The organism is Pseudoalteromonas sp. S8-8 (assembly GCF_000497875.1).
Lineage (GTDB): Bacteria > Pseudomonadota > Gammaproteobacteria > Enterobacterales > Alteromonadaceae > Pseudoalteromonas > Pseudoalteromonas arctica.
The window spans coordinates 1-57,671 of sequence record NZ_AUTR01000037.1; the positions used below are offsets into that span (position 1 = coordinate 1).

The 57,671-nt window shown below is 38.7% G+C and carries 47 protein-coding genes and 1 other RNA gene (1 of these 48 running past the window's edge); 33 read left to right on the top strand and 15 right to left on the bottom strand.

The features are described 5' to 3' along the window. Positions 1-38 precede the first annotated feature (38 nt). Positions 39-1,310 carry an IS4 family transposase gene (locus L659_RS0112290; RefSeq protein ID WP_024590080.1) on the bottom strand — a complete coding sequence of 424 codons (1,272 nt, stop codon included), beginning with the start codon at positions 1,308-1,310 and terminating at the stop codon, positions 39-41. 290 nt (positions 1,311-1,600) lie between these two features. Here L659_RS0112290 and L659_RS0112295 point away from each other — a divergent pair, with 290 nt between their 5' ends. The 10 genes from L659_RS0112295 to L659_RS0112340 all read left to right on the top strand — a co-directional run bounded on the left by L659_RS0112295 (position 1,601) and on the right by L659_RS0112340 (position 11,741). Next, entirely contained in the window at positions 1,601-2,380 is a 780-nt protein-coding gene (locus tag L659_RS0112295; RefSeq protein ID WP_007580985.1) for an isoprenyl transferase, read from the top strand. 19 nt (positions 2,381-2,399) lie between these two features. Beyond that, complete coding sequence (locus L659_RS0112300; protein ID WP_007580986.1) at positions 2,400-3,266, top strand: phosphatidate cytidylyltransferase; 867 nt, start codon at positions 2,400-2,402, stop codon at positions 3,264-3,266. After that, positions 3,263-4,468 carry a 1-deoxy-D-xylulose-5-phosphate reductoisomerase gene (gene ispC / locus L659_RS0112305; RefSeq protein WP_024590724.1) on the top strand — a complete coding sequence of 402 codons (1,206 nt, stop codon included), beginning with the start codon at positions 3,263-3,265 and terminating at the stop codon, positions 4,466-4,468. Before L659_RS0112300 ends, ispC begins: the two co-directional genes overlap by 4 nt. A gap of 1 nt (position 4,469) precedes the next feature. Beyond that, a complete protein-coding gene (gene rseP / locus L659_RS0112310) occupies positions 4,470-5,822 on the top strand; it encodes a sigma E protease regulator RseP (RefSeq protein WP_010553745.1) in 1,353 nt (450 codons plus the stop codon). A gap of 96 nt (positions 5,823-5,918) precedes the next feature. Beyond that, positions 5,919-8,390 carry an outer membrane protein assembly factor BamA gene (bamA, locus tag L659_RS0112315; RefSeq protein ID WP_007580991.1) on the top strand — a complete coding sequence of 824 codons (2,472 nt, stop codon included), beginning with the start codon at positions 5,919-5,921 and terminating at the stop codon, positions 8,388-8,390. Positions 8,391-8,401: 11 nt separating this feature from the next. After that, positions 8,402-8,920 carry an OmpH family outer membrane protein gene (locus L659_RS0112320; RefSeq protein WP_007580993.1) on the top strand — a complete coding sequence of 173 codons (519 nt, stop codon included), beginning with the start codon at positions 8,402-8,404 and terminating at the stop codon, positions 8,918-8,920. A 7-nt stretch (positions 8,921-8,927) separates the two neighbouring features. Beyond that, a complete protein-coding gene (lpxD, locus tag L659_RS0112325) occupies positions 8,928-9,950 on the top strand; it encodes a UDP-3-O-(3-hydroxymyristoyl)glucosamine N-acyltransferase (RefSeq protein WP_007580995.1) in 1,023 nt (340 codons plus the stop codon). A gap of 26 nt (positions 9,951-9,976) precedes the next feature. Then, complete coding sequence (fabZ, locus tag L659_RS0112330; protein ID WP_007580997.1) at positions 9,977-10,429, top strand: 3-hydroxyacyl-ACP dehydratase FabZ; 453 nt, start codon at positions 9,977-9,979, stop codon at positions 10,427-10,429. Between the two features lie 2 nt (positions 10,430-10,431). Next, positions 10,432-11,202: an acyl-ACP--UDP-N-acetylglucosamine O-acyltransferase gene (gene lpxA / locus L659_RS0112335; RefSeq protein WP_024590725.1), complete on the top strand. Its 771-nt coding sequence runs from the start codon at positions 10,432-10,434 to the stop codon at positions 11,200-11,202. Positions 11,203-11,348: 146 nt separating this feature from the next. Further along, positions 11,349-11,741 (top strand): septal ring lytic transglycosylase RlpA family protein, encoded by a 393-nt coding sequence (locus L659_RS0112340; protein WP_024590726.1) that lies wholly within the window; start codon positions 11,349-11,351, stop codon positions 11,739-11,741. Here the strand turns inward: L659_RS0112340 and cydC are convergent. The 5 genes from cydC to L659_RS0112365 are packed head-to-tail and all read right to left on the bottom strand — an operon-like array spanning position 11,724 to position 18,141. Then, complete coding sequence (gene cydC, locus L659_RS0112345) at positions 11,724-13,469, bottom strand: thiol reductant ABC exporter subunit CydC (RefSeq protein WP_024590727.1); 1,746 nt, start codon at positions 13,467-13,469, stop codon at positions 11,724-11,726. The genes L659_RS0112340 and cydC overlap by 18 nt on opposite strands. Continuing rightward, positions 13,462-15,255 carry a thiol reductant ABC exporter subunit CydD gene (cydD, locus tag L659_RS0112350; protein WP_024590728.1) on the bottom strand — a complete coding sequence of 598 codons (1,794 nt, stop codon included), beginning with the start codon at positions 15,253-15,255 and terminating at the stop codon, positions 13,462-13,464. The genes cydC and cydD overlap by 8 nt, the downstream gene beginning before the upstream one ends. Further along, positions 15,245-15,409, bottom strand: coding sequence for a cytochrome bd-I oxidase subunit CydX (gene cydX, locus L659_RS0112355; protein ID WP_002958303.1), 165 nt, complete (start codon positions 15,407-15,409; stop codon positions 15,245-15,247). Before cydX ends, cydD begins: the two co-directional genes overlap by 11 nt. Before the next feature lie 12 nt (positions 15,410-15,421). After that, positions 15,422-16,561 carry a cytochrome d ubiquinol oxidase subunit II gene (gene cydB, locus L659_RS0112360; RefSeq protein WP_024590729.1) on the bottom strand — a complete coding sequence of 380 codons (1,140 nt, stop codon included), beginning with the start codon at positions 16,559-16,561 and terminating at the stop codon, positions 15,422-15,424. Continuing rightward, the gene (locus L659_RS0112365; RefSeq protein ID WP_010553739.1) at positions 16,558-18,141 is read right to left on the bottom strand and encodes a cytochrome ubiquinol oxidase subunit I; all 1,584 of its coding nucleotides are present in this window, start codon (positions 18,139-18,141) and stop codon (positions 16,558-16,560) included. Before L659_RS0112365 ends, cydB begins: the two co-directional genes overlap by 4 nt. 301 nt (positions 18,142-18,442) lie before the next feature. Between L659_RS0112365 and lpxB the strand changes: the two genes are divergently transcribed. The 6 genes from lpxB to L659_RS0112400 all read left to right on the top strand — a co-directional run bounded on the left by lpxB (position 18,443) and on the right by L659_RS0112400 (position 26,400). Further along, complete coding sequence (lpxB, locus tag L659_RS0112375) at positions 18,443-19,600, top strand: lipid-A-disaccharide synthase (RefSeq protein ID WP_024590730.1); 1,158 nt, start codon at positions 18,443-18,445, stop codon at positions 19,598-19,600. After that, complete coding sequence (gene rnhB / locus L659_RS0112380) at positions 19,590-20,192, top strand: ribonuclease HII (RefSeq protein ID WP_010553737.1); 603 nt, start codon at positions 19,590-19,592, stop codon at positions 20,190-20,192. The genes lpxB and rnhB overlap by 11 nt, the downstream gene beginning before the upstream one ends. Positions 20,193-20,194: 2 nt before the next feature. After that, complete coding sequence (gene dnaE, locus L659_RS0112385; protein WP_024590731.1) at positions 20,195-23,686, top strand: DNA polymerase III subunit alpha; 3,492 nt, start codon at positions 20,195-20,197, stop codon at positions 23,684-23,686. Between the two features lie 16 nt (positions 23,687-23,702). Beyond that, complete coding sequence (gene accA / locus L659_RS0112390) at positions 23,703-24,659, top strand: acetyl-CoA carboxylase carboxyl transferase subunit alpha (protein WP_007581016.1); 957 nt, start codon at positions 23,703-23,705, stop codon at positions 24,657-24,659. A gap of 82 nt (positions 24,660-24,741) precedes the next feature. Next, positions 24,742-26,046 (top strand): tRNA lysidine(34) synthetase TilS, encoded by a 1,305-nt coding sequence (tilS, locus tag L659_RS0112395; RefSeq protein WP_024590732.1) that lies wholly within the window; start codon positions 24,742-24,744, stop codon positions 26,044-26,046. Continuing rightward, entirely contained in the window at positions 26,047-26,400 is a 354-nt protein-coding gene (locus tag L659_RS0112400; protein WP_007581020.1) for a hypothetical protein, read from the top strand. A 29-nt stretch (positions 26,401-26,429) separates the two neighbouring features. Here the strand turns inward: L659_RS0112400 and L659_RS0112405 are convergent, their stop codons facing one another. Continuing rightward, positions 26,430-27,326, bottom strand: a complete 897-nt coding sequence (locus L659_RS0112405) for a GGDEF domain-containing protein (protein ID WP_024590733.1) — start codon at positions 27,324-27,326, stop codon at positions 26,430-26,432. A 133-nt stretch (positions 27,327-27,459) separates the two neighbouring features. Here L659_RS0112405 and L659_RS0112410 point away from each other — a divergent pair, with 133 nt between their 5' ends. Beyond that, positions 27,460-29,433 (top strand): monovalent cation:proton antiporter-2 (CPA2) family protein, encoded by a 1,974-nt coding sequence (locus tag L659_RS0112410; RefSeq protein WP_007584073.1) that lies wholly within the window; start codon positions 27,460-27,462, stop codon positions 29,431-29,433. A gap of 28 nt (positions 29,434-29,461) precedes the next feature. Here L659_RS0112410 and L659_RS0112415 read toward each other — a convergent pair whose 3' ends face one another. Next, a complete protein-coding gene (locus tag L659_RS0112415) occupies positions 29,462-30,607 on the bottom strand; it encodes a patatin-like phospholipase family protein (RefSeq protein ID WP_007584072.1) in 1,146 nt (381 codons plus the stop codon). Between the two features lie 239 nt (positions 30,608-30,846). On the opposite strand from L659_RS0112415, the gene L659_RS0112420 reads away from it, so the two are divergent. The 5 genes from L659_RS0112420 (at position 30,847) to L659_RS0112440 (ending at position 35,541) form a co-directional block, all read left to right on the top strand. Then, positions 30,847-31,722, top strand: coding sequence for a DUF3014 domain-containing protein (locus L659_RS0112420; protein WP_024590734.1), 876 nt, complete (start codon positions 30,847-30,849; stop codon positions 31,720-31,722). A gap of 139 nt (positions 31,723-31,861) precedes the next feature. Beyond that, an RNA gene (gene ffs / locus L659_RS1000000123440) (signal recognition particle sRNA small type) lies at positions 31,862-31,958 on the top strand. A gap of 133 nt (positions 31,959-32,091) precedes the next feature. Then, positions 32,092-32,721, top strand: a complete 630-nt coding sequence (locus L659_RS0112430; protein WP_024590736.1) for a TnsA endonuclease N-terminal domain-containing protein — start codon at positions 32,092-32,094, stop codon at positions 32,719-32,721. Continuing rightward, positions 32,714-34,537, top strand: coding sequence for a Mu transposase C-terminal domain-containing protein (locus tag L659_RS0112435; protein WP_024590737.1), 1,824 nt, complete (start codon positions 32,714-32,716; stop codon positions 34,535-34,537). The genes L659_RS0112430 and L659_RS0112435 overlap by 8 nt, the downstream gene beginning before the upstream one ends. A 2-nt stretch (positions 34,538-34,539) precedes the next feature. Further along, entirely contained in the window at positions 34,540-35,541 is a 1,002-nt protein-coding gene (locus tag L659_RS0112440; RefSeq protein ID WP_024590738.1) for a TniB family NTP-binding protein, read from the top strand. A 35-nt stretch (positions 35,542-35,576) separates the two neighbouring features. On the opposite strand, the gene L659_RS0112445 is transcribed toward L659_RS0112440, so the two are convergent. The 3 genes from L659_RS0112445 to L659_RS0112455 form a co-directional block, all read right to left on the bottom strand. Continuing rightward, entirely contained in the window at positions 35,577-36,608 is a 1,032-nt protein-coding gene (locus L659_RS0112445) for a helicase UvrD (protein WP_024590739.1), read from the bottom strand. Further along, entirely contained in the window at positions 36,593-38,158 is a 1,566-nt protein-coding gene (locus tag L659_RS0112450) for an ATP-dependent nuclease (RefSeq protein ID WP_024590740.1), read from the bottom strand. Before L659_RS0112450 ends, L659_RS0112445 begins: the two co-directional genes overlap by 16 nt. A 123-nt stretch (positions 38,159-38,281) precedes the next feature. Further along, a complete protein-coding gene (locus tag L659_RS0112455) occupies positions 38,282-39,871 on the bottom strand; it encodes a hypothetical protein (RefSeq protein ID WP_024590741.1) in 1,590 nt (529 codons plus the stop codon). Between the two features lie 141 nt (positions 39,872-40,012). Between L659_RS0112455 and L659_RS0112460 the strand changes: the two genes are divergently transcribed. Continuing rightward, positions 40,013-40,318, top strand: a complete 306-nt coding sequence (locus L659_RS0112460; RefSeq protein ID WP_024590742.1) for a helix-turn-helix domain-containing protein — start codon at positions 40,013-40,015, stop codon at positions 40,316-40,318. Between the two features lie 13 nt (positions 40,319-40,331). Further along, positions 40,332-42,140: an AAA family ATPase gene (locus L659_RS0112465; protein ID WP_024590743.1), complete on the top strand. Its 1,809-nt coding sequence runs from the start codon at positions 40,332-40,334 to the stop codon at positions 42,138-42,140. A 4-nt stretch (positions 42,141-42,144) separates the two neighbouring features. Here the strand turns inward: L659_RS0112465 and L659_RS0112470 are convergent, their stop codons facing one another. Both L659_RS0112470 and L659_RS0112475 read right to left on the bottom strand, forming a co-directional pair. Beyond that, complete coding sequence (locus tag L659_RS0112470) at positions 42,145-42,798, bottom strand: DNA-methyltransferase (RefSeq protein ID WP_024590744.1); 654 nt, start codon at positions 42,796-42,798, stop codon at positions 42,145-42,147. Positions 42,799-42,811: 13 nt separating this feature from the next. Beyond that, on the bottom strand, positions 42,812-43,090 hold the full coding sequence (locus tag L659_RS0112475) for a hypothetical protein (protein ID WP_024590745.1): 279 nt from the start codon (positions 43,088-43,090) through the stop codon (positions 42,812-42,814). A gap of 214 nt (positions 43,091-43,304) precedes the next feature. Between L659_RS0112475 and L659_RS0112480 the strand changes: the two genes are divergently transcribed. The 4 genes from L659_RS0112480 to cas6f are packed head-to-tail and all read left to right on the top strand — an operon-like array spanning position 43,305 to position 48,162. Then, positions 43,305-44,480, top strand: coding sequence for a TniQ family protein (locus tag L659_RS0112480; RefSeq protein ID WP_024590746.1), 1,176 nt, complete (start codon positions 43,305-43,307; stop codon positions 44,478-44,480). Between the two features lie 3 nt (positions 44,481-44,483). After that, positions 44,484-46,535, top strand: coding sequence for a type I-F CRISPR-associated protein Csy2 (locus tag L659_RS0112485; RefSeq protein WP_024590747.1), 2,052 nt, complete (start codon positions 44,484-44,486; stop codon positions 46,533-46,535). Then, positions 46,535-47,563, top strand: a complete 1,029-nt coding sequence (gene csy3, locus L659_RS0112490) for a type I-F CRISPR-associated protein Csy3 (protein WP_024590748.1) — start codon at positions 46,535-46,537, stop codon at positions 47,561-47,563. Before L659_RS0112485 ends, csy3 begins: the two co-directional genes overlap by 1 nt. Further along, positions 47,560-48,162 (top strand): type I-F CRISPR-associated endoribonuclease Cas6/Csy4, encoded by a 603-nt coding sequence (gene cas6f, locus L659_RS0112495; protein WP_024590749.1) that lies wholly within the window; start codon positions 47,560-47,562, stop codon positions 48,160-48,162. The genes csy3 and cas6f overlap by 4 nt, the downstream gene beginning before the upstream one ends. A gap of 358 nt (positions 48,163-48,520) precedes the next feature. Here cas6f and L659_RS0112500 read toward each other — a convergent pair whose 3' ends face one another. Beyond that, a complete protein-coding gene (locus L659_RS0112500; RefSeq protein ID WP_024590750.1) occupies positions 48,521-48,970 on the bottom strand; it encodes an antitoxin Xre/MbcA/ParS toxin-binding domain-containing protein in 450 nt (149 codons plus the stop codon). Positions 48,971-49,294: 324 nt separating this feature from the next. Here L659_RS0112500 and L659_RS0112510 point away from each other — a divergent pair, with 324 nt between their 5' ends. From L659_RS0112510 to L659_RS0112530, 5 genes are all read left to right on the top strand, one after another. Then, positions 49,295-50,314, top strand: a complete 1,020-nt coding sequence (locus tag L659_RS0112510) for a DUF2971 domain-containing protein (RefSeq protein ID WP_024590751.1) — start codon at positions 49,295-49,297, stop codon at positions 50,312-50,314. 121 nt (positions 50,315-50,435) lie between these two features. Next, the gene (locus L659_RS0112515) at positions 50,436-51,890 is read left to right on the top strand and encodes a hypothetical protein (RefSeq protein WP_029769889.1); all 1,455 of its coding nucleotides are present in this window, start codon (positions 50,436-50,438) and stop codon (positions 51,888-51,890) included. Positions 51,891-52,441: 551 nt separating this feature from the next. Then, positions 52,442-53,968, top strand: coding sequence for an acetyl-CoA hydrolase/transferase family protein (locus L659_RS0112520; RefSeq protein WP_024590753.1), 1,527 nt, complete (start codon positions 52,442-52,444; stop codon positions 53,966-53,968). A 596-nt stretch (positions 53,969-54,564) separates the two neighbouring features. Continuing rightward, positions 54,565-54,876 carry an EthD family reductase gene (locus L659_RS0112525; protein WP_002958288.1) on the top strand — a complete coding sequence of 104 codons (312 nt, stop codon included), beginning with the start codon at positions 54,565-54,567 and terminating at the stop codon, positions 54,874-54,876. Between the two features lie 219 nt (positions 54,877-55,095). Then, positions 55,096-57,231 (top strand): TonB-dependent siderophore receptor, encoded by a 2,136-nt coding sequence (locus tag L659_RS0112530; RefSeq protein WP_024590754.1) that lies wholly within the window; start codon positions 55,096-55,098, stop codon positions 57,229-57,231. Between the two features lie 33 nt (positions 57,232-57,264). Here the strand turns inward: L659_RS0112530 and L659_RS0112535 are convergent, their stop codons facing one another. Next, positions 57,265-57,671 carry the end of a mechanosensitive ion channel family protein gene (locus L659_RS0112535; RefSeq protein ID WP_024590755.1) on the bottom strand. It continues 688 nt past the right edge of the window, so 407 of the gene's 1,095 nt are visible here — the last part of the coding sequence; the start codon falls outside the window, past its right edge; the stop codon is at positions 57,265-57,267.

Genomic DNA, 57,671 nt, shown 5'->3' on the forward strand with positions numbered 1-57,671 from the left:
TCATAGGTAGGTACTTAAGAAAAACATTAAGTACAGCCTTAAAAATTTGGCTCTACCCCATACTGAAATACTCCTGTTTTTCGATCGCGTTTGGGGTGTGCCCTAGCAGCATTTTTCCTCAGAAAGTCAAATGCTCCATTAACTGCATTTAACAATCCTTTCCTATGCTTCCTAATAATCGCTGTTAATATGCCAATCCACCAAACACCCGTTGTTTTTGCTACTGTCATTGTAGACATTTCAGTTTTGAATATCTTTTCAATACAGCCAGTTAAAAACCTTTTAAGCGTGGTTACTATTAAACTTACATAAATTAGCGCCTCTTGTAAGGTTGCGTTTGATGTTTGAAAGCCGCGTAAATTATTATAAGACTTACACTCCTTAAAAAGTAATTCAACCTGCCAGCGTAACCTATATAATTTGCCTATTTCAGTCGCTGTAAATTCATCAATAGATAAATTAGTGACTAAAAATGTATATTGTTTTTCTTTTTTTGACCAATACCCAACGACTCTTGTTAGCTTGTTTTTTATGCTAACATTCATATCAATAAGATCATTTTTAGGTAATTCGGGGAGCAATTCACATAACTTTGGGGAATGACTTCCTGTTAATTCCTGTCCATTTTGCTTAAAAGCATTATGTACTCTGACTGCTTTTAACCCCTTAGCTCTTAATACGTAAAATCCTCCTGCTTTATCTAATTCATGAATATAACTACCTGAATAATACCCTCTATCAGCAAGTAACAACTGTCCTTTCAACTCTTTAAATGTTGGAAGTTCTTCACGTTCAGAATAACTGTCTGGTGTTATACCTGCTTTTTCAAAGCAACCTTGCGTTAAATTTAAAGTAGCATGCAATTCAATCGCTGCTGGACACGTATTTGAAAATCGCCCAGGAAAAACATCTTTTAAAGAACGATGAAGCATAATAGAGCTACCGTCCTGAATTAAAATATTCTCAAACTTGAACAAATCTTTTTTCGTGTACTTAAGCGCATCATTTATCCAACAATTAAAAACTCTATTTGTTACCTCTCGCATTAGTTCAGCTAGTTCAGGTTTAACTAACTGGTTATGAAAAGGCTTATACTTAATAGACTGCCCTGTTAGCTGATTATAAACTCTTAATATTTCGGATAAATAGATCGTTTTTTTATCCCCAAGCGCAGCAACAAGACTAACAACCATATGAAATGCGGTAATATTTCTTTCTCTTTTAGTAAATGCTACTTGTTTACCAAGTCGGTTCAGTTTTTTTTCACTTAGGATACTTTTTAACTTATTAATAAAAATGTTAGCATTCATTTGAAGCTCTTTTCTTGATTCTGTGGTTTGTGTGGTAACAACCATTTGATCATGAATTGAGCTTCAACTCAATTTCTTAAGATCTTACCTATGACATGGATGTAGGTAAGGGGCGTGAGCAGGACGCGGAAGCTTTACTCGATTTTTACTTAGTCCACTAGGTTACAAATCTCGCGCCGCGATTAAGTCGCCCCTAGATTGAACAAATTACAATCCTGAAAGGTCGACAGGACCTATTAAAATTATTAGTTTTGAAACGCCGTCTAGGGTATACTAGGCGGCGTTTTTTTATGGAATACTCGATATTTATGGTTCTAGATGCTGACACAATTTCACAGCAATGTTTACCCAAACATGTTGCTATCATCATGGATGGGAACGGACGTTGGGCGCAAGCTAGAAATAGACCTCGTGTGTATGGGCATAAAAAAGGCGTAGACGCAGTTCGTCAATCTGTTCAGTTTTGTACTAAATTAGGGATACAATCGTTAACCTTATTTGCTTTTAGTAGTGAAAACTGGCGCCGCCCTGAAGACGAAGTAAACACTTTAATGGAGCTTTTCTTATTTGTTTTAACAAAGGAAGTTAAAAAGCTTCATAAAAACAATGTAAAACTGACCATTATTGGAGACTTATCACGATTTTCTGAAGGATTACGTAGCAAGGTAGACGCTGCGCATAAGCTGACTGAAAATAACACCGGGTTGCGTTTAAATGTTGCAGCTAATTACGGAGGTCGTTGGGATGTTGCCAATGCGGCAAAACAACTTGCTTTGCAAGTTGCGCAGGGCACACTAAACGCAGAAGATATTACAGAAGAGCGCTTAGCACAGCATATGAGCATGGCAGATCAGGCAGAACCTGATTTACTTATTCGCACTGGTGGCGATGTTCGTATTAGTAATTTTTTACTATGGCAAGTTGCTTATGCAGAACTTTACTTTACCGAGACACTTTGGCCAGATTTTAATGAAGCAGCATTTGCTGAGGCCATTGCGTGTTACGTTGCCAGAGAGCGACGTTTTGGTTGTACGGGCGAACAAATAAAACAATTACTCGCTCAAACCTAAATAGAATAAGGGTCACATTTTGTTAAAACAACGAATTTTAACCTCTCTAGTGCTAGCTCCATTAGCATTGGCTTTGGTTTTTTATACACCGCTTACGTTATTTAGTTACTTTGCTGGTGCAATTGTATTATTAGGCGCATGGGAATGGTCTGCATTTATGGGCCTTTGCGACAAGCTTAAACGTGCTGCCTTTGTTGTGTTTATTGGCGCTTTACTTGCCTTGCTTAATTTACATTGGCCTATTGAATCATTATGGGAAAATGGCAAGCTAGTCGGTGATGCAAATTACGTATTTACGCTTTCGTTTGCTTGGTGGATTGTTGCTAGCTATTTAATTTGGCGCTACCCAGAGATGGCTAAAGCGTGGAATGAAGGCCTAGTTATGCGCGGTATTGCAGGATTATTAACGCTTGTGCCGTTATGGCTTGCACTAAATACACTACGTAGCGCGCAATATGCTGAATCAACTCATTTTGGTTCGGTGCTTATTTTAGTGGTACTCGGTATTGTATGGAGCGCAGATGTGGGTGCTTACTTTACGGGTAAAAGTTTTGGTAAACATAAGTTAATGCCTAAAGTCAGCCCTAATAAAACAATTGAAGGGTTAGCAGGCGGTGTAGTCGCTTCTATTATTTTTGTATTAGCATTTTGTCACTTTACCGATGTTGATTTAGTTGTATGGCCTGTGTACGCGATAATGACAGCATTTATTGCGTTGTTTTCTGCGGTAGGTGATTTACTGGAAAGCATGTTTAAACGTGAAGCTGGTTTAAAAGATAGCGGTCGATGTTTACCAGGACACGGCGGTATTTTAGATAGAATTGACAGCTTAACGGCTGCTGCTCCAATGTTTGTTATGTGCTATGCGTGGACTCTTAGTTTATGAGCCAAAAGCAATTGCTGGTTATTTTAGGCGCAACGGGCTCAATTGGTTTAAGTACACTTGATGTTGTGTCGCGCAATAAAGAGTTATTTGATGTTTTTGTTTTGGCTGCAGGACAAAATGCAAAGAAAATGGCGGAGTTGTGTATTGAACATGAACCGCTTTATGCGATTATGGCTAACCAGCAGGCCGCAGAGCAATTATCTGCGTATTTAGCTAATACTCAGTGCCAAACTCTTGTTATGCACGGTGAGCAAGCAATGAGTGACTTATGTGCTCATCCTGATGTTGACATTGTAATGTCGGCAATTGTAGGTGCAGCTGGTTTACTACCTACATTAAGTGCTGTTGAAGCGGGTAAAAAAGTACTACTAGCTAATAAAGAATCTTTAGTTATGTCAGGTCAGTTGTTTATTGATAAAGTTAAACAACATAAAGCCACTTTGCTGCCAATAGATAGCGAACATAATGCAATTTTTCAATGCCTACCTTCTTCGTTACAAAATGCCAAAGGCGATCAAAAACTACAGCAACATGGCGTAAGTAAAATTTTGCTTACCGGCTCTGGTGGCCCGTTTTTAACGCGTGATATAAATACGTTAAAAGATGTAACCGTAAGTGAAGCCGTTGCACACCCTAACTGGTCGATGGGACAAAAAATATCAGTAGATTCCGCAACTATGATGAACAAAGGCTTAGAGTTTATTGAAGCTAAGTGGTTATTCAATTGTGATGCTAGTGATATTGATGTAGTTATTCATCCGCAAAGTATTATTCATTCAATGGTGCAGTACCACGATGGTTCTATTTTAGCGCAAATGGGTAACCCCGATATGCGCACGCCAATTGCCCATGCACTTGCGTATCCTGAGCGAATTAATGCGGGTGTTAAACCGTTAAACTTCTCTGATATTTGTGATTTTTCGTTTACTAAACCTGATTTTTCTCGTTATCCAAATTTACAATTAGCAATTGATGCGTGTAGTGCAGGGCAGGGCGCGACAACAACGGTTAACGCAGCAAATGAAATAGCTGTGGGCGCATTCTTAAACGGTAAAATTGGTTTTACCGATATATACAAAATAAATGCACAGACACTAGAAGCTGCAACTTACACCAATGTGCAAAGCCTAGATGAAATTTTAGAGTGTGATAAATTAGCGCGTATTAGCGCTTCAGAATTTATAACAAAAGTGGCGCATTAATATGTTTGATTTTTTTTGGAATCTTGGCTCATTTATTTTAGCGCTTGGTATTTTAGTGGCCATACATGAATATGGCCATTTTTGGGTTGCACGAAAAATGGGCGTTAAAGTGCTGCGTTTTTCAATTGGTTTTGGTAAGCCACTGTTAAAATGGCATGACAAATATAATACCGAATACGTGATTGCCGCTATTCCATTAGGCGGATATGTAAAAATGCTTGATGAGCGAGTTGATGACGTACCAGCAAATCAACGACACTTGTCGTTTAACTCTAAATCTGTACAAGCGCGTATTGCTATTGTTGCTGCGGGACCAATGGCTAACTTTTTGTTTGCCATTTTTGCTCTTGCGGTGATGTACATGGTAGGTGTGCAATCGGTTAAGCCAGTTGTTGGCAGCATAACCGAAGGCAGTCGCGCAGAGCAGGCGGGCATTATGCCTTCTCAACATATTATAAAAATTGGTGATGATGACATAACGACATGGCAAGATGCCACGTTTGCGCTTATGTCTAACTTAGGCGAAGAAAGCGTTGAAGTTATTGTTCGTGATAAAAACCTCCAACCACGCGTTAAAACGCTTAATTTAGAGGGTTGGAAGCTTGACCAGCGAGACGTACCACCATTAAGTTCGTTAGGTATTGTGCCATTTAGACCTCAAGCAACTTTAACAATTGCCGCCGTAACTAAAGACTCAGCCGCAGAACACGCTAATTTACAAGTTAACGACACAATTTTGGCTGTAAACGGTGAAACAATAAGCAATTGGCAGCAATTAGTTAATCTTATTACGCAATCAGCTAACAAATCTTTACAATTTAGTGTAAAAAGACAAGATACTATACAAGCCATTACAGTTACCCCTAAAGGACGCATTGATAATAACGGTATTGAGCAAGGCTTTTTAGGTGTTGCTCCTGTTGTACAGCAATGGCCTGATGGCTATGTAGAGACAAGACATTACGGCCCGCTCGATAGTATTGTGCGAGGCACAAAAGAAACGTGGCGCTTAATTACACTCAGTTTTGACATGATTGGTAATTTAATTACAGGCCAGGTTTCGGTTAAAAATTTAAGTGGCCCTGTGGGCATTGCAGTAGGCGCTGGAACTAGCGTAAGCTATGGGTTAGTGGCCTTTTTAAGCTTTTTAGCCTTAATAAGCGTTAACTTGGGTGTATTTAATTTATTACCCTTACCAGTGCTTGATGGCGGACACTTAATGTATTACATAATTGAACTTTTTCGTAAAAAGCCGGTCTCTGAAAAGACACAAGAGTTTGGTTTTAAAGTGGGTGCCTTGTTGCTCATTTTTCTAACATGTTTCGCTTTGTTCAATGATGTATCGCGTTTGTAGTTACAGCGTGGCAAATTACTAATTAGAACACGATTGTAAAGCACCACTAGTAAGGTGTTATGCGGTAATACAGTTGTAAAGGATAAAGATAATAAAATGGCTATAAAAAAACATTTGGCAATAACAAGTTTATTGGGTGCAAGTTTTGCAGCCCTAGGCCAAAACTCCTTTATTGTTGAAGACCTGAAAGTTGAAGGTTTGCAGCGCGTAGCACTTGGTGCAGCGCTAACACATATTCCTATTAACGTAGGCGATAATGTTGATGACTATACGATTTCAAAAACAATAAAGTCACTTTATCGTTCTGGGCACTTTGATAACATAAAAGCACTTCGTGATGGCAACAACGTTATTTTTAAAGTAACGGAACGTCCTACCATCAGCTTTATTGAGTTTGAAGGCAATAAAGACATTAAAGACGAGCAGCTTAATGAGTCTCTTGATCAGCAAGATATTCGCCAAGGTGAACCACTTGATAAAACCGTTATCGATAGTATCGAAAAAGGCTTAGTTGAGTTTTTCCACAGCATTGGTAAATACAACGCTAAAGTAGATATCAGTATTACTAAGCTGCCACGTAACCGCGTTAAACTTAAGTTAGAGTTTGATGAAGGTGATGCTGCTTCTATCCGCCAAATTAACTTAGTGGGTAATGAACTTTTTTCTAATGAAGAGCTTCTTAAACTTGCTGAATCGCAGCAAGATTTACCTTGGTGGCAGTTTATGGGTAGCGACCGTTACCAAAAGCAAACCATTGAAGGCGATTTAGAAAAAATTCGTAGTTATTATTTAGACCGTGGTTACCTGCGTTTTAATATCGACTCAACGCAAGTTTCAGTGAGCCCTGAACGTGAATCGGTTTACGTTACAGCTAACTTAACTGAAGGCGTAAAATATAAAGTTAAAGGTTTTGACTTTATTGGTGACTTGCTTGGCCGTGAAGACTTAATTAAAAGTGTTATCCCACTTAGAGCGGGTGAGCTTTATAACGGTTCTGTAGTTACTTCATCTGAAGAGTTTATTAAAAGCTACTTAGCACGTTTTGGTTACGCTAATGCTGAAGTGCGTACAATTCCAGAAATTGACGACGAAAAACAAGAAGTACAATTAACACTATCGGTTAATCCAGGTAAGCGTGTATACGTTCGTCGTATTATTGTTGGTGGTAACCAAAATACGGCAGATGAAGTACTTCGTCGTGAAATGACACAACTTGAAGGCGCATGGTTATCTAATCAAAACCTTGAGCGTTCAAAACTGCAAATTCAACGTCTACCTTACATGGAAACTGTTGATTTTAACGTAGTGCCTGTACCCGGTGTGGATGACCAAGTAGATGTAGACTTTACTGTAAAAGAGCAATCTGCAGGTAGCTTTAATGCTGGTCTTGCTTATGGTTCTTACTTAGGTCTGCAGTTTAATATTGGTGTAACAGAATCTAACTTTTTAGGCACAGGTAACCAAATTGGTTTAAACCTTAATACGTCTACAGGTTCTGAAAGCTTAAGCTTATCGTACACAGACCCATACTTTACGCCAGATGGTGTATCGCAAGGCAGTAGCATCTTTTACAGAAACTACGATGCAAGTAAATTCAGTCTTGTTGAATATAAATCGAAAAGTTATGGTTTAGGCACAAATATTGGTTTTCCAATTGATGCTGTAAATCGTGTTAACTTTGGCGCCCGTTGGATTAAAGAAGAGCTTTCGGATATTGCAGAGTACGAGCAAACGCGTGTACTTCGTGAAACATTCTTAGATCCAGATAACCCAGATGCAGGCTTTGACTTTACTAAGTATGAGCTGAGTGTTGGCTGGTCGCGTATCACCGTTAACCGTGGTTTATTCCCAACAGCGGGTTCGCGTCAAACTCTAAACTTAACAGCAACAACGCCTAACTCAGATCTTCAGTACTTTAAACTGAACTACGATTCGCGTTTTTACTGGCCTATATCAAATGACCACCGTTGGGTATTCTCAACGCGTGCAGCACTTGGTTATGGTAATGGTTATGGTTCTACAAACGGGTATGAGCAAACACTTCCATTCCAAGAGTACTTCCGTATAACGGAAATGGAACTACGTGGCTTTGACCGTAATACAATATTACCACGTGCTGTGTCGCGTATACCGCAGTCTATTCCGGGTACGCCAGGTGCAGACGGTACTACAACCGGTAGCATTGGTGGTGCATCAGAATTTGATATTCTAGTGCCACAAGGTCGTATTGGTGGTAATGCTAAAGCAGTGGCAGGTATGGAGCTAATTGTTCCTACACCATTCTTAGATGAAGAAAATACCAGCTCTGTACGTACTAGCTTCTTTGTTGATGCTGCAAACGTATGGGATACTGAGTTTAACGTAGACCGCTATCAAAACTTAGGCGTTGATGAACGTGCTAAATTAGATGACTATTCAGACCCAATGCGTTTTAGGGTTTCAACCGGTCTTTCATTACAATGGATCTCTCCAATGGGTCCAATGCTGATCAGTTTTGCGTATCCATTGCAAAAAGAAGAAGATGACGATACGAAAACCATCAGCTTTAACATTAGTAACACTTTCTAAAGGAGTTTTTTGTGAAAAAATTATTTAAATCAACAGCTGTAGCAGTTTTAGCAACGTTAATGATGGGTACTTCTGTGAATGCATTTGCACACAAAGTGGGTATTGTTGATATGCAGGAAATCTACAAGCAAATTCCTCAAATGGCTAAAATTGAACAGTCTTTACAAACTGAGTTTGCTGAACGTCGTCAAGAGCTTGAAAAGTTACAAGGCGATATTCGTTTTGAAGCTGAAAAATTTAAACGTGAAAGTACAACTATGAGCCAAGCTCAAAAAGATACTCTGCGTGAAAAAATTCAGGGCATGCAAAAAAATCTTGCTGAACAAGGTCGCCCTTTAGAGCAAGAAATTAAAGCGCGTCAAAACCAAGAGCTTGCTAAAGTTCAAGGTGTAATCATCAAAACAATTGAAGAGATTGCTAAAGACGGCGACTTCGACGAAGTTAAAGTAAAAGACACTACTATTTACTTTAACCCTAAAGAAGTGACTGATCTTTCATCTAAAGTTGTAGCCGCTGTTAGTAAGAAATAATCACTCTATGCAAAATTATACGCTTTCGCAAATTGCGGAACTTCTAGGCGCCGAACTTCAGGGTGATGGCGCTTTAGAAATAAAAAAAATAGCGACACTTGCAAATGCCCATTCTGGGCATATTGCATTTTTAGCGAACTCAAAATATCGATCGCAACTTGAAACTACTCAAGCTAGTGCTGTAATAGTAAGCCAAGCCGATGCAGAGTACTTTAGTGGCAGCAAAATTATTGTTGCTAATCCGTATGTAAGTTACGCAAAATTAGCGCAATTTATGGATACAACACCACGCTCAGCCTCGACGGGTATTCATCCAAGTGCAACTGTTCATTCAACAGCGATTGTTAGTGATAGCGCCGCTATTGGTGCTAACGCAGTCATTGAAGCTCATGCAGTGATAGGTGACAACGCGCAAATTGGTCCGAACAGTTTTATCGGGGAACGTGTTAAAATAGGTTCTGGCACTAAGCTTTGGCCTAGTGTGACTATTTATCACGATGTTGAAATTGGTTCAGATTGTTTGTTTCAAGCAAATAGTGTTGTAGGTAGTGATGGGTTTGGTTATGCAAATGAGCGCGGGCAGTGGGTTAAGATACCTCAACTTGGTTCAGTGATCATAGGCAACAAAGTTGAAATTGGTGCAAGTACGACAATTGATCGTGGTGCACTGGACAATACCATCATTCATAGCAATGTTATTATCGATAATCAGTGTCAAATAGCGCACAACGTTGAAGTTAATTCAGGCACCGCAATAGCGGGCTGCACTGTACTTGCAGGAAGCGTTACCATTGGCAAGAACTGTCAAATTGGTGGCATGGTTGCAATTAATGGTCACATGTCTGTATGTGATGGTGTTATAATTACCGGCATGAGTATGGTGACAAAATCAATCACCGAACCAGGTATTTACTCATCTGGTATGCCCCATACAACAAACAAAGAATGGCGTAAATCAATAGCTCACTTGCGTAACCTTTCAGACATGAAATCTCGTCTTAAAGCGCTTGAAGCATTGGCTAAGTCATAACGTTGAACACTAATAAGGATGCTATTTTGGCAAACGAATTAAATAGCCTTGATATTCAAGAAATTTTAAGTTTATTACCGCACCGTTACCCGATGCTATTAATTGATCGTGTTATTGATTTTACACCTGGCAAGTCTTTACATGCTATTAAAAATGTTTCTATAAATGAACCAATTTTTACTGGGCACTTTCCAAATCAGCCAATTTTTCCTGGTGTGCTAATATTAGAATCAATGGCGCAAGCAACGGGTTTATTAGGTTTTAAAACAGTAGAAAACCGTAGCGAAAACGAATTGTATTTGTTTGCTGCTGTTGATAACGCACGTTTTAAACAACCTGTAATTCCTGGTGATACAATGCATCTTCATGTTGAGTTTTTAAAAGAACGTCGCAACATTTGGAAGTTTGCTGCAGAAGCTAGAGTCGACGGCAAAATAGTGTGTAGTGCCGAAATTATGTGTGCGAGAAGAGAGTTTTAATAGTGATCCATTCTACAGCAATAATCGAACCTGGCGCTAAACTAGGCAACAATGTCTCAGTTGGTCCGTATAGTTATATTGGCAATGATGTTGTTATCGGTGATAACTGTATTATTGAGTCTCACGTTGTTGTTAAAGGGCCGTCAACTATTGGCTCTGGCAATCATATTTTTCAGTTCGCGTCTGTAGGCGAAGCCTGCCAAGACAAAAAATACAACAACGAGCCAACCACATTAATCATGGGTGATAACAACGTTATCCGTGAATGTGCCACTATTCACCGTGGTACGATTCAAGACGAAGGCGTTACTAAAATTGGTAGTAATAATTTGTTTATGGCTTATACACACGTTGCACATGACGCGGTAATTGGCGATAACGTAATTTTTGCTAACAACGCAAGTGTGGCCGGCCATGTACATGTTGGTGACTGGGTTATCCTTGGTGGTAATTCGGGTGTTCATCAGTTTTGTAAAATTGGCGCACATGCCTTTATTGGTATGTATTCAGGTGTTAACAAAGATGTACCACCATTTGTTACTACCATTGGTATGCCAGCAGGCCCTGCAGCTATCAATAAAGAAGGCATGAAGCGTCGTGGTTTCGAAAGTGATGAAATTATGGCTGTACGCCGTGCATACAAAGCATTTTATCGTAAAAGCTTAGGTGCTGAAGAAGCTATTGAGTCGCTTAGTGAAGATGCCGCAAAGTATCCTGCTGTGAAATTGATGGTCGACTTTGTTAAAAACTCAGAGCGCGGCATCGTAAGATAATTCGCGGGTTTGCTTTAAGCATTAAAAAAACCACCCTAGATGATAAATCGAAGGTGGTTTTTTATTGCCCTGCTTTAAGCTAATTCAGTTAATACTCAGGGTAATTGAGTTAGTATGCGGGTAATTTATATAATAAAAGCCGTCCTATGCGTTTACCTAAGTTAGTAGTCACTCTTTTTATTACTTCAGTTTTAGCCGCTTGTAGTAGCCAGCCTATTGTTAAATCATCTGCTGGAGAAATCACTCAAGTTGGGAAAGCATCTTTTTATGCTGATAAATACCACGGAGGAACAACCGCCAACGGAGAGCGCTTTAGCCAACAAGCCGCCACGGCAGCCCATTTAGAATTCGATTTTGGTACTACGGTGGTTGTTACCAATCTAGCCAATAACAAATCAGTCACGGTAAGAATTAACGATAGAGGCCCGTATGTGCGAGGTCGTATTATTGATTTATCAAAAAGTATGTTTAAAAAGATAGCCGACCCTAAGGTCGGCGTTATTGATGTATCAGTAAAGGTTTTAAAACCGGGTAGTTAGCGCAACATAACCAGGATAAGCCCCACTGAGCTCTTTATGAGAGCCTTGTGCGACTACTTTACCGCCTTCCAACCATACAACATTATCCATTTGAGCAAGTAGAGCGGGATCGTGCGTAATTGTGAGCACGCTCGCGTTATTCATAACATGCATTATTGCTTGCATTACCCCTTGCTTAGACTGATTATCAAGACCTTCTGTTGGTTCATCAAGAACTAAAATAGCCGGACTTTTAAGTAATGCTTGTGCAATAGCTATACGTCTAGACTGACCTTGCGACACATTACGCCCGCCAGTGCCTAATCGTGTTTTTAAACCTTCTTTTAGCTCATTAAACCAAGGGCTTAATTGCGCTAATGAGAGCGCTTCAATCATTTGCTCTTTAGTTGCATTTGGCGCGGCATAACGTAAATTTTCACTCAGTGTGCCATCAAAAATATGGTGTTGCTGGGCTAATATATTTATCACACTTGCGCGTATATCATTATTTAACGAATGTAAGTCAACAACGCTATTTTGATTGTTTAGCGTTATGCTGCCTTGTTGTAAAGGCCATAAACCAGTAAGTAGATTGACAAGCGTTGTTTTACCGCTGCCGCTTCTACCTACAATCGCTACTTTTTGCTGGGGCATTAGCTCAAAACTGATATTAGTAAGCGCTGTTTGCTCACCATATTGGTAGCTAATATTGTTAAGTGCTAGCGTGTGGTTTTGCGCGCTAAAGTTTTCATTAACGTCTACATGTGTATCTTTAACTTGTGAGTTAGCGGCTTTATCTTCAAGTGTAAACAACCGCTCTGCTGCTTTTAATACACTAGGAAGCTCTATAAACGCATTGGGTAGTAGCAATACACTTTCAAAGCTTGCCAGTACAAACAGGCTTAACATAGCAAGTTCTACATTTACCATACTGTTGGCGTAAACCAGTGGGACAATGGTTACTATGCTAGCAAGCATCGCTAATTGAACAACCAATAAGCTTAACCCATCTGAGTTTGCCAGTGCTTTGTGGCGAATAAATAATTGCTGATTGTACTGCTCGCTTAATTCGTCGCACTTATTAAGCTGCTGCGAACGGGCTTGATAAATACTAAGCTCTCTAAGGCCTGTAAGTGTATCTGAAAGCTCAGAGCGAAGTTGTGCACTAAGTTGTGTTTCTTTGTGGCTGTTTTTAGTGAGCTTTGCGCTGAGTAGGGCAGGTATAACCACACCAATAAGTATAATGCCAGTAAAGCAAATAAGGGCGACGTTGCCATTATAGGCCGACATAAACAGCATGATGATTGGCACACTTAAAAGAGCGACCAGCATAGGAAGTAAAACGTTTAAATAAAACTTGTCGAGTGCGTCTACATCGTTTTGTAATCGGTTAACTAGATCAGCGCTGCGGCTCATTGCTAAATCAACATTGTTAAGCTTGCTTAACGTTGCAAATACATTGGTACGTATTTCACTTAGTAATAAAAACGTGGCGTTATGAGTAACTAGGCGTTCGCCATAGCGCGATGCAGTTCGTACAATTGCTAAAAACCGAATCGTTCCTGCTGGAGTAAAGTAGTTCATTTGCACGCCCGCAAGACCTGCAGCCGCCATTGACGCTAAAAACCAGCCAGAAATAGCCAACAAGCCCACATTAGCTAATACCGTAATCGTTGCTAAAAATGTACCCAATAGCATCGCTTTATAATGAGGAGCACAAAGCTTTAATAAGCGAATAAAATTATGCATGCGCAACCCCTTGTTTGGCCGTTTTTAATAAATCAGAAAATGCACCATTTTGCGCTGCAAGTGCCTCAAAGTGACCTTGCTCAGCTATTTTCCCATCGTGCATAACAATGATATTGCTGGCATGTTTAACGGTATTTAATCGATGAGCAATGACTAATACTAAGTTATTTTTAGCATATTCATTAATAGCATCTTGAATAAGCAGCTCTGTTTGGCTATCAAGGTGCGCTGTAGGCTCATCAAGCACTAAAACTGGTGCTTGTTTTATGAATGCACGTGCGAGTGCGATGCGTTGCTTTTGCCCGCCAGAAAGTCCTTCCCCTTGCTCACCTATCAGTGTGTTAAAACCATCGGGTAGGGTATTTATAAATTCAAGCACACCAGCTTGCTTTGCTGCATGTTCAAGCTCTTGCTGTGTGGCAGTTGGTTTGGCCAATTTAATGTTGGCAGCAATAGTGTCGTAAAACAGTGTCGCTTTTTGTGGTATCCATGCAATGTTATTTTGCAGGTAAGTAATATCGGTTGTACTTAAACTCTGCCCATTAATAGATAGGTGGTTTATCACCTCAGGGTGAAACCCTAATAAGCAATCAAACAACGTACTTTTACCTGAGCCACTACTGCCCACAACGGCAATTAAGCCTTTATTTGGCAGTGTTAAATTTATATTTTTAATCCCTTCGTTACTATCTGGGTATATAAAATTAAGGTCGGTAATACTTATGGAGTTAATTGTATTTAAAGTTAAATTGTTTTCAGGCGTGCTTGTAGTCACTGACGCATTTTCGTCACTTGGCAGTGGTGCATTTAAAATCGCAACCATATCGGCAGCGGCACTAATGCCTTGTAAGCGTGCATGGTAATGGCTACCTAGCTGGCGCAGTGGTAAATAAAATTCAGGCGCTAAAAGTAGCACCACAAAGCCAGTAGCAAAATCAAGAGTGCCAAAAAACAGTCTAAAACCAATAATTACTGCGACTAATGCCACGCTAATAGTGGCTAAAAACTCAAGTGCAAATGATGATAAAAACGCGATTTTTAAAACATCGAGTGTAGCGTGTCTAAAATCATCTGAAATTTTAGCTATTTGTTTAAGCTCGGTACGTGTTGCATTAAATAGCTTGAGTTGAGTTAAACCTTGTACGCGGTCAAAAAAGTAATTGCCCAGTACAGCAAGTTGCTTCCAGCGTTTTTGGTTTAAAGCTTCGGCTTTTGAGCCTACTAAAATCATGAAAAAAGGAATGAGCGGGGCGGTTAATAAAAATATCAACCCAGCTTTATAATCTGTCGGAAAAATAACAACCAATATTGCCAGCGGGATAAGCGCGCTGTAAGCAGCACCAGGTAGGTATTTAGCATAATAGTCGTGGAGTGCTTCTACGCCATTATGTAGGGTATTTAATGTAGCGCCTTGGCCGTGTTGTTCTATATAGCTTGGCCCAAGTAAGCTGAGCTTATTTAGAAGTGTTTGGCGCATAGCCGATTTTATTTTAAGTGCAGCATATGCACTCAAGCGTTCGCTTAATGCTAAAAACACCGCGCGCAATAAAATAATGCCTGCTAAGGGCCATAATAAATGAGTAACTTGGGCTAAATTATTACCTTCAAACATAACGTTGTGAATAGTTTGCGCAAGTAAATAAGCACCTGCAATCATCAGTAATGCGTTAAAAGTACCCAGTGCAATGCTTAACTTTAACCACACTGCAGCGGGTTTACTTTGACGCTTTAAAAAAGCGCGCAGTGATTGCTGCTGCGCGCGATCTGGTCGGGGGTTAGTCGTCATCTTTTGTGTTGTTAGCATCGTTTAATAAATCGTGCATGGCTTGTTCATCATCAGCAATGCTGTTTTTATTTTGATGAAATTCGTACCACATTACATTTATTACACCTAAGGTACAGGCCAAAAGTACACCTAAAATCCAAGCGAAATACCACATAGTTTAGTCTCCTTAGTAGCTACCGTGAGTGTTGTTTTCAATTTCTTCAACCGTTACTCTGCGCCACATTTTTACATAACACCAGGTGGTGTAAGTTAAAATAAGTGGGACAAAAATACACACTGCAACAAACATTACATTGAGCGTTTTATGACTCGATACCGCATCCCAAATTGTTAAGCTAATATTTGGATTGTTGCTTGATGGCATAATAAATGGGAACAGTGAAACACCGGCCGTCATAATCACGCCAATTAACATTAAGCTTGTTGAAATAAGTCCAAGTGCTGGTTTGTTCAATTTAGAAAACAATAGCGCACTTAGTGCCATTACAAACGCTAAAATAGGAAAGGTCATAGTCCATGGGCGTTCACTGTAATTGCTAAGCCACGCGCCTTGGGCTGTTGTTACTACTTTAGCTAATGGATCTGCATGGCTTTGTGTATCAGGCATAGATACAATTTGGTAACCCGTTAAATTAGCAACCCAAAAACCAGCGCCTGCAAACAGTATAATAAACACAATCAGTGAATAACGACCATATTGGCCCGAGCGTTCTGCTACTGCATCAGCTGTACGAAGCTGTAACCACATCCCCGCATGAGCAATTAGCATAGTGATACTCACTAAACCAGCAAGCAAACCAAACGGGTTAAGTAAACCAAAAAATGAACCTTGGTAGCTAACACGCATCAGATTATCAATATTAAACGGTACGCCTAAAAATAAGTTACCAAAAGCAACACCAAAAACTAATGCTGGAATTGCGCTGCCTGCAAGCAGACCCCAATCCCAGTTATTACGCCAGCGTTTTGAGTCTACTTTACTGCGGTAATCAAACCCTAGTGGTCTAAAAAACAAAGCAAAGAGTACTAGCATCATGGCAAAGTAAAAGCCCGAAAATGCGGCAGCATAAACCATAGGCCACGCTGCAAACAACGCGCCGCCTGCAGTTATAAACCATACTTGGTTACCATCCCAATGCGGACCAATAGTGTTTATTACTGTACGGCGCTCTGAATCTGTTTTACCAACTAGGCGAAGCAACATAGCAACGCCCATATCCATGCCATCGGTAATAGCAAAGCCAATAAGCAGCACACCAATGATCAACCACCAAAGCATTTTTAATGTTTCATAATCAAAAATCATGATTGCTCTCCTTCAGTTTGATCAGTTTTATTTGGCAATTCAAAATGATATTTACCAGTATGTAGCGAGCTTGGTCCTTGCTTAACAAAGCGGATCATCAACCAACCTTCAACAATGGCTAAACCAGTATAGAAAACAATAAATCCAGTTAAGCTAATTAAAATATCGTTTACTGTTAGTGACGACGTGGCTAAAAAGGTCGGCAGTATTTCAGATATAGCCCAAGGTTGACGGCCATACTCAGCAACTATCCAGCCAAATTCAATAGCTATCCAAGGTAGTGGAATGCTCAATACGGCAGCCCATAACAACCAGCGTTTTTGCTCAATAACGCGATGTGCGTTGTAGTAAAATGCCAATATAAATACACCCAGCATGGCTACACCACAGGCAACCATAATCCTAAATGACCAAAACATAGGGCCTACTTTAGGGAAAGAGTCTTTAACGGCTTTTTGAATGTGCTCTTCGGTAGCATCTACAACATCAGGTGTGTAGCGCTTAAGTAGCAAGCCATAACCTAAATCATCTTTTAGGGTATTAAACTTAGCAACATTTTCTGGCGTATCTTCACCGTTTCTGAGTTTTGTAAGGTATTCATAAGCAATCATACCGTTGCGAATACGTACTTCGTGTTGTTTTTCTAGGTCGTTAATACCCGTTACTTGCTCATCAAGTGAACGCGTAGCAATTAACCCAAGTGCGTAAGGTATTTTAACCGCAGCATGTGTTACTTGCTCTTCTGAATCAGGAAAACCAAATGCGGTAAACGCAGCCGGAGCCTCTTCTGTGTGCCATTCAGCTTCAATCGTGGCAAGTTTTACTTTTTGAACTTCACCTACTTCGTAGCCTGATTCGTCACCGAGTAAAATTACACATAGAATTGATGCTAAACCAAAGCCCGATGCGACCGAGAAAGAACGTTTAGCAAACGCTAAATCACGGCCTTTCAAGATGTACCAACTGCTTATGCCCAGTACAAACATAGATGCAGCTACATAACCTGCCGATACGGTATGAATAAACTTAACTTGTGCTACAGGATTAAACACAAGCTCAGCAAAGCTGGTCATTTCCATGCGCATGGTTTGATAGTTAAATTCAGCACCTACTGGGTTTTGCATCCAACCGTTGGCAATCAAAATCCACAGCGCAGACATGTTAGTACCAATGGCCATTAAAAAGGTTGCACCTAAATGTTGGCGTTTAGAGAGTCTGTCCCAGCCTAAAAAGAACATACCTACAAAGGTCGATTCTAAAAAGAATGCCATTAAACCTTCAATAGCCAGGGGAGCCCCAAAAACATCACCTACGTAATGGGAGTAATAAGACCAGTTAGTACCAAACTCAAATTCCATGGTAAGGCCTGTCGCCACACCAATTGCAAAGTTAATACCAAACAATTTTCCCCAAAACTTAGTCATATCACGATAAATTTCGCGACCGGTCATAACATAAACCGATTCCATAATAACCAAAATCCAGGTCATACCTATCGTTAACGGTACGAATAAGAAATGAAAGAGAGCGGTAACAGCAAACTGTAATCGCGATAGATCCACAAAGGTTTCATCTATCATTATTGGCTCCTTGAGAGTGACGGATTAACAGGGCAACATTTAATTGGCAAAGTTAAGGTTTAATGAACTTTCAGTAATTACTGAAAGTTTGTAATAGTATTTACTTTTGTGCAATTTTTGTCAACATACATATTAGTAAAACTTAATATATATTTCCTATGCTACATCAGTATTAAAAACAAACAACATAAAGCCTTAACTTACGTGATAAAAAACCAGTTATTTAAAGCGTTTAACCAAACAGTAAAACACGGTAAACTAACAAGCATGAACGCCTGGTTTACTTGTGAAATAAAATCAAATGAATAAAGATAAAAAACAACTACGAATTGGTATTGTGGCAGGTGAACTGTCGGGCGATATTTTAGGTGAAGGCTTAATTAAAGCCCTTACAAAACACTTTCCGGACGCTATTTTTGAAGGAATAGCAGGACCTAAAATGCAAGCGCAGGGCTGTAAAACACTTTACGACATGGATGAGCTTTCGGTAATGGGGCTTGTTGAGGTGCTAGGGCGTTTGCCGCGTTTGCTTAAAATACGTAAACAACTCGTGCAGCATTTTGTAGATAACCCACCTGATGTATTTATTGGTATTGATGCACCCGATTTTAACTTACGCGTTGAAAAGCCACTTAAAGATGCGGGCATTAAAACAGTACAGTATGTAAGTCCATCTGTTTGGGCGTGGCGCGAAAAGCGTATACATACAATAAGTGCAGCCACTAACTTAGTGCTTGCGTTACTGCCATTTGAAAAAGAGTTTTACGATAAACACCAAGTGCCATGTACATTTGTAGGTCATACCTTGGCTGACGATATAGCGCTTGAACACGACGACAGCAAAGCGCGTGAAGAACTCGGCTTAAGCCTTGATGACAAAGTACTGGCGTTACTTCCTGGTAGCCGAGGCTCAGAAGTTGGTTTACTAAGCGAAACTTACATTAAAACAGCTGCAGAGCTGCAAGCTAAAAACCCCAATCTTAAAGTTGTGGTGCCACTGGTTAACGAAAAACGCAAAGCGCAGTTTACTGATATATTAAACGCTACCGCGCCAAATCTTAATGTTAACCTGCTTGATGGACAATCAAAATTAGCGATGCAAGCTGCTGATGCTATTTTATTAGCGTCGGGCACTGCAACACTCGAAGGCATGCTTTATAAAAAGCCAATGGTAGTGGGCTATAAAATAAAGCCTTTGAGCTATTGGATATTTAAAACTTTATTTACGTTTAATATTAAGTATTTTTCGTTGCCTAACTTATTAGCAGACGAAGAGCTAGTGCCTGAGTTTTTACAAAGTGAGTGTAATGTGGCTAATTTAACAAATGCGCTTACTCCTATGCTTAATACAGATAACATTGAGCTAAAAGCACGCTTTTTAGCTATTCACGAAAAAATTAGATTAAATGCCAGCGAACAAGCAGCGAATGCTGTGGCGGAGTTAATAAATGCAAATTGATAGACCTAATGTATCCTTAATTGCCGGTGTAGATGAAGTAGGGCGCGGCCCGCTTGTTGGTGATGTAGTTACTGCCGCCGTCATTTTAGATCCCACTAAACCAATTGCTGGCTTAGCGGATTCTAAAAAATTAACAGATAAAAAACGCCAAGCGCTTGCGATTGAAATAAAAGAAAAAGCATTGTGTTATGCGTATGGGCGCTGCAATCCAACAGAAATTGATGAGTTAAATATTCTGCACGCGACTATGCTTGCCATGACCCGTGCAGTAGAGGCATTAAGTACGCAACCTGAATTTGTATTTATAGATGGTAATCGTTTGCCAAAACTCACTATGCCAGCGCAAGCTATTGTTAAAGGCGATAGCTTAGTGGCAGAAATTTCAGCGGCGTCTATTTTAGCTAAAGTAGCACGCGATGACGAAATGATTGAGCTTGATAAACGCCACCCTGAATATGGCTTTGCAGGGCACAAAGGGTATCCAACAAAAGCACATTTTGCAGCGCTTGAGCAGTACGGCGCGATTGATGAACATCGTAAAAGCTTTAAACCTGTGCAGCGTGTATTGGCGCAAGCCAATGGTGAGGGTTAAGCATGGCTGCTCCTGATTTTGTTCATTTAAGAGTTCATTCAGATTTTTCGATGGTTGACGGCCTTGCTAAAACAAAGCCAATAGTTGCTAAAGCGCAAGAGCTGCAAATGCCCGCTATTGCGATTACCGATCAAATGAACTTTTGTGGCTTAGTGCGTTTTTACGGCGCAACACATAACGCCGGTATTAAGCCTATTGTGGGTGCTGACTTTTGGGTTCGCAGCCCAGAATTTCCTGATGAGCCAAGTCGTCTAACCATATTGGCAAAAGACAATGACGGCTATAAAAACATTACCTTATTGATATCTAAAGCGTATCAGCGTGGGCATGTGTTTCATCGCCCCGTTATTGACCGAGAATGGCTGGTGGAACATAAAACGGGCTTAATTATTCTCTCGGGCGCTAAAGATGGTGACTTAGGTAAAGCGTTACTAAAAAATAACCCGAGTGTTATTGAGTCGGTTGTTAGTTTTTACAAGCAGCATTTTAGCGACAACTACTACCTTGAGCTTGTTCGCACTAATCGACCGCTTGAAGAAGACTACTTACACATGGCGGTAGAGCTTGCTACAAAAGAGCAGTTACCTGTTGTAGCGACCAACGAAGTGGTATTTTTAAAGCCAGAAAACTTTGAAGCGCACGAAATTCGCGTTGCTATTTTTGACGGCTACACGCTTGACGATAAACGCAGACCTAAACGGTTCTCTGAAGAACAATACCTAAAAACATCAGAGCAAATGGCTGAGCTGTTTAGCGACATTCCAGAAGCCCTACAAAACACAGTAGAAATAGCTAAACGTTGTAATGTAACGGTTCAGCTAGGGACTTACTTTTTACCTGATTACCCAACTGGCTCACTTAAGATTGATGAGTTTTTAGTTAAAGTGTCAGAAGATGGTCTTGAAGAGCGATTACAGTTTTTATTCCCCGACGAAGAAGAGCGAAAAGTAAAACGTGTAGAATACGATGAGCGACTTGATATAGAGCTTGGCGTAATTAACCAAATGGGATTCCCAGGTTACTTCTTAATCGTAATGGAGTTTATTCAGTGGAGTAAAGATAACAATATTCCTGTTGGGCCTGGTCGTGGTTCAGGTGCAGGTTCATTAGTTGCATACGCACTTAAAATTACCGATTTGGACCCACTTGAATTCGACTTGCTTTTTGAGCGGTTTTTGAATCCAGAACGTGTATCAATGCCCGATTTCGACGTCGATTTTTGTATGGATAGACGAGACGAAGTAATTGATCACGTATCGGCTTTGTATGGGCGTAATGCGGTATCGCAAATTATTACCTTTGGCACCATGGCTGCAAAAGCGGTAATACGCGATGTAGGGCGAGTGCTTGGGCACCCTTACGGGTTTGTTGATCGTATTTCTAAAATGATCCCCGGCGATCCTGGGATGACACTTGCTAAAGCGTTTGATATAGAACCGCGCTTGCAAGAAGCCTACGATGGCGATAACGAAGTAAAAGATTTAATCGACATGTGTCGCATCCTAGAAGGGTGTACACGTAACGCCGGTAAACATGCGGGTGGCGTAGTAATATCGCCAACCACTATTACCGACTTTGCCGCGCTTTATTGCGATGACGAAGGTAAGTTTCCGGTAACGCAATTTGATAAAAACGACGTAGAAACTGCAGGCTTAGTTAAGTTCGATTTCTTGGGTTTACGTACACTGACTATATTGCAGTGGGCGGTCGATATGACCAACGTGCGCATGGAGCGCCAAGGTAAAGACCTCGTTGATATAAATACCATCCCACTGGATGATAAAAAAAGTATTGAATTATTACTTCGCGCCGAAACGACTGCTGTATTCCAGCTAGAGTCGCGCGGTATGAAAGACTTAGTACGCAGACTTAAGCCCGACTGCTTTGAAGATATGATTGCACTCGTGGCCTTGTTTCGACCAGGTCCGCTGCAATCAGGTATGGTAGATAACTTTATCGACCGAAAACTGGGCCGCGAAGAAATCTCATACCCAGATGCGCAGTATCAGCACGAAAGCTTAAAACCAATACTTGATCCAACGTACGGCATTATCTTGTATCAAGAACAAGTAATGCAAATTGCGCAAGTACTAGCAGGTTACACGCTAGGTGGCGCCGACATGCTGCGTCGTGCAATGGGTAAGAAAAAACCCGAAGAAATGGCAAAGCAGCGTTCAACGTTTGAAGATGGCGCAAGAAATAACGGCATTGACGGCGAACTCGCAATAAAAATCTTCGACTTGGTAGAAAAGTTCGCAGGTTACGGTTTTAATAAATCTCACTCGGCGGCGTATGCACTTGTTTCGTATCAAACGCTGTGGATGAAAACGCATCATCCTGCAGAGTTTATGGCTGCGGTAATGTCGGCTGATATGGATAACACCGACAAAATCGTTATTTTGGTGGATGAATGTGAAAACATGAAGCTCACCTTATTGCCGCCAGATGTGAATGCAGGTGAGTTTAAGTTTACAGTAAACTTGCAAGGCGAGATTGTTTACGGTATTGGCGCGATAAAAGGCGTAGGTGAAGCACCGGTTGATGCAATATTAGAAGCGCGTGCAAAAGGGGGCCCATTTAAAGATTTATTTGATTTTTGTGCCCGAGTTGATTTAAAACGCTTAAATAAACGCGTGACCGAAAAATTAATTTATTCAGGTGCACTCGATAATTTAGGGCCAGAAAAAACCCAAGCTGGCCGTGCTACATTACTAGCTAGTTTAAAAAGTGCAATGCGGGCAGCCGACCAACACAACAAAGCTGAGCTATTAGGGCAAAGTGATTTGTTTGGTTTATTAGCCACTGAGCCTGATGAGGTTGAACAAGCCTTTATTAAAGCCACAGGCCTAACTGATAACGAATGGTTAGATGGTGAAAAAGAAACCCTAGGCCTTTATTTAACTGGGCATCCGATAAATCAGTACCGCCGTGAGCTTAGGCATTATACCAGCGGGAAAATAGTTGATTTACAGCCAACGAACCGCGATGTATTTGCAACAGCCGCAGGTTTGGTGATTGCTTCTAGGGTATTAATTAACAAAAAAGGAAATCGTTGGGCCTTAGTAACTTTAGATGACAAGAGTGCACGGATTGATGTACGCTTGTATTCAGACGAGTTTGAAAAGTACCAAGATATGCTCCAAGTTAACAATATCTTGGTAATATCTGGACAGGTCAGCTTTGATAACTTCTCCGGTGGTATTACAATGACCGCCAGAGAAATAAACACCATTGCTCAAGCGCGTGAAAAGCGTATTAAAGCGATTAAAATGACGCTGAACATGGTGCAAGTCGAGGCAGGTTTCTTCGATAAATTACAAAAAGTACTCGAACCCTATAAAATGGGAACGTGTCCGATCAAGGTTTATTACCAACGTCCAGATGCGTTGGCGCAATTAACTCTTGGGATCGAATGGTGTGTTACGCCAAGTGACGACTTAATTCATAAGTTATCACTAATGGCTGCGCAAGATGTAGAACTAGAATTTAACTGATTAGGTAGTTTAGAGCATGAGCCTCAATTATCTTGATTTTGAGCTTCCAATTGCAGAATTAGAAGCAAAAATTGAAGAATTACAAAATATAAGCCGCGCTGGCGAATTAGACCTTGAGTTAGAAGAGGAAGTCAGCAAATTAAAAGAAAAAAGTGCCAAACAAAAACAGGAGATTTTTTCTAATTTAGGCGCTTGGCAAGTATCACAGTTAGCACGTCATCCGTTGCGTCCTTACACTCGAGATTATATCGAGCGCATTTTCACGGAATTTGACGAGTTTGCTGGCGATCGTACTTTTGCTAACGATCCGGCTATTTTAGGAGGCGTTGCGCGTTTAGATGGCGAACCAGTAATGGTTATTGGCCAACAAAAAGGCCGTGACACTGCTGAAAAAATTAAACGCAACTTTGGTATGCCAAAGCCAGAAGGTTACCGTAAAGCATTACGCTTAATGGAAATGGCTGAGCGTTTTAAAATGCCAATCATGACCTTTATCGACACGCCGGGTGCATACCCAGGTGTTGGCGCTGAAGAACGTGGTCAATCTGAAGCAATCGCGCGTAACTTAAAAGTAATGGCGACACTTAAAGTGCCGACAATATGTACGGTTATTGGTGAAGGCGGTTCAGGTGGTGCATTAGCGATTGGTGTTGGCGACAGAGTTAACATGTTGCAATACAGCACTTACTCTGTAATTTCGCCTGAAGGTTGTGCGTCTATTCTTTGGAAAAGCGCCGACAAAGCACCACTTGCAGCAGAAGCAATGGGTGTAACCGCAGAGCGAGTTAAAGAACTAGATTTAATCAGTAACTTAATTGATGAACCTCTAGGTGGCGCGCACCGCAATTACGATGCTATGGCACGTAACTTAAAAGTTCGCCTTAAACGTGACTTAGCAGACCTACAAGCGCTTACGCTTGAAGAAATGCTTGATCAACGTTACAAACGTTTAATGTCGTTTGGTTATTGCTAAACACATTAAATGTTAAAAAAAGCCGCTTATGCGGCTTTTTTGCTTTAAAATGTTCAGAGTTTTTATATAAAAGTGCGCCCATATGCATACATCAGCAATTTATCAGCAATTAAAAAAATCATTAAATAGCTATATTGAGCAAGGTAACACCGCTTTTACAGTGGCGCTTTCTGGTGGCGTTGATTCTGTGGTGCTGTTGCATTTAATGCGCACTTTAAAAGTAGATAACCCTGCAATTAATGTATCGGCTATTTATGTCCACCATGGCTTGAGCCAGTATGCTGATGACTGGCAACACTTTTGCAAAAACGTATGCATTGAGCTTAATGTGCCTTTTGAAGCTGCGAAAGTTGTTATTGAGCCGCAGTCGCGCACAAGTCTTGAAGCCCAAGCTCGCGACGTCCGTTATAAAGCACTTGATGAGCTAAGCCCACAAGGCAGCATTATTTTACTGGGCCAACACTTAAACGACCAAGTAGAAACGTTTTTACTGCGCTTAAAGCGTGGCTCAGGTTTAAAAGGGCTTGGTTCTATGTATAAAGAGCGCTTGCTGCAAAGTGGACGTATATGTTTTAGACCATTACTAAATGTAGCTCGCAGCGATATAGAAGCGTTTGCAACGCAGTTTAGTATTAGCCACATAACCGATGACTCTAATACAGATGAAAGTTTTGATCGTAACTTTTTACGCTCAAAAATAGTACCTGTGTTAGCTGAGCGCTTTAATGGGTTTGAACAATGCACTGCACGAAGTATTGAGCTACTACAGCAGCAACAAACATTACTTGATGAATATACTCAGCTCGATTTAAATAAGTGTATTAACGAGCATCAAGCGCTTTGCATTGGCCAGATAAGCGAATACAGCGCAGCGCGCATTGCAAATATAGTACGTGCGTGGCTTGCATTATTTACACAAGTGATGCCATCGCAAAAGCAGCTCGAGCAAATTATTAATCAAGCAATGTGCGCAAAAAACGATGCACAAATGCGTATTGATTTGCTCGATGGGCAAATACGTCGTCATCAAGGTTATTTGTATTTTGTAACACCAAGTGAAGTATTAACAGATATTGAGCTGAATTATTCACAGCTAAAACTGGCAGACGGGCGCTTATTAATTAAAAGCACCGGTTGCGGAGTAAGACCTCCACACGCTAATGAGCAAGTAGTAGTGCGCTTTGATTGCAATAGCGCACGCATTAAACCACTTAAAAAGCCTGGTAGTAATACAGTTAAGCATTGGTTTAAAGATGCAAAAATAGCGCCCTGGCTTCGCGCCAGTGTGCCGCTTATTTTTTATAATGATGAATTAGTTCAAGTGGTTGGCTATTTTATAAGCGCTAAGCATATTGATGAAAATGGTATTTTTTGGGAGTGTAAATAAATGAGTAAACAGCCGCATGTTGGTTTGTCGTTAGTTACTAAAGCGCCAATGGGTATGCTAATAACGGCCGTTATAGCTATTATTGCTAATATTTTACTTGAGCTAAATATTGTAACGTTAGGTTATGCAGTTGCGGGTGGAATTGTATCTGCAGTGCTTTTATTAGCTTATTGGTTAGGTAAAGGTGGATTGTTTTTTATTTTAGGCGTGAGCCTGCCACTGCTTTTAGTATTATTTACACCGCTTGCTACTATTACCGCATTACTTAATTTAATTAGCGGATTCTTTTTTGGTTTTTGTGCCGCGTTGTTTATTTATAAATTGGTAAGTGCAAAGCCTAGCGGGGGAAGCTAGGCTTTTTATTTAATGCAGTTAAGTAAAGACTAATATGCTTTTGCGCAGTTTCTACCAGATGCTTTTGCTTTGTATAAACCTTTATCGGCGCGAGCAAATATTTCAGTTTCGCTGTCTTGGCTGTTAGCTAAAGTAAAACCAATACTGGTTGTTACTTTATACTTAGACATTAGAGGCGATTTTCTTACTAAGCACATTATCCGCTCAGCAATCACTTTATTCGTTGTAAACTCAGGGTCTTCAATAAGTAAAGCAAACTCATCACCACCAAACCTAAATACCGAATCAGTGCCGCGTATGCTGCTACACAGTACTTTTGAAAACTCTTTAAGTGTATCGTCACCAATTTTATGGCCAAAGTTGTCGTTAACTTGTTTAAAATTATCTAAATCAAGCAGCATTAAACTAAATGGACGCTGGTAACGACGGCAGTTTTCAAGTTTTTGCAGTAAAAAGTCATTAAACTGACTACGGTTATTTAAGCCGGTTAACGCATCTTTTGTGGCAAGCTTTAGTACTCGGCTATACATCATTGCATTACGAAGTGGATAAACCAGCGCAGTATGCAAAGTATGTAGCTTTTTCTCAATGGCTTGACCAAGTGGGAATTTACTAAAATAAATTAGCTGCCCTAAATGTTCTTTACCAATCGCCAAATCAAAAATATAGGGTGTACTATTTGTATCACTCTGTGATGTTTGCGTAGTTCCCAGTGTTGACTGAAACTGTAAACCAGAGAAATTTAACAATTGTTTTGTAAATTTTGCGTATATAGCTAAAACATCCTCAATCACTAAGCTAGTTTGTAGCTCTGTAACGAGTTTATGTGTTTCTGTTATTTCATTTGTTGGCGAATGTTCAGCCGAAAACGGCAAAAAATCACCGCGACCAGACACACGCTGCGTCAAAATATGGACGTTTTCCATTAAATTCTCCCCCGAGGGTGTTACTTTGCAATTACTAAGCGATTTTTGTGCCATATTTTAAAACTGGCTGAAAAACAGAAGGTTGCTATATTTAAAGTAAGTCCCTTGGTTTAATTGACGCGTGAGGCCGAATTTGCAGAGTATTAACGTTCAAATTTTTGGCTTGCTAGTGGCAGCAGTTCTTTTTGTGTGGTTTTTTAAACGCATTGGCTTGCCGCCTATTTTGGCGTACCTAGCAACGGGGGTCTTAGCCGGTAGTCATGGTATTGGTTGGTTAGCGCAATCTCATGAAATAGAGTTTGTAGCAGAGCTTGGGATTGTGTTTTTGTTATTTAGTTTGGGGTTAGAATTTTCTATTTCGCGGCTAATGGCAATGCGAAGCCTAGTATTTGGGCTGGGCTCGTTACAAGTAGGTATAACCAGCTTACTCTTCATTATTATTTTATATTGTTTAGACTTTTCCCTACTCACCAGTTTTACCATTGGTACAATTATGGCGCTTTCTTCTACGGCTGTAGTGGTTAAGCTATTAAAAGAAACGGGTGAGCTTAATCAGCGCCGTGGGCAATTGGCCGTTGGTGTACTGCTTTTTCAAGATATTGCTGTTGTTCCTCTATTAATAATACTTCCTTTATTTGCATCAAGCGACTCTCAAAGTATTGGTTGGGCTTTAGCGTTTGCCCTAAGTAAGGGCGCATTTGTATGCGTGCTTCTTTGGGCAATTGGTAAATGGGTATTGCCCATTGTGTTTAAAGAAATAGCGCAAGTACGAACCGATGAGTTGTTTGTGCTTACCACTATATTAGTCGCCTTATTTGCGGGCTTTTTAACGTATATGTTTGGCTTGTCTATGGCATTGGGCGCTTTTTTAGCGGGAATGATGTTAGGTGAGAGCCATTACAGGCATCAGTTAGAGGCCGATATACGTCCATTTCGCGATATTTTAATGGGGCTGTTTTTTGTAACTGTGGGTATGCAGTTGGATATTTTATTTGTACTGGCGCATATAGTAATAATTATTGGCGCATTGCTTGGGCTACTCGTATTAAAAATTACAGTAGTAGCACTTAGTGCGCGGCTAATGCATGAGCGAAACCAAGACTCGCTCGCCTGTGGCATTATGCTGTGGCAAATGGGGGAGTTTGGTTTTGTACTTATCGCACTTGCTGGCCAGCATCAGTTATTAAACTCAGAGCAAGCTTCATTTTTAATTGCCCTTGGTGTGTTATCAATGGCATTTACACCATTTTTGATTGATAAAACGCCATTTATTTTAAAGCGTTTGGGTATACTCGATCGCCCTAGTTTAGCGCTGGAGAGTGAGCCACAAAGTAGTACACTTTATAGTGACCATGTTGTTATTTGTGGTTTTTCGCGTGTTGGGCAAACTATAGCGCGTTTTTTAAAGCCCGAAGCAATAGACTACGTTGCCATTGAAAGTAACCCAATTTTAGTACAAGAAGGCAAAGCGGCAGGTGAGCCTGTTATATTTGGCTATGTTAAACAAAAAGATATTTTAAAGTGCGCAGGAGTAGAGCGAGCTCGCTTGGTTATTATTACTTTTACAGAGCTTGATCACGCACAAGTTGTTATTGATGCCATAAAACAAATAGCGCCCAACGTTAAAATACTTATTCGTACTCGTGACGATAGCCAGTTAGATTATTTAAAAGGGCTAGGCGTAACCGAAGTAGTGCCAGAGTCGTTAGAGGCGAGCTTAATGCTCGTGTCGCATGTGTTGTCTATGTCGGGCGTACCGATGACGCGTATTGTGCGTAGAGTAAGTAAAGAACGTCGTAATCGTTATCCATTAATGCAAAGCTTTTACGCAGGGTATTTTAAAGATAGCGAAGATGCCTCCAGTGAACGATTAGAATACTTACATGTTGTAGCGCTACCTCAGCAAGCTTATGCCGTGGGTAAAACAATTGAAGATCTTAATTTAGAAAAGCGGCGAGTGCTCGTAAAAGCACTGCGCAGAGAAGGAGCCGAAATAGATACGCCATCAGCGCAAACAACATTATTGGCTAATGACGTTTTAGTATTACAAGGTAAACCAAGGCGTGTTGAGCGGGTAGAGCACTATCTGCTCGACGGAATCGAATAGTGACTTAGATTAATCTAGCTCTAAAAGATTAATCTAACTCTAAAAATTCACGCATCTTAGGCAACTGCGCCATACCGTCTTCATAGCCAATTTGCATTAAATGCTGGGTGTAGCGTTTTTCAAACAATAGATAACTGGTTAAACTCGATTGCGAATGCTTTTTAACACCTATGGTACGTAGCAATACTTTAATGGCCCATGGCATATCGTCGTAATACTGAGCTGCAATGGCATTAAAGTTTTGCGAAGGGTTAATGACAAAGGTATCTATTTGTTTAAGTTCTTGATGTTTGTCGCGAGCGGGTAATAGCCCTAATGTTCGGTTAACACGAGCTAAACGCTCCAAATCCGATTGCATAGTGTCGGTAAATACACTGTCGAGTAAATGCCCTGCAACAGCAGATAGACCCGGATAATGTGGCGAGTAACCCGGTGGGTGTAATTCTTTGGGTTGGTCGACCCCAATAATAAATATTTTTTCAGCGCCTAAATGAATCGACGGACTCAGCGGAGAAAGTTGATGTATAGAGCCATCCCCAAAGTAATGGTTATAAATATTTACACTGGGAAACACCATAGGGATGGCACTCGATGCCATTAAGTGCTCAACATTAATACGAGTTGCACGGCCTTCGCGTTTAGCACGCTGCCAAGATGTTTGCGTATTAGATTGAAAAAATGCAACAGAGTCGCCCGTTGTATAACTTGAGGCCGTAATAGACAGCGCATCTAAATAATTACGATGTAAATTGCGCTCAATGCGGTGTAAATCTAAAATTTCGTTTAATAAACCACGCAGAGGGCGGTTGTTTAGCAAGCTCGCTGGTGGATGGTTAATATGTTCTGACTGAAAGCTCGTTAAAATATTACGCGCAATATGACCAAATACGCTTAAAAAATCACTTTTATAGACCATAGAGGTTGAAAAGTTCTTCCAAACTGATTCAAGCTTTCGTACAGCCAAATGCGCACAGGAGGCGTAACATGCTAACGCAGCTGAATTAATAGCCCCAGCAGAGGTGCCATTTATTACTCTAAATGGCAATGGAGCAGTACGAGGCATACTATGAGCTAGCGCTTTAAGGACACCCACTTGATAAGCAGCACGTGCGCCACCACCTGTGAGTAATAAGGCAATTTTAGGTTTTTGTGGATCAACTTGCTTGATTTTCATATTGGTGGTTAAACTGTTCTACGTCTTTACTTTATTTATTAACTGTAAGTCTTTAAGCTAGAAGAATCAAAGGATAACTGCCCTAATACTTATTACATTGTTTAATCACCCAATTTAGTACTTAACTTACTTTGCTATAATTGCCGTATTATAAAATGTAATAGTATTTGTGTAAGAATGAATTTAATCCACTTAGCGTACTCTAAGTGATATCGCATTTTAATTTTTATGGAGTTCGTATGTCAGATAAACCAGAAGCATCAGATGTTCAAAAACGTCCACCTAATAACAATATTCTTTTCGCCGTTATTATTTTAATAGTCGTAGCATGTGCGGCCGCCTTCGTATTGCTAACACCCAGTGACGAGCAAGCAACACGCACTGAGGTAGAGCCCACAGTTAAAGAACAACCTATGATGGAGCTTAAACCCGAGAACGACCCTGTGGTAGATGCGCCGTCTGTAAATCCAGAAAAGCCAGCAGAGCTTGAAGTACCAGCACAAAGTCCAAGTGAGCCTGTGCCAGAAGCAGAGCCACTACCAACGCTTAACGAAAGTGATGCAGTTGTTGTTGCTAAAATGGACGAGTACCTAAGCGACTCAGTAATGAGCTTAATGGTGACCGACGATGTTATTCGTCGTGGTGTGGTATATGTAGATAACTTAGCAAAAGGAAAAATAGCTAAAAAGCACATGCCTGTTGTACAGCCAGAAGAAAAATTTAGCGTGAATGAAGGTGATATCTTAACTATTAACCCTAACAGCTACGAGCGTTATACACCGTATGTGAAAATATTTACCAGTATGAGTGCAGCGCAAGCCGTTCGCATGTACGAAGAGTACAAGCCACTTATTAATAATGCATACAGTGAAATTGGTTACGGCGATGACGAGTTTAATCAAACGCTAACCGATGCAATCGATTTATTACTTGATACGCCAGAGCCTGAAGGTGACTTGCCGTTACTTCGTGATTCAGTAACGTATCAGTATGCGTTTTCGGAGTGGGAGCAATTACCAGATGCACAAAAACAGCTTTTACGTATGGGTCCAGAAAACATGAAAAAAGTAAAAGCAGCATTACGTAATATAAAAGCGCAGTTAGAGAACAATTAATACGCACTAAAATAGCTAAATACGCCGCGATTGTATATGAAGTATGCAATCGCACTTTCTTTTTAGATTATCCCTTGAATAACAGAGCAAAAGTAGAGATAATCCCTCCCGCGCCAACCAAGGCCCTCAATGGTAGTCTTATTGGTCCTCTCGCAACACTAGCAGGCGAACCTGGTCAGGCCCGGAAGGGAGCAGCCACAGTTTGTGACGTGTGTGCCGAGATGTGGCTGGTAAGACTGCCACCCAAATTCCTCATTTGGGTGTTGTTTGAAGTATAAGTTGACATATTTTTACTAAAAGATGACATAAATTGGAAGTATAAGCTGGCATAGTCTAGTATTTAACCAAATGGTTAAATGGTTAACTCACATGTACGTAAAAAAAATCAAAAAATCTCCAATTAATCACAATCATAAATTTGCTAGTCAAAAAAATAAATCTACCTGTTTAGTTCAATCCTCTTTAGAGTTTGATGCTTGTTTCCATTTTGAATTCTCACCATCAATAGCCGTATTTGAAGCACAACCACTAGGTTACGAATATGAGTTCGATAACCGTATTTGCCCTTACACGCCTGACTTTTTACTTACCCACACAGACGGTACACAAAAATTTATCGAAGTAAAACCGCAAAGCAAAATTGCCGATGAAGACTTTCGTGCACGTTTTATTGAAAAGCAAGCCATCGCTAAGCAAGATGGACGTGATTTAATACTGGTTACTGATAAGCAAATCCGTGTATACCCAACACTCAACAACTTAAAGCTTTTACATCGCTACTCTGGTTTTCAGTCTTTAACAGAGTTGCAAGCATCGGTGTTAGAACTTGTTAAGCAATACGGCTCTATTAAAGTGTGCCAGTTAGTTAACTTTTTAAAAATAACTGCCGGTGAGCTACTTGCTACAGTGCTACGATTGTTATCATTGGGGCAGTTATTTGCCGACTTAACTACAAATGAAATATCAATAGAAACAGCAGTTTGGTCTAACAATGTTTAATGACGGTTTGTTTGAAGATGAATTTAATCAGCCATTACCAAAAGTAGAGACCAAACTACCTCAAAATTACGCCAAAGATTTACAAGCCCTTCCTGAAAAAATTAAAACAACAACATTTGCTAAGCTTAAATATATTCAATGGCTTGAGGCTAATATTCAAGGCGGTTGGACACAAAAAAACCTTGAGCCTTTACTGAAAGTAATGCCTGAAGTTGAGGGAGAAAAAAAGCCTAGCTGGAGAACAGCTGCACGATGGTATAGCGCTTATACCAATGCAGATAAAAATATAATGGCGTTAATACCAAGCCACCAAAAAAAGGGGAACAGGGAGCGCGAGACAGCAACTGATAAGTTTTTTGAAAAGGCACTTGAGCGTTACTTAGTAAAAGAAAAGCCATCAGTGGCTTCGGCTTATAAGTATTATGCAGATTTAGTTATTATTGAAAACGACAGTGTTGTTGGCAGTGATTTAAAGCCTTTAACATACAAAGCGTTTAAAAACAGAATAGATAACTTACCGCAATACGAAGTAATGGTTGCTCGTTATGGTAAGCGCCTTGCTGATATTGCTTTTAATAAAGTGGAAGGGCATACACGGCCTACCCGAGTACTTGAAAAAGTTGAAATTGACCATACACCGCTTGATCTTATTTTATTAGATGATGAGCTACATATCCCGCTTGGTCGGCCAACACTCACCATGTTAGTCGATGTGTATAGCCATTGTATTGTTGGCTTCTACTTTAGCTTCAGCGAGCCTAGCTATGATGCAGTAAGGCGAGCAATGCTAAATGCAATGAAACCTAAAAGTGATGTGGCAAAACTATACCCTGATACGATAAATGAGTGGAAATGTGCTGGAAAAATTGAAACTCTCGTTGTTGATAATGGCGCTGAATTTTGGAGTAACAGCCTTGAACTTGCTTGTGAAGAGATAGGCATTAATACTCAATATAACCCTGTCGCAAAGCCTTGGTTAAAACCATTTGTAGAACGTATGTTCGGCACAATTAATACTGAATTATTAGACCCTGTTCCTGGTAAAACCTTTTCTAACATTTTACAAAAGCATGAATACAATCCCAAAAAAGATGCAATTATGCGCTTTACAACCTTTATGCAGTTATTTCATAAATGGGTAGTAGACGTTTACCATCAAGATGCCGACAGCCGCTTTAAGTACATACCGAGCCAACTGTGGGATCAAGGTTTTAATACGTTACCACCAACAATGCTGAGTAATAATGATCTGCAACAGCTAGATGTTGTGCTCAGTATTTCAAACCATCGGGTGCTTCGTAAAGGTGGAATACGGCTAGAAAACTTAAGCTACGACAGTACTGAACTAGCCAACTATAGAAAGCAGTTTAGCCACAAGGTATCTCAAGAAGTTTTAATTAAATTAAACCCCGATGATATCTCTTATATCTACGTTTACCTCGATAAGCTAGAGCATTACATAAAAGTGCCATGCATAGATCCAAACGGTTACACCCAAAATTTAAGTTTAAATCAGCATAAAATAAATATACGTATTCATCGCGATTTTATTTCGGGCTCTATCGATAATGTAGGCTTAGCAAAAGCGCGTATGTTTATTCATAATAAAATCCAAAACGAGTTTGAAGAGTTAAAAAATGCGCCAAAAAACTCAAAGGTAAAAGGGGGGAAAGCGTTAGCTAAGCATCAAAATGTAAATAGTGACTCACAAAAATCAATCACGCAGAGCAAACCTGTAGAGGCCAAAAAGGTTACACCTAAAGAGCAAGTAACTGATAGCTGGGATGACTTTATTTCAGATCTAGATGGATTTTAATTATGCTGACCGACAAACAAAAAGAAAAGCTAAATGAATTTCGCGATGTATTTATTGAATACCCAATAATAAGCACGGTATTTAACGACTTCGACAGATTAAGACTTGGTAAAGGGTTAGCGGGCGAAAAGCCCTGCATGCTTTTAAATGGCGATACAGGCACAGGTAAAACAGCACTAATAAAACAGTATAAAGAACGTCACTTACCGCAATTTATTAATGGAGTGATGAATCACCCTGTATTAGTAAGCCGCATACCTAGTAACCCTACACTAGAATCTACTTTAGCCGAGCTTCTTAAAGACTTAGGACAAATAGGCAGCACAGAGCGCAAACTGCGAGTAAATGGTACTCGATTAACGACATCATTAATAAAATGCCTAAAAACGTGTGGTACAGAGCTTATAATTATTGATGAGTTTCAAGAGCTGATTGAGCACAACCAAGGTAAAAAGCGCCGCGAAATTGCTAACAGGTTAAAGTACATTAACGACGAAGCGGGTGTATCAATTGTATTGGTAGGTATGCCGTGGGCAGAAAAAATAGCAGACGAGCCTCAATGGTCATCGCGTTTATTAGTGAGACGGCAGCTGCCTTATTTTAAACTATCAGAAAACCCAAAGCACTTTGTGCAGTTAATAATTGGCCTAGCCAACCGTATGCCATTTACCGAAAAGCCAAACCTAAGTGAACAAGCAACAGTGTTTGCTTTGTTCTCACTATCAAAAGGCTGTTTTAGAACATTAAAATATTTTTTAGATGATGCGGTACTTTATGCATTAATAGATAATGCGAAAACCCTCACAACCAAGCATTTGGTCAAAGCATTTGAAGTACTCTTTCCTGATGTACCAAACCTATTTACTTTGCCCGTTGCAGAAATTACAGCAAGTGAAGTCGAGCGTTATTCACTTTATAAACCTGAAAGTGCTCAAGATGAAGATCCGTTTATAGCGACTAAATTTACTGACCGAATGCCGATCAGTCAGTTGTTGAGGAAGTGAAGTGTTGACTTACAGAACTCATAGTTATTTGGATACTAATTTTTCATATACTTAATAAGTTTTTCAGGAATAAAATAAATATTATGCTTAGCCCTAGTACATGCGACATAAAGCTTGTTCTTGGTCTGAGGTTTTAACTCTTCAAGCTTCCCATTTTCAAACAATTTTAGTGTTGTTGGATTCAAAATGATGCAAATATTTTCGAAACAATCTAGCCCTTTAGTAGCTCCCCAATTTTCTGTGTATCCCTTATATTTTCTACTATCTTGGTAAAAAAGTTTAGCAGTGTCTGGGCAACTCATTATTTCGATAGCTTGATTTTTACATTCAATAAACTCAATTTTGGTCTGGTCACTTCGATGAGAATCGATGTGTATAGATAGATTTTCACTAACAAAACTACACACTATAGGGCTACAACGGTGGCTCTTAGAAAGTAACTCTTCATCGACTACGTAACCAACTTTGGCAAATTTTGCTTTATATTTTTCATAGCAATCATGGAGCGACTTATTAACGTTTCCATCCCTAGAGGTATCAAATGTATGCTGATAAAAGTCCCCAACAAATAATTGGTTTATATTTGCTGGAAAAATGCTTAATAAAAAGTTGAAATCGTGCCCTGCAAAATCTTGGACTTCATCAACGCAAATACTATGAAAATACTTTTCTATGCGCTTGATAACTTCATCATTGATACTAAGCTGTTCTATTAGTTTTGCAATGCGATTGGAGTACAATCTACTATGGCTATCGATATAGAACCTAGGATCATTCCGTTTCATCTTTAAGGTATTAAATGGAGGGACATGCCAATTGATACCTTTAGTTTTTAGCTCGTGACCATATAGAGGCCTAAAACAAAATGAATATATGAATTGAAAATATGAATACACTTTAATTCCGGAAGGAATTTCACCAAACTTTTCCAATATCCTATGCTTCAGGTTCGATAAATTGTTATCTGTATAAGTTAGTATCAGAGTTTTGGAGTCACTCTCTAACCCATTTATTATGTGGCTTGTTTTACCTGAGCCAGCGACAGCAAAAACTACTCGTTTATCCATTGGAAAGCTCTTTCTATATAGTCAGGTATTATAATTTGGTCTGCTTTTTTATCTAGTAATTCAAATGCACAGTCAGCTTTATTTTTCAGCATATACTCTTGTACTGACAGTGTTTTTCGATCAGCGAGCCAAAGCTCATCACAAATTTCTCGATTTAAGTCGTAAAGGCAGCTCTCAAATGTACTGCTGGTATTAACAGCATCATAAAAAACACCAATGTTATCTGCCACATAGCCGAGATAACTATCAATACAATTCGTTTGATAGTCGCCATCATTGTCACGTATCACAGCGGTTCTTATTCCCAAAACTTTTGCTATGTCTAAATACCTTTTAAAACTTGTACCACCAACTGAGATAACATGAATGTCATCAGCTTCTAATGAAGAGCCTGTTACCAATGAATAAAATGAGTCCAAAAGAATGTATTCAGCATCGCCCTCTACTAATATGACTTTCGCAGATAGTATGAATTCTAAAACATTATTATCAGGTGCTTTCATAAAAAATTTAGCTGTATCTTCTGGCAAGTCCCTCATTGTAAGAGGCTCAGGAGAAGAACTATTGAGGAGTATTGAGTTACGTAAATTTAATCTCGTACTTATTAAGCTATTATGAGTAGCAACAAAAATTTGTTTAGCATGTGACTCTGATATTCTATGGACCAACCTTTTCATATTCGTATGACTAAGATGGTTTTCTGGCTCTTCTAACAATAATACGTCTAGTGGTTTATCTGCATCATGCTCTCTTAATGCAAACTCTGTTTTGATAAAGCATTGTCTGCCTTTTCCTTTATTTTCGATGGGAACGTCATCTTCAACAATATTTAGATCTGTCTCTAGGTTTGATTTAGTACTAGATCTAATCGAAAACTGGTATTCATCAAGTTTGTCATTAATTGACTTAAGGTTTGTTTCTTTAAAAGCTACTTTTTGTTGGCGGTACTCATTTTTCAACTTTATTCTCGCTGTTTGCTCGACAAAGTTGTCATATACTGCTTTTATATATTCTTTGGTTGCATAGTCATTGTTTATCTGTGAGCTATCTAATGCTAGAAATTTTAAGAATTTTCGATAGCCCGAATATGCTTGGCCTGAAAAAGTTGCAAAATTAACAACGTAATATTCATAAGGGAAGTTACTTTCTTCTTGAGCTAAAACTTCTGATATTTCATGTGTTAACTCTTCATTTGGCTCACATGTTAAAACCAGCCCGTCGCAAGCAACACCTTCAGAATTAACTTTGCCATTTAAGTGAGGATTATTTTGTTCATTTAAGTATAGCTCTATACGTAACGTGGGAAGGTTTGCAATGCTTTTATCTGAAACTAAAAATTCATTAATAATTTGCTTATTAAATAAGTTATCAATCCCTATTGAGTCGATTTTGGATTTACTACCACTTAAAACAAGCTCAATAGCTGTGAGTAGACTACTTTTTCCAGCTTCATTATCGCCTATTAATAAATTAATTTCTTCAGTAAATTGAACTTCAAAATTTGAGAATCTCTTAAAGTTAAATAGCTTAATTTTTTCAATGATCTTCATAGCATCCCTGTTTCTATTCATTTCATAAGAAGTACTAAATCATTGTGCAAAATAGCCAGCTAATTAGCAAGTGGTAGGTTTTAAGCCTATAAATTTAAATATCCACAAAGCATTTTCATATAGCTAATTTTTTGCAGGTAGCATTTGTATTTTCAAATCGTACTTGCGTACAAAATAATTGGATTCTTTTACTACTGCCAACTTTTCCTCAAAAAATGATAAGGAAGTATTTATAATGCTTTCAGGCTTTAGTAAGTGCTCTAATTTACCTGAAACATTCATTTTCTCTGCTTGCTCGACAAAGAGATTGTAATTATGGGAAAGTGGAAATTCGTTTTTTAGTAGCTCAAATATGTATTTTGTATCTATGGGGGTATTGATTGGATAGCTGTCAATAAACTCGGCTAACTTACTAAATATTAATATATACCAGCGATCAAACATCCAAAGTTGAGGGTGTGTATTATTTGTTTTTAATAAAGCCGGATACTTGGGTTTTTTAACATTAAAATTTTCGTTGGAAGCCATATCGCTTTGTGAAGCAAGCCAGGTTTTCCATTTTGGGTAATCATTTGAAAAATATCTATCTTGTTCTAATGCATAAACGTCAGCATAGTTTGTTACATGATCTATAAACGTATATTTTTCTAGTTGTTCTTCTTTTTCAGCAATTGCTATAAATTTGGCTCTTTCTAAAGCCGAATCTGGTGGTGTAAAGTTAAGCCATTCGAACTTAAATCGTTTTGATTTTTTTATTCGACCTACGATGATTTGGCCTGAGTCTTTTTTGAGGATGTCGGGGGTATCATGTTGAAATAAAAGGGCAACATTTAACACTCGTTCTTGGTTAGAATTATTAAGAGCTACGCACTTCAATAGTAAAAAATGTTCATACTCTGCTTCAAGTAAAACTTCTTTAAAATTTATACTTTTACTTTTTACTACTTGGGCAGATAAATCGTAATTTTTACCTTTAATATTATGGTTAAATCCAATGTTGTGGCTGGGTATTTTTAGTCGTTGTCGCTTTTTTAAGTTATCAAATTTACGTAGAGCTTGTTTTCTTGACTCTTCAATTTGTTGTCTAATTTTTTTATTCATTTCTATTTGGTTGAGTTCAACTTTTTGATTAATCTCTTCTCTTAATTGATCCTCACACCAACCAAATAACCAATTAGACGTATCATCATTATGCTTAAGCGCACAATTTACATCGGTATGATCAGAATCAATATAAGCAGATAAATCATACTCTAAGGAAGCGATTTTTTCGTCACGGTAAAAGTTAATTTTTTCTGCGGAGCAAGGCGATGTTACCTTGATTTCAACTAATAAATTACCGATATCAGTTTCTAACTTCACATCGGCGATGTATTTGTTATGAATGCTATATTCAAGTTTTGCAGAGTTAATAAAGGCTTTTCTACTAGGTTCAGTTTTGCTGTAACCTTTATGATAAATAGTAATTGCAGGGAGGTTTATTGCTTTAGCCGTTAAAAAATATTCTTGAGCGTACCGATGCAAAGCGGTCATTAAGCATGTTCTAGACTCTTCTTTAGTAGTATGAGCAAATGAGTGAGCTTTTATTTTGCCGCCATTGCGTGCGACTAAAGGGTCATTACATGCGATACAAAAGCAATTACATGCTTTACCATTTTTGACATTATTTATTGAAACAATCTTACCCGAAGCATCGCTAGCAAAAACAAGCATAAAATCCCTTCTAACTCATAAATGTATAGTTTAAGACATTACTAATTAAGTGTATATTTAAAAACTAAAATATCCTTAGTACACTTATGGGTTAGATACTAAGAGAATCTTAGCAAGATATGTTTTATAGCTAAGGTTCACATGGAAACTCCAACACCTTCACGCCTAAAATCTGCTAGAAAAGCAGCAGGCCTTACTCAGCAACAGCTAGGTATGGCATTAGGAATGGAGCCAAACACGGCTAGTGCTCGCATGAACCAATATGAAAAAGGCAAACATGCCCCTGATTTTTTAACTATGAAACGCATTGCTAAAGAGCTAGATGTGCCAGTTGCTTATTTTTATTGTGAAGAAGATATTCTATCTGAACTAATTTGTGCTTTGGGTAAGTTAAAAAAAGAAGACCAAATTGAATTATTAAATACACTCAAACCTGCAAAGCTATAAGGGATCAAAAAACATGGAAGTAAATGCTAATTCAATTAGAAAAATAGGTAAAACGGGAGATGATTCTTGGCTCTTAGAGGATACTCGTCAAATAACATTTTTTATTGGCCCAAATAATTCAGGTAAAAGTCGCGAATTAAGAAAATTGTTTAATGAAAATGTAAAGCAATGGGCATTAGAGTATGAAGGCTTTGAAATAAAGGGAATAATCGAAAAACTAGAAAGTGACTTCCATCAAGGTCGTTCGAGGGAACTGCTAGTAAGAATGAGATCGCTAAATTATGATCAAATGCTTAATCAATTATCATCAATTCAGAATAAACCTATCGGTTTAAACAATTTAGCAGAAGAAATTTATTCAATGTTTAAGGCTTCAAACTATACCTCCCTTGGAGAGCAAGGCCGATTTGTTGAGGTCATTAATTCAACGATAAATGGATATTTCTCTGAAGCGTCATTAAAAAATATTAGCGATTACTCTGTGACCAATCACTGGAGTAAAATTTATATTCCAACTTTGAGAGGGCTTCGGCATGTTGCTGGAGAAGATATTTTTGAGTCTCGAACTAAGTCTGATTACTTTCCTCAATTAAAAAAAGATGAGTGTGAGGTTTTTACAGGTCACAGCCTTTATAAAGATCTCACACAACACTTACTAGGTTCTTACGCAAAACGACAAAAAGTTCGCGACTATGAACAGTATCTTTCTGAAAACTTCTTTTTTGGCAGGGATATTTCGTTAGTACCAATGGTTGATAAAGATGTTGTACATGTCAAAGAAGGTGATGATGAAGACAGGCCTATTTATGATTTAGGCGATGGTATTCAATCAATTATATTATTGACGTATAAAGTTTTTATGGCTGAAAAATCGACAATGTTTTTTATTGAAGAGCCAGAACACTTTTTACACGCTGGACTTCAAAGAACGTTAATTGAAACATTTGCAAAGCATAAAGAACATATGTTTTTTATGACGACTCATTCAAACCATTTTTTAGATTTGGCTCAAGAGCGTGACGATATTTCTATTCAACAAGTTTCCAGGGTAAATGGTGAGAGTAAAGTACAAGCCTCATTAGATTACGGTGAGTTACTTAATGAGCTTGGTGTACGTGCATCGTCGGTACTTCTTGCTAATTGTTCAATTTGGGTGGAAGGCGTTACTGATAAATTATACTTGCGAGCCTATCTAAATAAATACATTGAAGAGCTCGAAGATGAAGATAAAAAAAGTAAGTTAAAAAGTTATCATGAAAATCTTCATTTTGTTTTCACAGAATACCAAGGCAGTAATATTACTCACTGGGATTTCAGTGATGATGTTGAAAATAATGGTAGTGAAACCCCCGCTAAAAGACTCAACAGAAATATCTTATTAATTGCTGATGCAGATATTGAGGGCAAAGGTGAGCGTGTTGAAAGCTTACGAGAAGCTTTGGAAGAGGCATTTTATTTACTTGAATATAAGGAAATCGAAAACTTTATACCCTTTGATATTTTGATTGATACAGCTAAAGCTAGATGGGAGACTTTTAAACAGAGAACTGATAGTAATATCGATAGATTTGAAAATATGAAGGAAGAGCTATTTAAATCTAATAGGTATGGTATTGGTGAAGTGTTAGAGCGCTATGTCGACAAAGCTGATGGACTTGAACGGAAATTCTATTCTGACAAATCAGGTACAATTAAAGACAAAGTTAAATTTTGTCATACTGCAATTTCACTAATGAATGAGTCTGATGATTGGAAGTTAACGCCAGAGCTAACTTCGCTATGTGAAACGGTCTGGGATTTTATTGAATCACATAATCAATAACTGCTTATGTGATTCGACCTTTTAGATGTAAGTGAGCGGGCTCAGAGATATCACATCCGATAGCTTGTCGATTTAAGTTATTGGCTGCTACTAAAGTAGCTCCTGAGCCAAAAAAAGGATCAACGACGAGTTCATTTTCATTACTGCTTTGCGAGATGAGTGTTTCAATTAACTTAACTGGCTTTTCAGTAGGGTAGCCCCTGTATACTCTTTTAAATGTGAGGATATCTGGAACGCTTAGATCATTTAACTTGCGCTTACCTTTCTCGAAAAAAAGAATATATTCGTGTCTAGCTCTGTAATGATAGCCCATTCCAATAGTCACTTTATCCCAAATTATTGGCTTCCAAAACTTGAAACCTACGTTTTCAGCTATTGGCTTAATATAAAACATTGTTTCTTGATCGCAGAATAGATAAAAATGAGAACCTTTTTTAAGCACTCTGTAAATTTCAATTAGTAGTTCTTCAAAGCGATTATTTGGGAATATGTCGAACCATTGATTGCTTGACGACTTACTTACTTTTAGGCGAGTGGTAGTTCCTATTTTTCGATGTTTTTCTAATGATTCGTAGGGTGGGTCAGTAATTAAAAGATCAACACTTTCGGTTGAAAGTGTTGATAACCAATTTACTGCATCATCTTTATATACTTGCATTAAATCTCTTTAGTTAAAGTGTGCTGCACAAGCGGCCATTGTGAAAAGCTTTTGAAGCAACGCCCTTTTTTAATCGTCGACAATCAATGCAATAGCTTTGATATCCATCAGGGTTGCGAGCCGTTTTACGAGCAGGAGTAATACCAAAAGAAGCCGGATATGGATGGAATATATGTTCAGAACTATTAGCGTCTGAACAATGAGGGCATGATTTAAACTTTTGACCGGTTGATGAATCTTTCTTTTGAACCATGCCGCTATTTAAAGCTTTGCCACAGCAGTTACAAGCCATAAGAATCTCCTTATAAGTTAGCTTTGTATTTTTAAATTTGAGTTTTTATTATGTTACTGGCTATTAATACATCCTTTAGAAATGCCGTAACGCTCTCTACAGTATCAGATATTATACTTTTGTGAAGTACGAATGATTTAACGATAATTATTTTTTGACTATCTAATTTATTTAGCCTAAACCTAAACTAAGATTTTCTTAGTTTAGGTTGGCGATGCATTTTTTAGTTCAAACAAAACCTTACCCAGATGAGGCGCTTGAAAGCTATTTGCTGAGGCTTGCAAGTGATAACTCATACAATGGCTATAGTGAGCTTGCTGATATATTATGGCAATGGCTTGCAGAGCAAGATCATGAGCTTGAAGGTGCGTTGCCGTTAGAGCTGTGTAAGGTTGATGTTTATCATGCTAGGCAAGCGAGCAGCTTTAGAATAAGAGCGGTTAAGTTAGTAGCCCAATTAGCTGATGTTAACGCTGGTGATATTCTTGCGCTTGCATGGCGGCGCAGTAACTTTAAATTTGGCAACCTAGCAGCAGTAAGCCGTAATGAGCTGACAATTTCCCTTGAGCTACTTTGTACTGATAACATACCTGTTTGCATTGAATGCTTGTCTGAATCTTCTTACGTTCCTTTTTATTGGCATTTAAAGCCCTATAAAGCGTGCCATAAACATGAAACACGATTGACTATACAATGCAGTGAATGTCATAACTTAATTGATTACAGAGCTTCTGAGGCGTTTTTAGAGTGTAATTGTGGTTGTAAACTAACCAGTAGTGAACAGTTAAACGATGCAGACTTTAAAATTGCATCTGCACTTGCAAGTAGTCACAGCCAAAAAATAGTCGGGTTAATATCCTGGTTTGCGAAGGTTAAGCAACTTGATGTAAGCGATGCTGACTTTAATCGATCGTTTGTTGATTACTTTAGTACTTGGCCTAAAAGCTTTAACGCTGAATTAGATTTACTCACAAATAATGCGCGGCTCAAGCAGCTTAACCCTTTTAATAAAACTAAGTTCAGCTCTGTTTATGGCGATTTGATCCGTGATGGTCAAATAGCTGCAACAAGTAACCGTAAAAACAAAGTACTTGATGAGGTTATTAATTACTTTGTCGAATTAGTTGATAGTAACCCTAAAGCTAAACATCCAAATATTGCTGACTTACTGCTATGTACTTTTGATGCCGCAGTATTGTTAAACACCACCACAGAGCAAGTTTACAGGCTTCATCAAGAAGGCTTTTTAAACTGTTCTTATCCACAAAAAAAGCACGAACAGCTCAGAGCTGATAGCCATGTATTTTATTTACGCCAAGTTATTGAGCTACAGCAAGCATTTGCAGCTGAAAAGCCCCAGACAAAAAAACAATTTATAGCGCCGTGGTAACTTATGAACTTACAAAATGCATTTGCAATTGAATCACTAAAAGAAAAAACCACAGCACTTAGAAAGTTGTTTGCTCCATACATGCCTCATGTTGCGGTAGATGGTTTTGAAGAACAAGTACTCGTTGTGCTCATTAACCTAGTTTATAAGCGAAGTGAGATTGATGATTTAACAAGTGTAAGAACTGCTAAAAGTGTATTACGTGATGAAGTGTTATTAAGTAAGTGTATTAACGAAGTTAAATGGTTTCATACTCATAATTTAAAATACCCCGATATACGCGTAAGCCATCAACGTTTAATTAGTGAAGTTGTAAGTGAAGATATTGCGGGTATTTGTAGCCGGTCATTACCTTTAAGTTTTGGCTGGTCGCACAACAGTGCTGAAATTAATCATGCAAAGCTATTTTTAACCTCATTTACTTGGCAAGGCGAAGTGACTTGTTTAGCAAAGTTACTAATAATTGAAGAGCCTGTTTGGATTAATTTAATAAGAGGGTACGGGTTTACTAAAAAGGCGGTTTTAGACATCGCGGGCAAAATAAAACAGCTTTTGCCAGTGGCAGAGCTCCCATTAGAAGTAAGCTCTTTTTCACCACAATTACAAATGCCATTCCAGCAAAGCTACCTTGCGGTTACGCCTGTAGTAAGCCACGCAATGCTAGCTAAAATTCAGCAATTAACAACAGGTCGTAAGTTAAACTTTGGCTTAGTTGAGCACTCAAGACCTGCTAATGTTGGCGATTTAGCAAGCTCAGTAGGCGGTAATATTAGAGTGCTTCGTTACTTTCCTAAAACATATTCTAAGGCTGTTAACCGCTCTAAAGTAGCTAATAATGATATTGAGAAAACATTTAAAATTCGTGCACTATTAAGTAGTCAATTTCAGCATGCGCTTTTGGTATTGGTTGGTATTAAACAGTTTAATACGTTAAGGCAAAAGCGATTAGCGCGAGTAGCGGCTATTAGGCAAGTACGTGTTAGCTTGCAGTTATGGCTGGATAACATTCTGGAAGCTAAAAATAACGCTCAAGAGCAAGCTTACCCTGAGTGGGCAAAGCATTACTTAGATCAGAGTATTACTAACTGTATTAGCCAATTTAGTAACATATTAAATGAGAGCCTTGGTAATTTAAGTAAGCTCAAACGCTTTGCGTATCACCCTAATTTAATGGGGCTGTTTAAAGCGCAGTTAAACTATGTGTTTACTCATTGTACAACTGAAGAAGAAATATTAAATGATGAGCAAATAGTGTATGTACATTGCCAAGATATGCGAGTGTTTGATGCCGAGGCAATGGCTAACCCATATATTCAAGGTATGCCGTCACTTACAGCTTTAAATGGGCTTGCTCATAACTTTGAGCGAAAGCTAAAAAACTTTATAGACCCTTCAATTAAGTGTATTGGCAGTGCCATTTACATTGAAAACTATCAATTACATACAGGTAAACCATTACCTGAACCAAGTAAGTTAAAACAAGTTGCTGGCCGTAGCCATGTAATAAGATCAGGAATTATCGATAAACCTAAATGTGACATAACACTCGATTTAGTATTTAGGCTTTTCGTATCAAATGAAGAGATACTTAATAAGTTAAATAGTCAGCTTATAAAGCCCGCACTACCATCTACTTATGCAGGCGGGACAATGCATCCACCTTCGTTATATCAAAATATTGACTGGTGCCATTTGCATACTAAACCGAGTGAACTTTTTAAAAACTTTAAAGCAAAATCGTCAAATGGTAGTTGGTTATACCCGTCAAAAAAAGTAGTTAAAAGTTTTGAACAATTAATTGATGCCCTTAACGGGAACTTTAATTTAAGACCCGCTGCAATTGGCTTTGCTGCGCTTGAAGAACCCGTAAAGCGGGATGCAGCATTACATGAACACCATTGTTATGCAGAGCCCGTAATTGGGCTTTTAGAGTGTGTTAGCAATACATCAGTTAAGTACGCAGGGGCTAAGCAGTTCTTCCATGACGCATTTTGGGTTATGGATGTTCAAAAAGAGTCTATGCTTATGAAAAAGTCTAAGTTTGAGTATGAATAATGCAATTACCTCGGCACTTAAGTTACACGCGTTCGCTCTCACCCAGTAAAGCGGTGTTTTTTTATAAAACACCGGAGTCTGATTTTGAACCGTTACAAATAGAGCAAAATAAATTAGTTGGGCAAAAGTCAGGGTTTGGCGATGCGTATCAAAAGCAAAATGTGGCTAAAAATTTAGCGCCACAAGATCTCGCGTTTGGAAACCCTCAAACAATTGATGTGTGTTACGTTCCTCCAACGGTAAATGAGCTATTTTGTCGTTTTTCACTCAGGGTTGAGGCTAATTGTATTGAGCCACATGTATGTGATGACCCTAAAGTTATTTATTGGTTAAAACGTTTTTTTGAAACCTATAAAAAGCACAATGGCCTTAATGAAGTGGCAACTCGCTATGCTAAAAATATACTGATGGGAAACTGGCTTTGGCGCAACCGTCAATCACCAAATGTTGATATTGAAATCCTTATTGAGAATGCAGCCCCGATCATCATTGAAGGTGTACAAAAGCTAAAGTGGCAGGGCAATTGGCAAAATAATCAAACAGCACTAATAACATTATCAGAAGCTATTCAAGAAGGGCTCAGCAACCCTCAAAATTATTGTTACTTAGATATAACCGCAAAAATTAAAAATGCATTTAGCCAAGAGGTTCATCCTAGTCAAAAGTTTGTAGACAATGTTGAACAAGGCATGTCATCTAAACAACTTGCATACACTCAAGTCGGCAATAAAAAAGCAGCAAGTTTGAATTCACAAAAAGTAGGGGCTGCGATTCAAACTATTGATGATTGGTATGAGGGAGGTTACAAACCTTTACGCACTCACGAGTATGGCGCAGATAAGCAAATATTAGTTGCACACAGAACACCTAAGAGCCATTCAGACTTTTATTCATTACTCCCGCGCATTGCTTTGCATATTAAACACATGGAAAAGCATGGTTTAGGGCAAGATGAGAAGTCAAATGCAGTTCATTTTATTGCGGCAGTGTTGATCAAAGGTGGCTTGTTCCAAAGGAGTAAAGCTTGAAGCGCTATTATTTTGCTATTACTTATTTACCTAAAAATTGTGATGTAAGCCTTCTTTCTGGGCGTTGTATTGGTATTTTGCATGGGTTTATGAGTTCACGCGAAATAAGTAATATTGGTGTGTGCTTTCCTAAATGGAATGAGCAAACGATAGGCAATCAAATAGCGTTTGTATCAACAGATAAAAAGCAATTAATCAATCTATCTCAGCAAAGCTATTTTGAGATGATGGCTCATGATAAGTTATTTGGCTTATCAAAAATACTCGAAGTAACAGTAAACCAAAGTGAAGTCATGTTTGTCCGCAACCAATCAGTAGCCAAAGCTTTTGTTGGCGAAAAGCAAAGACGGTTAAGACGCGCTAAAAAACGAGCTGAAGCCAGAGGCGAAGTTTACAACCCTGAATATAAATTTGAGGCAAAGGACATAGGCCACTTTCATTCAATACCTGTATCAAGCAAAGGTAACGGGGAAGATTTTATACTTCACATACAAAAAATTGAAAATACTAATGCGATAGAAAATCAATTTAATAATTATGGCTTTGCTACAAATCAAACATTTCAAGGCACGGTTCCCTCTTTGAATACCCTTTTTTAATAATTTTAAAGCACTCTTTTAATTTTCAATGAGTTATTTGATTGGTTAAAAATAAGGGTAAATAATTTAAATTCGTTTAACAGTTTGGTATTTATAGAAATTTAAACTATTTTTTATAGTGAACTGCCGAGTAGGCAGCTGGAAATCGAGCAAAAGAGCGTCATGCACAAGCATTAGGGTGAACTGCCGAGTAGGCAGCTGGAAATTAATAAGCGGTACTCAACAGACGAATTTGATAGTGAACTGCCGAGTAGGCAGCTGAAGTTAGGCCAGGAAGTAAACAACCACAACTTGTGACTTTTAACTGCCGAAAAGGCAGAGGCTAAATAGAGAGGCCCCAGCAAATGCTGGGGTGTTTTTAAGCGTTATAACCGTATTTAAGGCTATTTATAACGTTCCTAATTAACCTTCTACCAGCAATTGTATTTACAAATGTTAAAGGTGTTTTAGAGCTAAATTGTAAGGAGTACGTATTTAGCCATTTATTCCATCGTTCAATATTTTCAAAGTAATCGATACAAGCTGATGCTAGATGAGCTAACTCAAAGGTATTTTCACCCAAAGTTGCATTTAAACGTGTGTACTCTTTTTTATGACGTTCCAAAGTTCTAATATTTGTACCAATTGCTTTAGCAAAGGATTGAATATCCCAACCTAACTGAAGCCTAAACTTCTCAACACTCTTTATATCTAAACCACGCTGAATTAATTCAATTTCATCTAAAGGGTTTGAGCTTAAATTAACTTTTCCATTGCTGAGTATATCTACAAATTTATGATTAGCACTAGGTTGAATATCACTAGGCATACATACCTCAAAGCCAAGAAAAGTTATATTTAATAATAGCACTTCTGTTATCCAGCTGATAGTCGGATTAGAGCGATGTGCAGACGTTGAGGTTGACTAAATATCGTAGTTACTTGATTGGTCAAACTGCTGTTTGCACACATATTCATGAAAATGAGCGACGCGCACATATAGGTTCATTTAACTTTAAAGCTTGAGAAGACATAGTGATAGTAATATCTTAGGTTATTTGTTAAAACTATATAATGTAGAAAATGAGTGTTTAATCGGCAGAAATATGCGCGATGAGCGCACTATTAAATTATTATATGGCAAGGAAGGCTTTTGAGAGTATTTAAATATCGCGGTGGTGAATTTGAAAGGGATTTAGAAACACTCTTCGAAAATTACTTTTGGGCACCTACCAGAAAAAATTTAAATGATCCATGTGAAGGGTTATTCGATGATGAAAGTGTGAATACTCAGTTAGATCTTGTTTTTAAAATCTTTGTGGGAAAAGCTAATAGTTCGACTAATGAACTTGGTAATGTAAAAGCCGCATTAAAGGACGTATTCAGTTTTGTCGATAAGTCAGGCATATATTCGTTAAGCCGAACATCATTAGATGAGTTGCTATGGGCTCATTATGGTTGTAATCACACAGGTTTCTGTGTTGAATATGATTTAGATAAATTAATTGAATATGAAAAGAATGATTACGTTTACTTAGACGTTAAATATAAAAACTCTCCGCAAGTAATAAGTGTTTCCGATATAGACACAAGTAGTCAAAAAAAAATCTTGAATAAAATGTTCGGGATCAAATCTAAAGCTTGGAGTTACGAAAAAGAAATAAGAGTTATAACATCCAGCTCTGGTAAACATAGTTATGATTATCGCGCCGTAAAAGCTATCTATTTTGGATTAAGAATGTCAGATAGTGATAAAAATAAACTAATGGATAAGCTTAAAGGCCGTGGTATCAAATATCACCAGATCATCTTAAACCCTAAGAGCTATAAATTTTCATTTATCGCCATTGAAGATCCCTATAAGAAAGCCAATAAATATAAATATTCAATTGCGCCTATTGCTGAGTATGCTATTACACCTGAATATGTAATTGAGAAATATAAACCGTATGTTGAATATTTATCTAAAGCTGCTGAAATCGTTCGTAGAGAGCCAGACTGTAACGAAGTCGAAATGGTTGAGTTTAGCACTTCAAAAGGCGACATTAGTAATCCTGTAATATTTGTTCAATACATGCGTGAAGAGAATAGGTACGTTAATCATTACCTATCGATTCAAGAAATTGACAGTCAATACAAAGAAATTACAGATATCGGTGAAATTGCCATATAACAAGGGTTTTCAAGTCGGACTAGTAACAGCTTGCTCGGGTCTACTTTGTTTCACATTTTAGCAAGCTATTACTAGTCGCCTAATACGGCGTTATATTTTTAATTGAGTTTAGAGGTACTTGATGGCAAAAGCTAAGTTGTCTCGAGATCAGAAAAGAAAGAAGAAGCTTGAAAAGAGACGTAAAAAAACTAATGTGGCAGTTAAGTTGCCATCAGGAGTGAGGAGTATTTCTAGGCGTCAATTTGATGCTTTTTGTTTTTCACGTCATCCTATGGCGAGAAGTACAGCAGATGAACAACAGTGGCTTATTGCATACGATAAAAAAATTCTAGCAACTGTTTTTAGAGATGTAATCGATAATGATTATGGCTTTGTTGTTATGGGGCGTGATACTAGAAAAATATTTAGGGCGCTAGAAGTCAGCAAAAAATTTAAACCTAGTGAACTAGATGCTCGAAATGAATTAATCAAATCTATTAAAAAATATAAAAATGATGGTAACTCTTTTTACCCTCAAGGGGATGAAATTAAATTAACCAATGAACTTTTTGAGCCTTTAGTTGAGCGAGAAAAGTTGAATCCCATCTATATAGCATTAGCTGAAGAACCTAGGATGGAAGCAGCTCGAAATTTGATAAAGGAAATAGTGTATACTTTTGATGACCCTGATGGTCATTATATAAAAGAATTTCAAACACATGGCTTTGACGCTCGCCTTTGGGAGTTGTATCTATATATCTATTTCCACGATAAATTCACTCAAATTAAAGGGAATGCTGCACCTGACTTCCACATTACTAATGAGGTGCATGAGTATTTAGTTGAAGCTGTGACAGTGAATCCGAGTGAAAATCAAGCGCGTCCAGATGAAGAGGCGCCGGAAGATCCCGAAAAGTTACGAGAGCTTCTCAACGGCTATATGCCAATTAAGTTTGGTAGTCCTTTATATTCTAAGCTCAAGAAGAAATATTGGGAAAAAACTCATGTTCAAGACAAGCCATTAGTATTCGCAATACATGACTTTCATAGTACAGGCTCTATGATTTGGTCTAGAACTGCCTTAATGGAATACTTATACGGTTTTAGGGCATCGATTGTAGATGGAAAGCCAAAAATTACCCGCATAGAGACTCATGAATGGAAAGGTAAATCAATTCCTTCTGGCTTTTTCAATCAGCCTGACTCTGAGCATGTTAGTGCTATCTTATTTAGCAATGCAGCAACTATTACAAAGTTTAATCGTATGGGTAAGCTCGCTGGTATGGGGGGAGAAGATATTAAAATCTTGAGGGCTGGAACTCGGTTTAATCCTGAACCAGAGGCTTTTGCTGGCATACCTTTCCATGAAGATGTAGATTCGCCTGAGTATACGGAATCATGGTCAGAGAGTTTGGTAATGTACCATAATCCAAATGCCTTGCATCCTGTTGACCCTAATGACTTTCCAGATATTTCACATATATTTTCGTGCGATGAAAATGGGGAGCAAGGTTTTTATCAGCCATACGATGTGTTGAATTCGACTTCATTCGTTATTACTACAAAGGAACCGATTCCTGAGTTAGCAAAAATATAACAAACGCTTTAACCAAAGGACGTAAAATAGCAGGCTTGCACTCCTTCGTCGCTAATTTTAGCCTGCTATTTTACATCGGTTAAGCGAGGCGTTACCACTGTCTGCAATTGGCACATAGCAGCCAACTAAACTTGGCAGTATTTTTATGGGATTGACCTCATAAAGCCTATATTTGGTAACTTTATGCCATTATACACTTCAATTTCATGCCAAGTTACTCTCCACCTATGGCGCTGTAGCCCAGTAGAAACGTATGTTCTTATGTCAACTTATACTTCAAACAACATTGGGTGTTTGAACTAATAAACTTAATTCCTCAAAAATAATTCCTCTAATTAAATAATACTATTTATTTATAGATTACTTTATAGATTGTTATGTCATTTTTGTTAAAAATATTACTAATAACTACATGATAGTATTAATTAAAAGTAAATTAACCTCCCTTTTAAACATGTTGCTCATCCTCGATTCATAAATACGACTTAAGTCTAGATTGTGTAGTACGAAGTTAGGATTAGAATAATGTCAAATTTAGAGAGGAGCTCAGTATGCACTTGGAACGTATTCGCAATAGTAACCTGCATGACAAGGTGATGCCGGCAGAACAAGCAAGCCAATTTATTAAAGATGGAATGACTGTAGGGATGAGTGGTTTCACTCGCGCCGGAGAAGCTAAAGCAGTACCCAGAGCGTTAATTGAGCAAGTCAAAAAAAATCCAATAAAAATAAATTTAATGACTGGCGCATCTTTAGGTAATGATCTCGACAAGCTATTAACAGAAGCGGGCATTTTAGCGCGTCGTATGCCTTTTCAAGTAGATAGCACTTTACGTAAAGCGATTAATAACGGCGAAGTTATGTTTATTGATCAGCATTTATCTGAAACGGTTGAGCATTTACGTAACCATCAATTAACCATGCCTGATGTGGCTGTTATTGAAGCCGTTGCCATTACCGAAGAAGGGCATATTGTGCCAACTACATCGGTAGGTAATTCAGCGAGTTTTGCTATTTTTGCCAAAGAAGTCATCGTTGAAATTAATATGCTGCATAACCCGAATCTTGAAGGTTTGCATGATATATACATCCCTTCGTATCGTCCTACTCGCCAACCAATGCCGTTAGTTAAAGTAGATGATAGAATTGGTAGTACTGCAATTCCCATTGATCCTGCAAAAATTGTTGGAATTGTTTTTACTAACCAAAGCGATTCGTTTTCTACCGTTACCGACCCTGATGAAGACACCGCCGCTATTGCGCGCCATTTAGTTAACTTTTTTAAAGACGAAGTGGCTCAAAATAAATTGCCAGCTAATTTAGGTCCGCTACAAGCAGGCATTGGTAACATTGCTAATGCTGTAATGATGGGATTACTCGATTCTGACTTTAAAGACCTAACAATGTACTCTGAAGTACTACAAGATTCGACGTTTGACCTAATTGACGCAGGTAAGCTTAGTTTTGCATCGGGCAGCTCAATTGTTTTATCGGAGCGTTGTAATGCGCAAGTATTTAATAACTTAGAGCAATACAAAGACAAGCTAGTGTTACGCCCTCAAGAAATTTCTAACCATCCTGAAATAGTGCGCCGTTTAGGGATTATTGCAATAAACACCGCGCTTGAGTTTGATATGTATGGCAACGTAAATTCAACACATGTTTGTGGCACACGGATGATGAATGGCATTGGCGGCTCGGGTGATTTTGCTCGTAATGCTCATTTAGCAATATTTGTGACTAAATCGATTGCTAAAAATGGCGCTATTTCAAGCGTAGTGCCTATGGCGAGTCATGTTGATCACAACGAACACGATGTTGATATTTTAGTAACCGAGCAAGGCTTAGCTGATTTACGCGGTTTAGCGCCGCGTGAGCGTGCTGTACAAGTTATTAAGCACTGCGTGCACCCAGATTACCGCGACGACATGTTAGATTACTACAATCGCGCTTGTGAGCGTGGTGGGCACACCCCTCATTTACTTGAAGAAGCATTTAGTTGGCATATTCGCCTTGAACAACAAGGCAGCATGAAAAAAGTATCTGTAACCAATGCTCAAGTGCAACTGTCTGCATAAGCATTTTGGTTTATTAAAATTGAATTAGTTAGTTTTATACTTACTTTTGAACCGCACTAGTGTCAGCTCAATCAGCTTTGATTAGTGCGGTTTGATATAAACTGTAAGTCCAAAATAATTTTATACCTACTCTTTGCATACCTTTCTTAATCACCTTTATTACTGTTATTTTATTCACTTAGGTTTAAGTGCTATTACCGTTATTAAGTGTGTAATGTGTTTATTAAAAAAGAGATACTAAAATGGCGTTTGACAGAGGGTTAGAAGAGCGACCTTACAGTAAAACCAGTTAAGGGCTTGGTTTATATTTTGCCTGAAGGTTTTGAGTCTGATTCTGATTTAGCATATTGGATAAATACGTGCGTTAACTTTGTAGAGTCTTTACCGCCCAAACATTTTAAAAAACGACCCGCACTTAAGTAAATTAGCGAAGTATCACCTTAATTAAAATAAGCACTGCAATCAAATTACTGGCGCTATGAGTATGAATAACGCATAATTGAGCGACTGCTCACTTATGCGTTTTTTACTTATGTATGATTCATACTGTTTCAAAAGACGCTTTAAATTTTTTAGTAAATAAAAGAGAGAATGTAATGATTAAAGTAAGCGTATTATACCCAAATAATGAAAGTGCTACTTTCGATATGGACTACTACTGTAAAACACATTTACCCCTAGTTGCAGAGTTAGTTGGTAAAGCGCTTATATCAAGTAGTGCAGATGCAGGTTTAGCAGGTGGCGCACCGGGCGAAGCGCCAACTTATATTGCTATGGGGCATTTAGTGTTTGAATCGGTAGAATCTTTTCAGCAAGCCTTTGCACCTCATCAAGAAGTAATAGCGGCTGATTTAGTTAATTTTACTAACGTGTCTCCAGTAATTCAAATTAGTAATATTGCGGGATAAATTACACGCTAAAACTAATTTAAGAATTACTTAATAACCCCTACTGTATTTAATACAGTAGGGGTTTTATTTTAACTGCAATAAAGGGGCTAGCGCTCCGTTTTAAGTAATATTAGTTCTAATATTTAGATGTATTAAACCTGCCCTTGTGTTGATTATGAAAATGATAAAAGTTATCATTTAGGTTGTTAGCTATCTACACTTCTCCCAGGAATTATCATGTTTAACCCTAATTATTTGGCATTAAGTATTGCTGCGTCTTTATCTGTTTTTTCTAATATAGCTTTTTCACAACAAAACGACGACATTGAAACTATTGAAGTAACTGGCCGTGCCCAGCAATTTTATCTAGAAACCGAAAGTAAAATTGGGACTAAAACTAATTTAGATCTTATTAAGCTTCCGCAATCGGCTCAGGTTTTAACCGAGCAACTTATTATTGACCAAGCAGCGCGTGACATTACCGATTTGTACCGATCTATTGCGGGAGTGAGCGAATATAGCTACTCAGGCGTAACTTTTCGTGGTTTTAGAGATGACGCAAATGTATTTTACGATGGTGTGCGTGGCGACCCATATTCGGGCTTTGGTGTACCGCAGTTATTTAATGTTGAACGTGTTGAAGTATTAAAAGGGCCAGCCTCTGCTTTGTATGGCGGTGGCGAACCTGGTGGGATGATTAATTACGTAACTAAAAAGCCAAGCTACACACAAAAACGCGAATTAAAGCTTACTTTGGGTAACTACAACACCCGTGGTGCATCACTCGATATGACGGGTGGTTTAAACGATACAATGGCTTATAGATTGGGTGGTTACTATGAAGAGCAAGACAGCTTTCGTAACAATGCAGACTCAAAAAACACCGAGCTGACCGGCGGATTGTTATTTGATTTAAGTGATTCAACAACCCTAACCACAAGTGTTGACTACATTAAACAAGACCTAGGCGGAAACCGCCTACGTGGCGTACCGGTAGATGATAACGGCAACTTTTTAGTTGACCCAAGTTATAACGCTAATGAAGCGGTTGATTATCAAGATATGGAAGCGTTGGTGCTTCAAGCCGAGATAAGTCATTACTTTAGTGATGATTTTTCTGTAAGTAGCACACTGCGTTACATGGATAACGAACGCGATCAAGGCTACCATGAGTCGCAAAGTTGGGTAGATGTAAACGGCGATGGCATTGCCAATATTGACGACGAAACGATTAAGCGTGAATACCGCAAGCAATATCGCGCTAATGAAGAAACAAGCTTAACCTCCGACTTTATTTATAACTTTAGACAAGGACAATTAACCCATCAGTTTTTATTTGGTGGTGATTACCACACCGTTGATACCGAATATGACTATTTACGTGCCCGATATGAGGCCGATGGCGTCGCTAATTTAAATATTTTTAATTTAAACTACGGTGAAACCGACCCAAGCACTTATAACCTCACCGACATGAACCGCGATGGCGTTGATACCGACCGATTTGGTGTGTATGCGCAAGACGTAATTAGCATAGGCGAGCAGTGGACAATAATTGCAGGCCTACGCTATGACCATTTTAAAGAGTTTAATCAAGAAACTGGTTTTAGTTACTCAGATAACGACATAACGCCGCGCGTTGCTGTTACTTATCAACCAGTAGAAAACACATCGGTATATATTAACTACTCAGAGAGCTTTAACCCTACATCGTCAGCCGACCAAGAAGATGTAGAAGGCGAAGGTAATTTAGAACCAGAAACCGGTAAGCAAACCGAGCTGGGTATGAAAAACCAATGGCTCGACGGCAAAATTATGAGCACCTTTGCAATTTACCAAATTAATAAAGAAAACGTGGTAATGAGCAACCCAGACGATACGGGAGCGGGGGATGGAATTGCTGCACTTTTAAATATAGGTGAAGTAGAAAGCCGAGGATTTGAAACAACTTTAGTCGGCGATTTATCAGCGCACTGGACCGTAACGGCTAACTACGCATACAACGATACGCAAGTGGTAGACGGCGTAACGGGTGATACGCTTTCAAATACATTTGGAGATGGTTCGCGCTTTGCTAATGCACCACGCCACCAGGCAGGTTTATGGACTCGCTACGCAATTGATTCAATTGACTCATCAATTGCATTTGGTGCAAATTACGTAAGTGAGCAACTTAGTACCAGTGGCCAAAAAGTAAAACCATTTACTGTATTTGATATGAGCTGGACGAGTCGCTTTGACGACGTATTACTGAGTGTAAATATTAATAACCTGTTTGACAAAGAATACGCGGTTAGTGGATTTAGTGAGCGAAACGGCCACTTTCCTGGCAGCCCTCGTGAAATTATTGGGCAAATAACTTACAAGTTTTAATACTTATTAGCGCGAGAGTCACTCGCGCTTTTTTTAAGTATCGCCTTGCACTTTTTTATCACTATTAAATTTAGCAGCTTCTTGAGTCGTGTTAATAGCCGTAATAGGGAAGGGGATTACAATACCTTCTTTTTTATAGCGTTTATGCAGGGCTTTTATAAAAGCAGATTTAACCCAAAAGCGATTAAAGTATTCTTTAGCTCTAAGCATTACCGTAAAGTTAATGCTTGATCTATCAAAGGTATGAAAAACCACAAAGGTATTGTAATCATCAACACCCCATTCGTGTGAAATAAGTATTTCACGAGCCACTTCAAGTGTTACTTGCTCAACAAATTCTAAATCTGAATCGTAATGCACGCTTATATCAACAGGCACGCTTAGCTCTTTTTCAGGGGAAAAGTAATTAATAATACGCGACTTAGATAATTGGCTATTAG

Excerpts from the sequence above, each read along its gene's own strand:
- bamA (WP_007580991.1), top strand. The coding sequence starts at position 5,919 with ATGGCTATAAAAAAACATTTGGCAATAACAAGTTTATTGGGTGCAAGT.
- L659_RS0112365 (WP_010553739.1), bottom strand. The coding sequence starts at position 18,141 with ATGATAGATGAAACCTTTGTGGATCTATCGCGATTACAGTTTGCTGTT.
- L659_RS0112520 (WP_024590753.1), top strand. The coding sequence starts at position 52,442 with ATGCACTTGGAACGTATTCGCAATAGTAACCTGCATGACAAGGTGATG.
- L659_RS0112290 (WP_024590080.1), bottom strand. The coding sequence starts at position 1,310 with ATGAATGCTAACATTTTTATTAATAAGTTAAAAAGTATCCTAAGTGAA.
- L659_RS0112480 (WP_024590746.1), top strand. The coding sequence starts at position 43,305 with ATGCATTTTTTAGTTCAAACAAAACCTTACCCAGATGAGGCGCTTGAA.
- rseP (WP_010553745.1), top strand. The coding sequence starts at position 4,470 with ATGTTTGATTTTTTTTGGAATCTTGGCTCATTTATTTTAGCGCTTGGT.
- L659_RS0112415 (WP_007584072.1), bottom strand. The coding sequence starts at position 30,607 with ATGAAAATCAAGCAAGTTGATCCACAAAAACCTAAAATTGCCTTATTA.
- accA (WP_007581016.1), top strand. The coding sequence starts at position 23,703 with ATGAGCCTCAATTATCTTGATTTTGAGCTTCCAATTGCAGAATTAGAA.
- csy3 (WP_024590748.1), top strand. The coding sequence starts at position 46,535 with ATGCAATTACCTCGGCACTTAAGTTACACGCGTTCGCTCTCACCCAGT.
- L659_RS0112465 (WP_024590743.1), top strand. The coding sequence starts at position 40,332 with ATGGAAGTAAATGCTAATTCAATTAGAAAAATAGGTAAAACGGGAGAT.
- cydD (WP_024590728.1), bottom strand. The coding sequence starts at position 15,255 with ATGACGACTAACCCCCGACCAGATCGCGCGCAGCAGCAATCACTGCGC.
- L659_RS0112515 (WP_029769889.1), top strand. The coding sequence starts at position 50,436 with ATGGCAAAAGCTAAGTTGTCTCGAGATCAGAAAAGAAAGAAGAAGCTT.
- L659_RS0112485 (WP_024590747.1), top strand. The coding sequence starts at position 44,484 with ATGAACTTACAAAATGCATTTGCAATTGAATCACTAAAAGAAAAAACC.
- rnhB (WP_010553737.1), top strand. The coding sequence starts at position 19,590 with ATGCAAATTGATAGACCTAATGTATCCTTAATTGCCGGTGTAGATGAA.
- L659_RS0112460 (WP_024590742.1), top strand. The coding sequence starts at position 40,013 with ATGGAAACTCCAACACCTTCACGCCTAAAATCTGCTAGAAAAGCAGCA.
- L659_RS0112405 (WP_024590733.1), bottom strand. The coding sequence starts at position 27,326 with ATGGAAAACGTCCATATTTTGACGCAGCGTGTGTCTGGTCGCGGTGAT.
- lpxD (WP_007580995.1), top strand. The coding sequence starts at position 8,928 with ATGCAAAATTATACGCTTTCGCAAATTGCGGAACTTCTAGGCGCCGAA.
- tilS (WP_024590732.1), top strand. The coding sequence starts at position 24,742 with ATGCATACATCAGCAATTTATCAGCAATTAAAAAAATCATTAAATAGC.
- lpxB (WP_024590730.1), top strand. The coding sequence starts at position 18,443 with ATGAATAAAGATAAAAAACAACTACGAATTGGTATTGTGGCAGGTGAA.
- L659_RS0112430 (WP_024590736.1), top strand. The coding sequence starts at position 32,092 with ATGTACGTAAAAAAAATCAAAAAATCTCCAATTAATCACAATCATAAA.
- L659_RS0112450 (WP_024590740.1), bottom strand. The coding sequence starts at position 38,158 with ATGAAGATCATTGAAAAAATTAAGCTATTTAACTTTAAGAGATTCTCA.
- L659_RS0112445 (WP_024590739.1), bottom strand. The coding sequence starts at position 36,608 with ATGGATAAACGAGTAGTTTTTGCTGTCGCTGGCTCAGGTAAAACAAGC.
- L659_RS0112340 (WP_024590726.1), top strand. The coding sequence starts at position 11,349 with ATGCGTTTACCTAAGTTAGTAGTCACTCTTTTTATTACTTCAGTTTTA.
- cydB (WP_024590729.1), bottom strand. The coding sequence starts at position 16,561 with ATGATTTTTGATTATGAAACATTAAAAATGCTTTGGTGGTTGATCATT.
- L659_RS0112420 (WP_024590734.1), top strand. The coding sequence starts at position 30,847 with ATGTCAGATAAACCAGAAGCATCAGATGTTCAAAAACGTCCACCTAAT.
- L659_RS0112470 (WP_024590744.1), bottom strand. The coding sequence starts at position 42,798 with ATGCAAGTATATAAAGATGATGCAGTAAATTGGTTATCAACACTTTCA.
- L659_RS0112455 (WP_024590741.1), bottom strand. The coding sequence starts at position 39,871 with ATGCTTGTTTTTGCTAGCGATGCTTCGGGTAAGATTGTTTCAATAAAT.
- L659_RS0112525 (WP_002958288.1), top strand. The coding sequence starts at position 54,565 with ATGATTAAAGTAAGCGTATTATACCCAAATAATGAAAGTGCTACTTTC.
- cydC (WP_024590727.1), bottom strand. The coding sequence starts at position 13,469 with ATGCATAATTTTATTCGCTTATTAAAGCTTTGTGCTCCTCATTATAAA.
- L659_RS0112475 (WP_024590745.1), bottom strand. The coding sequence starts at position 43,090 with ATGGCTTGTAACTGCTGTGGCAAAGCTTTAAATAGCGGCATGGTTCAA.
- L659_RS0112295 (WP_007580985.1), top strand. The coding sequence starts at position 1,601 with ATGGAATACTCGATATTTATGGTTCTAGATGCTGACACAATTTCACAG.
- L659_RS0112400 (WP_007581020.1), top strand. The coding sequence starts at position 26,047 with ATGAGTAAACAGCCGCATGTTGGTTTGTCGTTAGTTACTAAAGCGCCA.
- L659_RS0112440 (WP_024590738.1), top strand. The coding sequence starts at position 34,540 with ATGCTGACCGACAAACAAAAAGAAAAGCTAAATGAATTTCGCGATGTA.
- L659_RS0112530 (WP_024590754.1), top strand. The coding sequence starts at position 55,096 with ATGTTTAACCCTAATTATTTGGCATTAAGTATTGCTGCGTCTTTATCT.
- dnaE (WP_024590731.1), top strand. The coding sequence starts at position 20,195 with ATGGCTGCTCCTGATTTTGTTCATTTAAGAGTTCATTCAGATTTTTCG.
- ispC (WP_024590724.1), top strand. The coding sequence starts at position 3,263 with ATGAGCCAAAAGCAATTGCTGGTTATTTTAGGCGCAACGGGCTCAATT.
- cydX (WP_002958303.1), bottom strand. The coding sequence starts at position 15,409 with ATGTGGTATTTCGCTTGGATTTTAGGTGTACTTTTGGCCTGTACCTTA.
- L659_RS0112500 (WP_024590750.1), bottom strand. The coding sequence starts at position 48,970 with ATGCCTAGTGATATTCAACCTAGTGCTAATCATAAATTTGTAGATATA.
- L659_RS0112435 (WP_024590737.1), top strand. The coding sequence starts at position 32,714 with ATGTTTAATGACGGTTTGTTTGAAGATGAATTTAATCAGCCATTACCA.